Annotated in this window: 54 protein-coding genes, 1 tRNA gene and 1 riboswitch (2 of these 56 cut by a window edge); of the genes, 23 read left to right on the forward strand and 32 right to left on the reverse strand. The window is 67.4% G+C overall.

Annotation, left to right across the window (positions count from 1 at the left end; translation table 11 throughout):
• Positions 1-918: the 5' portion of a helix-turn-helix domain-containing protein gene (locus AC1RAD_RS12850; RefSeq protein ID WP_492735154.1), read on the reverse strand. It extends 60 nt beyond the left edge of the window; 918 of the gene's 978 nt are visible here — the first part of the coding sequence; its start codon is at positions 916-918; its stop codon lies off the left edge, out of view.
• Positions 919-1,040: 122 nt separating this feature from the next.
• Between AC1RAD_RS12850 and AC1RAD_RS12855 the strand changes: the two genes are divergently transcribed.
• From AC1RAD_RS12855 to AC1RAD_RS12875, 5 genes are all read left to right on the forward strand, one after another.
• Positions 1,041-1,772: a fumarylacetoacetate hydrolase family protein gene (locus AC1RAD_RS12855; RefSeq protein WP_492735155.1), complete on the forward strand. Its 732-nt coding sequence runs from the start codon at positions 1,041-1,043 to the stop codon at positions 1,770-1,772.
• A gap of 25 nt (positions 1,773-1,797) precedes the next feature.
• Positions 1,798-2,676 carry a polysaccharide deacetylase family protein gene (locus AC1RAD_RS12860; RefSeq protein ID WP_095946972.1) on the forward strand — a complete coding sequence of 293 codons (879 nt, stop codon included), beginning with the start codon at positions 1,798-1,800 and terminating at the stop codon, positions 2,674-2,676.
• Positions 2,677-2,759: 83 nt separating this feature from the next.
• Positions 2,760-4,013 (forward strand): MFS transporter, encoded by a 1,254-nt coding sequence (locus AC1RAD_RS12865; RefSeq protein WP_492735156.1) that lies wholly within the window; start codon positions 2,760-2,762, stop codon positions 4,011-4,013.
• Positions 4,014-4,015: 2 nt separating this feature from the next.
• On the forward strand, positions 4,016-4,777 hold the full coding sequence (locus AC1RAD_RS12870) for a sulfite exporter TauE/SafE family protein (protein WP_492735238.1): 762 nt from the start codon (positions 4,016-4,018) through the stop codon (positions 4,775-4,777).
• 59 nt (positions 4,778-4,836) lie between these two features.
• The gene (locus AC1RAD_RS12875) at positions 4,837-6,303 is read left to right on the forward strand and encodes an amidohydrolase family protein (RefSeq protein WP_492735158.1); all 1,467 of its coding nucleotides are present in this window, start codon (positions 4,837-4,839) and stop codon (positions 6,301-6,303) included.
• 128 nt (positions 6,304-6,431) lie between these two features.
• Here AC1RAD_RS12875 and AC1RAD_RS12880 read toward each other — a convergent pair whose 3' ends face one another.
• Genes AC1RAD_RS12880 through AC1RAD_RS12925 form a run of 10 tightly spaced genes read right to left on the reverse strand, consistent with a single transcriptional unit; the run spans position 6,432 to position 16,589 of the window.
• A complete protein-coding gene (locus AC1RAD_RS12880) occupies positions 6,432-7,661 on the reverse strand; it encodes an SDR family NAD(P)-dependent oxidoreductase (RefSeq protein WP_492735160.1) in 1,230 nt (409 codons plus the stop codon).
• Positions 7,661-8,206: a nuclear transport factor 2 family protein gene (locus AC1RAD_RS12885; RefSeq protein WP_492735162.1), complete on the reverse strand. Its 546-nt coding sequence runs from the start codon at positions 8,204-8,206 to the stop codon at positions 7,661-7,663. The genes AC1RAD_RS12880 and AC1RAD_RS12885 overlap by 1 nt, the downstream gene beginning before the upstream one ends.
• Positions 8,203-8,583, reverse strand: coding sequence for a VOC family protein (locus AC1RAD_RS12890; protein ID WP_492735164.1), 381 nt, complete (start codon positions 8,581-8,583; stop codon positions 8,203-8,205). The genes AC1RAD_RS12885 and AC1RAD_RS12890 overlap by 4 nt, the downstream gene beginning before the upstream one ends.
• Complete coding sequence (locus tag AC1RAD_RS12895; protein ID WP_492735166.1) at positions 8,580-9,338, reverse strand: SDR family NAD(P)-dependent oxidoreductase; 759 nt, start codon at positions 9,336-9,338, stop codon at positions 8,580-8,582. The genes AC1RAD_RS12890 and AC1RAD_RS12895 overlap by 4 nt, the downstream gene beginning before the upstream one ends.
• Positions 9,335-11,467: an acetate--CoA ligase family protein gene (locus AC1RAD_RS12900; RefSeq protein WP_492735168.1), complete on the reverse strand. Its 2,133-nt coding sequence runs from the start codon at positions 11,465-11,467 to the stop codon at positions 9,335-9,337. Before AC1RAD_RS12900 ends, AC1RAD_RS12895 begins: the two co-directional genes overlap by 4 nt.
• A gap of 1 nt (position 11,468) precedes the next feature.
• A complete protein-coding gene (locus AC1RAD_RS12905; protein ID WP_492735170.1) occupies positions 11,469-12,230 on the reverse strand; it encodes an enoyl-CoA hydratase/isomerase family protein in 762 nt (253 codons plus the stop codon).
• Positions 12,227-13,342, reverse strand: a complete 1,116-nt coding sequence (locus AC1RAD_RS12910; protein ID WP_492735172.1) for an acyl-CoA dehydrogenase family protein — start codon at positions 13,340-13,342, stop codon at positions 12,227-12,229. The genes AC1RAD_RS12905 and AC1RAD_RS12910 overlap by 4 nt, the downstream gene beginning before the upstream one ends.
• A gap of 3 nt (positions 13,343-13,345) precedes the next feature.
• Complete coding sequence (locus tag AC1RAD_RS12915) at positions 13,346-14,506, reverse strand: acyl-CoA dehydrogenase family protein (RefSeq protein ID WP_492735173.1); 1,161 nt, start codon at positions 14,504-14,506, stop codon at positions 13,346-13,348.
• Positions 14,507-14,534: 28 nt separating this feature from the next.
• The gene (locus AC1RAD_RS12920) at positions 14,535-15,476 is read right to left on the reverse strand and encodes a flavin reductase (protein ID WP_492735175.1); all 942 of its coding nucleotides are present in this window, start codon (positions 15,474-15,476) and stop codon (positions 14,535-14,537) included.
• A gap of 21 nt (positions 15,477-15,497) precedes the next feature.
• Entirely contained in the window at positions 15,498-16,589 is a 1,092-nt protein-coding gene (locus AC1RAD_RS12925) for an LLM class flavin-dependent oxidoreductase (RefSeq protein ID WP_492735177.1), read from the reverse strand.
• 102 nt (positions 16,590-16,691) lie between these two features.
• Here AC1RAD_RS12925 and AC1RAD_RS12930 point away from each other — a divergent pair, with 102 nt between their 5' ends.
• The gene (locus AC1RAD_RS12930; protein WP_487848452.1) at positions 16,692-17,600 is read left to right on the forward strand and encodes a LysR family transcriptional regulator; all 909 of its coding nucleotides are present in this window, start codon (positions 16,692-16,694) and stop codon (positions 17,598-17,600) included.
• Here the strand turns inward: AC1RAD_RS12930 and AC1RAD_RS12935 are convergent.
• Positions 17,597-18,478, reverse strand: a complete 882-nt coding sequence (locus AC1RAD_RS12935; RefSeq protein ID WP_492735180.1) for an SMP-30/gluconolactonase/LRE family protein — start codon at positions 18,476-18,478, stop codon at positions 17,597-17,599. The two genes, AC1RAD_RS12930 and AC1RAD_RS12935, sit on opposite strands and share 4 nt — an antisense overlap.
• Positions 18,479-18,615: 137 nt before the next feature.
• On the opposite strand from AC1RAD_RS12935, the gene AC1RAD_RS12940 reads away from it, so the two are divergent.
• Entirely contained in the window at positions 18,616-19,578 is a 963-nt protein-coding gene (locus AC1RAD_RS12940; RefSeq protein ID WP_095745994.1) for a Bug family tripartite tricarboxylate transporter substrate binding protein, read from the forward strand.
• Between the two features lie 105 nt (positions 19,579-19,683).
• On the opposite strand, the gene AC1RAD_RS12945 is transcribed toward AC1RAD_RS12940, so the two are convergent.
• The 4 genes from AC1RAD_RS12945 to AC1RAD_RS12960 all read right to left on the reverse strand — a co-directional run bounded on the left by AC1RAD_RS12945 (position 19,684) and on the right by AC1RAD_RS12960 (position 23,718).
• Positions 19,684-20,703 (reverse strand): Bug family tripartite tricarboxylate transporter substrate binding protein, encoded by a 1,020-nt coding sequence (locus AC1RAD_RS12945; RefSeq protein WP_492735183.1) that lies wholly within the window; start codon positions 20,701-20,703, stop codon positions 19,684-19,686.
• A complete protein-coding gene (locus AC1RAD_RS12950; RefSeq protein ID WP_492735185.1) occupies positions 20,700-21,893 on the reverse strand; it encodes a CaiB/BaiF CoA transferase family protein in 1,194 nt (397 codons plus the stop codon). Before AC1RAD_RS12950 ends, AC1RAD_RS12945 begins: the two co-directional genes overlap by 4 nt.
• A gap of 106 nt (positions 21,894-21,999) precedes the next feature.
• Positions 22,000-22,758, reverse strand: a complete 759-nt coding sequence (locus tag AC1RAD_RS12955) for an SDR family NAD(P)-dependent oxidoreductase (protein WP_492735187.1) — start codon at positions 22,756-22,758, stop codon at positions 22,000-22,002.
• Positions 22,759-23,718, reverse strand: a complete 960-nt coding sequence (locus tag AC1RAD_RS12960) for a Bug family tripartite tricarboxylate transporter substrate binding protein (protein ID WP_492735189.1) — start codon at positions 23,716-23,718, stop codon at positions 22,759-22,761.
• A 249-nt stretch (positions 23,719-23,967) separates the two neighbouring features.
• Between AC1RAD_RS12960 and AC1RAD_RS12965 the strand changes: the two genes are divergently transcribed.
• Positions 23,968-25,308 (forward strand): M20 metallopeptidase family protein, encoded by a 1,341-nt coding sequence (locus tag AC1RAD_RS12965; RefSeq protein ID WP_492735190.1) that lies wholly within the window; start codon positions 23,968-23,970, stop codon positions 25,306-25,308.
• Positions 25,309-25,673: 365 nt separating this feature from the next.
• On the opposite strand, the gene AC1RAD_RS12970 is transcribed toward AC1RAD_RS12965, so the two are convergent.
• From AC1RAD_RS12970 to AC1RAD_RS13020, 11 genes are all read right to left on the reverse strand, one after another.
• Positions 25,674-25,750 (reverse strand) — tRNA-Pro (locus tag AC1RAD_RS12970).
• A 26-nt stretch (positions 25,751-25,776) separates the two neighbouring features.
• The gene (locus AC1RAD_RS12975) at positions 25,777-26,235 is read right to left on the reverse strand and encodes a MerR family transcriptional regulator (protein WP_492684860.1); all 459 of its coding nucleotides are present in this window, start codon (positions 26,233-26,235) and stop codon (positions 25,777-25,779) included.
• Between the two features lie 64 nt (positions 26,236-26,299).
• The gene (locus tag AC1RAD_RS12980; RefSeq protein ID WP_095747662.1) at positions 26,300-26,674 is read right to left on the reverse strand and encodes an integration host factor subunit alpha; all 375 of its coding nucleotides are present in this window, start codon (positions 26,672-26,674) and stop codon (positions 26,300-26,302) included.
• 2 nt (positions 26,675-26,676) lie between these two features.
• Positions 26,677-29,118, reverse strand: coding sequence for a phenylalanine--tRNA ligase subunit beta (pheT, locus tag AC1RAD_RS12985; RefSeq protein ID WP_492735192.1), 2,442 nt, complete (start codon positions 29,116-29,118; stop codon positions 26,677-26,679).
• A gap of 45 nt (positions 29,119-29,163) precedes the next feature.
• Positions 29,164-30,240, reverse strand: coding sequence for a phenylalanine--tRNA ligase subunit alpha (gene pheS / locus AC1RAD_RS12990; RefSeq protein WP_492735194.1), 1,077 nt, complete (start codon positions 30,238-30,240; stop codon positions 29,164-29,166).
• Positions 30,241-30,352: 112 nt separating this feature from the next.
• The gene (gene rplT / locus AC1RAD_RS12995) at positions 30,353-30,712 is read right to left on the reverse strand and encodes a 50S ribosomal protein L20 (protein ID WP_007832499.1); all 360 of its coding nucleotides are present in this window, start codon (positions 30,710-30,712) and stop codon (positions 30,353-30,355) included.
• Positions 30,713-30,736: 24 nt separating this feature from the next.
• Complete coding sequence (gene rpmI, locus AC1RAD_RS13000) at positions 30,737-30,940, reverse strand: 50S ribosomal protein L35 (protein ID WP_007832497.1); 204 nt, start codon at positions 30,938-30,940, stop codon at positions 30,737-30,739.
• 153 nt (positions 30,941-31,093) lie between these two features.
• Positions 31,094-31,717 (reverse strand): translation initiation factor IF-3, encoded by a 624-nt coding sequence (gene infC, locus AC1RAD_RS13005; RefSeq protein ID WP_082818065.1) that lies wholly within the window; start codon positions 31,715-31,717, stop codon positions 31,094-31,096.
• 101 nt (positions 31,718-31,818) lie between these two features.
• A complete protein-coding gene (gene thrS / locus AC1RAD_RS13010) occupies positions 31,819-33,726 on the reverse strand; it encodes a threonine--tRNA ligase (protein ID WP_062473452.1) in 1,908 nt (635 codons plus the stop codon).
• A 216-nt stretch (positions 33,727-33,942) separates the two neighbouring features.
• On the reverse strand, positions 33,943-34,740 hold the full coding sequence (locus tag AC1RAD_RS13015; RefSeq protein ID WP_492735196.1) for a thioesterase family protein: 798 nt from the start codon (positions 34,738-34,740) through the stop codon (positions 33,943-33,945).
• Positions 34,741-34,757: 17 nt separating this feature from the next.
• On the reverse strand, positions 34,758-35,072 hold the full coding sequence (locus tag AC1RAD_RS13020; RefSeq protein WP_070061263.1) for a putative quinol monooxygenase: 315 nt from the start codon (positions 35,070-35,072) through the stop codon (positions 34,758-34,760).
• Between the two features lie 120 nt (positions 35,073-35,192).
• Between AC1RAD_RS13020 and AC1RAD_RS13025 the strand changes: the two genes are divergently transcribed.
• Positions 35,193-36,161, forward strand: coding sequence for a GlxA family transcriptional regulator (locus AC1RAD_RS13025; protein WP_492735198.1), 969 nt, complete (start codon positions 35,193-35,195; stop codon positions 36,159-36,161).
• 98 nt (positions 36,162-36,259) lie between these two features.
• Here AC1RAD_RS13025 and aceA read toward each other — a convergent pair whose 3' ends face one another.
• Both aceA and AC1RAD_RS13035 read right to left on the reverse strand, forming a co-directional pair.
• Positions 36,260-37,591 carry an isocitrate lyase gene (gene aceA, locus AC1RAD_RS13030; RefSeq protein ID WP_056579731.1) on the reverse strand — a complete coding sequence of 444 codons (1,332 nt, stop codon included), beginning with the start codon at positions 37,589-37,591 and terminating at the stop codon, positions 36,260-36,262.
• A 232-nt stretch (positions 37,592-37,823) separates the two neighbouring features.
• Positions 37,824-38,216: a gamma-glutamylcyclotransferase family protein gene (locus tag AC1RAD_RS13035; protein ID WP_492735200.1), complete on the reverse strand. Its 393-nt coding sequence runs from the start codon at positions 38,214-38,216 to the stop codon at positions 37,824-37,826.
• Between the two features lie 35 nt (positions 38,217-38,251).
• Here AC1RAD_RS13035 and AC1RAD_RS13040 point away from each other — a divergent pair, with 35 nt between their 5' ends.
• Both AC1RAD_RS13040 and AC1RAD_RS13045 read left to right on the forward strand, forming a co-directional pair.
• On the forward strand, positions 38,252-39,181 hold the full coding sequence (locus AC1RAD_RS13040; RefSeq protein ID WP_492735201.1) for a DMT family transporter: 930 nt from the start codon (positions 38,252-38,254) through the stop codon (positions 39,179-39,181).
• 155 nt (positions 39,182-39,336) lie between these two features.
• On the forward strand, positions 39,337-39,780 hold the full coding sequence (locus tag AC1RAD_RS13045; protein ID WP_062473465.1) for an SWIB/MDM2 domain-containing protein: 444 nt from the start codon (positions 39,337-39,339) through the stop codon (positions 39,778-39,780).
• A 40-nt stretch (positions 39,781-39,820) separates the two neighbouring features.
• Here AC1RAD_RS13045 and AC1RAD_RS13050 read toward each other — a convergent pair whose 3' ends face one another.
• A complete protein-coding gene (locus AC1RAD_RS13050; RefSeq protein WP_492735203.1) occupies positions 39,821-40,600 on the reverse strand; it encodes a helix-turn-helix domain-containing protein in 780 nt (259 codons plus the stop codon).
• A 94-nt stretch (positions 40,601-40,694) separates the two neighbouring features.
• Here AC1RAD_RS13050 and AC1RAD_RS13055 point away from each other — a divergent pair, with 94 nt between their 5' ends.
• Complete coding sequence (locus tag AC1RAD_RS13055) at positions 40,695-40,988, forward strand: hypothetical protein (RefSeq protein ID WP_492684252.1); 294 nt, start codon at positions 40,695-40,697, stop codon at positions 40,986-40,988.
• Here AC1RAD_RS13055 and AC1RAD_RS13060 read toward each other — a convergent pair.
• On the reverse strand, positions 40,954-42,678 hold the full coding sequence (locus AC1RAD_RS13060; RefSeq protein ID WP_095946947.1) for a thiamine pyrophosphate-binding protein: 1,725 nt from the start codon (positions 42,676-42,678) through the stop codon (positions 40,954-40,956). The genes AC1RAD_RS13055 and AC1RAD_RS13060 overlap by 35 nt on opposite strands.
• 95 nt (positions 42,679-42,773) lie before the next feature.
• Here AC1RAD_RS13060 and AC1RAD_RS13065 point away from each other — a divergent pair, with 95 nt between their 5' ends.
• The 10 genes from AC1RAD_RS13065 (at position 42,774) to arsC (ending at position 53,643) form a co-directional block, all read left to right on the forward strand.
• The gene (locus AC1RAD_RS13065) at positions 42,774-43,430 is read left to right on the forward strand and encodes a TetR/AcrR family transcriptional regulator (protein WP_070061270.1); all 657 of its coding nucleotides are present in this window, start codon (positions 42,774-42,776) and stop codon (positions 43,428-43,430) included.
• 155 nt (positions 43,431-43,585) lie between these two features.
• Positions 43,586-44,569, forward strand: a complete 984-nt coding sequence (locus tag AC1RAD_RS13070) for a tripartite tricarboxylate transporter substrate binding protein (protein ID WP_139706941.1) — start codon at positions 43,586-43,588, stop codon at positions 44,567-44,569.
• A 129-nt stretch (positions 44,570-44,698) separates the two neighbouring features.
• Complete coding sequence (locus AC1RAD_RS13075; protein ID WP_307589140.1) at positions 44,699-45,874, forward strand: Gfo/Idh/MocA family protein; 1,176 nt, start codon at positions 44,699-44,701, stop codon at positions 45,872-45,874.
• A gap of 19 nt (positions 45,875-45,893) precedes the next feature.
• Positions 45,894-47,081, forward strand: coding sequence for a dihydrodipicolinate synthase family protein (locus AC1RAD_RS13080; RefSeq protein ID WP_492735206.1), 1,188 nt, complete (start codon positions 45,894-45,896; stop codon positions 47,079-47,081).
• A gap of 8 nt (positions 47,082-47,089) precedes the next feature.
• Positions 47,090-47,968, forward strand: a complete 879-nt coding sequence (locus AC1RAD_RS13085) for a sugar phosphate isomerase/epimerase family protein (protein WP_492735208.1) — start codon at positions 47,090-47,092, stop codon at positions 47,966-47,968.
• A gap of 48 nt (positions 47,969-48,016) precedes the next feature.
• A complete protein-coding gene (locus AC1RAD_RS13090) occupies positions 48,017-49,111 on the forward strand; it encodes a DNA glycosylase AlkZ-like family protein (RefSeq protein WP_492735210.1) in 1,095 nt (364 codons plus the stop codon).
• A gap of 314 nt (positions 49,112-49,425) precedes the next feature.
• On the forward strand, positions 49,426-51,606 hold the full coding sequence (locus AC1RAD_RS13095; RefSeq protein ID WP_492735212.1) for a TonB-dependent siderophore receptor: 2,181 nt from the start codon (positions 49,426-49,428) through the stop codon (positions 51,604-51,606).
• Positions 51,607-51,703: 97 nt separating this feature from the next.
• Positions 51,704-51,862: riboswitch (FMN riboswitch) on the forward strand.
• Between the two features lie 113 nt (positions 51,863-51,975).
• Positions 51,976-52,488, forward strand: coding sequence for a 6,7-dimethyl-8-ribityllumazine synthase (locus tag AC1RAD_RS13100; protein WP_062473480.1), 513 nt, complete (start codon positions 51,976-51,978; stop codon positions 52,486-52,488).
• A 41-nt stretch (positions 52,489-52,529) separates the two neighbouring features.
• Positions 52,530-53,231 carry a glutathione S-transferase family protein gene (locus tag AC1RAD_RS13105; RefSeq protein WP_492735213.1) on the forward strand — a complete coding sequence of 234 codons (702 nt, stop codon included), beginning with the start codon at positions 52,530-52,532 and terminating at the stop codon, positions 53,229-53,231.
• A gap of 31 nt (positions 53,232-53,262) precedes the next feature.
• Entirely contained in the window at positions 53,263-53,643 is a 381-nt protein-coding gene (arsC, locus tag AC1RAD_RS13110) for an arsenate reductase (glutaredoxin) (protein WP_492735215.1), read from the forward strand.
• On the opposite strand, the gene queG is transcribed toward arsC, so the two are convergent.
• Positions 53,640-54,722, reverse strand: a complete 1,083-nt coding sequence (gene queG, locus AC1RAD_RS13115) for a tRNA epoxyqueuosine(34) reductase QueG (RefSeq protein ID WP_492735217.1) — start codon at positions 54,720-54,722, stop codon at positions 53,640-53,642. The two genes, arsC and queG, sit on opposite strands and share 4 nt — an antisense overlap.
• Here queG and tsaE point away from each other — a divergent pair.
• Positions 54,708-54,975: the 5' portion of a tRNA (adenosine(37)-N6)-threonylcarbamoyltransferase complex ATPase subunit type 1 TsaE gene (gene tsaE / locus AC1RAD_RS13120; RefSeq protein ID WP_056579690.1), read on the forward strand. Its footprint extends 227 nt past the window's final position; the window shows 268 of its 495 coding nt (coding positions 1-268); its start codon is at positions 54,708-54,710; the stop codon falls past the right edge of the window. The genes queG and tsaE overlap by 15 nt on opposite strands.

The raw sequence follows: 54,975 nt of genomic DNA on the forward strand, positions 1-54,975 counted from the left end.
CCCCACGATCTGTCCGAAACGGCGCGCGAACTGCGTCGGCTCTCCGAAACCGGTGCTTTCACCGATCTCCGCCGCAGAGGCGCCGGTAAAGACCAGCAGCGTCTTGGCGCGCTCGATCCGGCGTTCGGTCACCAGCTCCAGGAAGGTCTTGCCCGTTTCGCTCTTCAGCAGGTGGGCCAGATGCGTGGGCGACACATGGCTCGCATGCGCCGCATCGCCCAACGTCAGCTCCTGCGCGAGGTTGCGGCTGATGTAGCGGATGCAGCGCAGCACCGCCGGTCGGTACGACTGCAGGGCCATCCCCTGCGCCTCGCAGTTGCGAAACTCCTCGCCGTAGCGCCGCCACACCATGCCGATCAGGTGAAGCAGATGGCTGCGAATCAGCAGGTGGCTGGCGGTGTCTTCGCCCGGCGGCCGCTGCGCTTCCTGCGCCATGTGTTCGCACAGCGCTTGGAGCTGGTGGGTCTCGGTTTCGTCGAAGCGGAAATCCAGGCAATGCTGGAACCGGAAAGGCGCGAGCTCGGGCGCGCGTGACAACGGCACCTCCGACAACTCGAACACGTCGAGGTCCAGCGACGGCAGCAGGTACTCCTTGCTGATGTTGATCACATGAAACACGCCATCGGCCGCGTTCGGAATGTAATGAACCAGAAAGGGCAGCACGAAGCTCACCGTGCCGGCGCCGATGGCGCGCTGGTTGCCGCCGATGTAGTGCGTGGTATCGCCCCGCGTGTTGACGTAGATCTGGAAGTACTCATGCCGGTGAGGCACCGGGTTCGGCAGGCAGTTGCTCTGGTCGTGAATGCCGAAATAGGCGCGCTGTGCCCGCGCCGCCATCGTGTAGTTGCTGATGGCGGCACGCGCGGCACCGGCGCGGGGCGGCGGCACGAATTCGTCGGGGGAAGGCGTGGGTGGCATGAAGAGCTGATCTCAAGATCGCAAGGATTGCATATCTTTGCGCAAGCCTGCGCGTTGAGGTGAGGAGGCCTCGTTCCTAGACTCTAGCCACTCCTTTCCAAACCTTCCAGAGAGACAAACCCATGCCCCCCCAACCGACGGCCGAACTCGCGCAAGCGACCGATGTCCCCGCAAATACCGACGCCCTGCAAGTCCTGCCCGTTTCCATCGACATCGTGGACAGCGACCAACGCTTCCCGGTGCGACGCGTCTACTGCGTGGGCCGCAACTACCTGGCCCACATCCGGGAGATGAAGGAAGGCGACGAGCGCGATCCGCCGTTCTTCTTCCAGAAGCCGTCCGACTCGGTGGTGACCGACGGCCGCGTGCCCTACCCTACGCTGACGGACGACTTCCAGTTCGAGTTCGAACTCGTCGTGGCCATCGGCAGCCATGCGTCGAACGTGACGCCCGAGGACGCGCTGGATCACGTCTTTGGCTACGCTGCGGGCCTGGACATGACCCGGCGTGACCGCCAGCGCGAATGCAACAAGCGCGGCCTGCCGTGGGAACAGGGCAAGTCTTTCGATCACTCGGCGCCCTGCGGCCCGATCCATCCGGTGGCGAAGGTCGGGCACATCCGCTCGGGAACGCTCAACCTCTCGGTCAACGGCGCGGTGCGGCAAGACTCGGTGCTCGAAAAGATGATCTGGAACGTCCACGAGATCGTCAGCGAGCTGTCCAAGCAATACCGCCTGCTGCCCGGCGACCTGATCTTCACCGGGACGCCCGAAGGGGTCGGCCCGGTGCAGCGCGGCGACAAGCTCACCGGCCGCATCGACGGGCTCGCGCCCCTGCAGGTCGAGATCGTCTGAGCCCGCAACAGCACACGGAGACACCATGAAACCACTCGAACGCATCTCGTACTCGTCCATCGCGGACCGTCCCGCACTGAAGTTGCCCGGCGGCAAACGACTGGCCGTCTGGGTGATCGTCAACGTCGAGGAATGGAACATCGACGAGACCATGCCCCGCACCGTGCTGACACCACCGGCCGGCGGTTCGCCGATGCCCGACATCCCGAACTGGGCCTGGCACGAGTACGGCAACCGCGTCGGCTTCTGGCGCATGCTCGAAGTGATCGACGCACTCGGCATCAACGCCACGCTCGCCATCAACGGTTCGGCCATCGGCGCCTACGAGCCCATCGCCAAGGCGGCGAAGGAACGCCAGTGGGAGTTCATCGGCCACGGCTTCGGGCAGCGCAACATGCAGAAGGTCCCCGACGAGGTCGAGGACATCGCCAAGACCACCGAGGCCATTCGCGCCTACACCGGCAAGCGCCCGCGCGGCTGGCTCGGTCCGGGGCTCACCGAGACCTGGCACACGCCCGACATCCTGGCCGAGCAGGGCTACGAGTACGTGTGCGACTGGGTGCTCGACGATCAGCCGGTGCGGCTGAAGACGCGCGACGGCGGCACGATCGTGAACGTGCCCTACACGCAGGAATGCAACGACGTGGCAATGATGCTGATCCAGCACCACAAGGCCAGCGAGTACCGCGACCGCGCCATCGACCAGTTCGAACAGCTCTACGCCGACGCGAAAGACTCGGCCCGCGTCATGGCGCTGGTGGTGCACCCCTACATCATGGGCGCGCCGCACCGCCTGCGCTACTTCCGAGAAGCGCTGGCGCACATCCAGCAACATGAGGACGTGGCCTTCCTGACCGGCGAGCAGATCCTCGACTGGTACGGCGCGGCAAGCCCCGCTGCGTGAACCCTCGCCGGCACAGCGCCGGCGATCCCGTGCAACGAACGAACAACAAACAGATTTCTCGCTCGGCGAGAAGGAGACAACACGTGCATTCCTCAACCTCCGTCATTTCACCGGCGGTCGGTGGCGCGCGCCGCGAGGCGCCCATCACCGCACTGGAGATCGGCATGTTCCTGGTGCTGCTCGCCTCGTACGCGCTCAACGCGATGGACCGGCAGATCTTTCCACTCATCGCCGCGGACGTGCGCAAGGAGTTCGGCTTCAGTCTGGCAGACACCGGTTTGCTGTCCACCATCTTCACGCTGGGCATGGCCGTGGCCGGCGTCCCGACGGGCTACCTGCTGGCGCGGCTGTCGCGCAAGACGGTGCTGCAGATCGGCATTGCGATCTTCTCGCTGGGCACGCTGCTGGCGGCCTACTCGTACGGCTTCGCCGACATGATCGTCTACCGGGCCGTTACCGGCATCGGCGAAGCGATGCAACTGACGGTGGTGATCGCCATTGCCGCGAGCTACTTCGCGCGCTACCGGGCCACCGCCGTGGGCGCCATCAACTTCTCTTTCGGCATCGGCGCGATCCTGGGGCCGCTGCTCGGCGGCCACCTGATCGGCGTCGAGCGCGATTGGCGCCTGCCGCTCATCGTGTTCGGCGTCGCGGGCTTCGCGGCCATGGTGGTGATCGCGCTCACCGTGAGCAAGCGCATGACCGAGAACGTGGCGGCCACCGGCGGGCGCACCGACCAGCGCGGCGCCACAACCCTGTGGAACCGCAACACGGCCCTGCTGACTGGCATGAGCGTCATCGGTGGGCTCTGCATCTACGGCTACCTGGGCATGTACCCGACCTTCCTGCGCGAGCACCTGCACTACACGCCATCGGACACGGGCCGCGTGATGAGCATCTTCGGTTTCGGCGTGTTCGCGTCGATCTTCGGCGGCTGGCTCGGCGACCGCTTCCATCCCAAGCTCGTGCTCTCGGCGAGCTTCGTGGGCACCGGCCTGCTGGGCTTCCTGATGTTCTCGGGCCCCACCGACATGGTGGTGCAGTCGGCGCTGTCCTTCGCGTGGGGCTTCGTGGTGAGCGGCGTGTTGTACGTGAACCTGGCGGGGTATCACATCAAGGCGGTGCATGCCTCGCTCACGAGCCGCGCCACGGGCGTGTTCGTCACCACGCTGTACGGCGCGGGTGCAGTCGCGGGCTTCGTCATCGGCGGCATCGCCTCGCGCTTCGGTTGGAGCACGGCCGGGCTGGTGCAGATCACGCTGCTGGCGGTGGTCGGTGTGGGGCTCACGCTGCTGCTGCACACCGACCGCATGTCACTGCCGGCACGCAAGCCGTGATGCTGCTCGACTGGGCGCTGCTCGGCGCAGCCGCGGCCCTGGCCGGCGCACTCAATGCCGTGGCGGGCGGCGGCAGCTTCCTGACGCTGCCGGCACTGGCGATGGTCGGCGTGCCGCTGGTGTCGGCCAACGCCACCGGGACCGCTGCGTTGCTGCCGGGCTACCTGGCCGGCGCCTGGGCATTGCGCAAGGAACTGTCGGGCCCGATGTCGCCTTCGCTCCTGCGGCTGGGCGTGCTGTCGGTGCTCGGCGGTGCGGGCGGTGCGGCGCTGCTGCTGTCGACGTCGAACCATGCCTTTGCCCGCATCGTGCCGTGGCTGCTGCTGGCCGCGACGCTGCTCTTCGCGATCGGGCCCGGCCTGGTGCGCCGAAGGCTCGCCGCCGCCGACAACAACCACAAGCCACGAGGCCGGTGGCTCGCCGACCTGGGCATCGCCGCGGTCGCGGTCTATGGCGGCTACTTCAACGGCGGCCTCGGCATCCTGCTGCTCGCCGTGCTCGGCGCGCTGGGGCACACGGACATGGGCCGCATGAACGGCATCAAGAACTTCGTCTCCGCGATCCTGACGCTGATCGCCGTGGCGATCTACGCGGCCAGTGGCGCGATCGTCTGGACCTACGCGCTGTGGATGGCCCTCGGTGCCACGGTCGGTGGCTATGCCGGCGGCATGGCGGCACGGCGGCTGAAGCCCGAGGTGGTGCGCGGCTTCGTCGTGCTGACGGGGCTGGCGATGACGGCGGCCTTTCTTCTCAAGGCGTATTGAGCGGGGCTTTCGTTTCCTCTTTCCATCACTTCAATCACTGGCAACTACTGGGTCTGGACATGCAAACAACCAAAAGAGACTTCACCCGTTTTGCAGGCGCCCTGATGGTCGCCGCCACAGGTGCGCCGGCGCTCGTCGGCTCGGCATCGGTGTCGGCCCGCACAGCGCGTGCGTCCACATCGCCCGGCCTTCGACGCGGCAACTACCTGATCCGCAACGGCGCGGTCATCACGGTCGACCGCGCCAAAGGCGTGCTGCCGCGCGCCGACGTATGGGTCCGCAACGGGGTGATCGAGAAGATCGGGCGCGGCCTGAGCGCACCGGCTGGCACGGAGATCATCGATGCGACCGACATGATCGTCATGCCGGGCTTCGTCAACTCGCACTATCACATGTGGAGCGCCATCGGCCGCAGCTTCACCGCGCGCGACGGCGGCTTCTCGTACTACCCCGCCAAGAACGCGACCTCGACCCTGTACACGCCCGACGACTTCTACAACAGCGTGATGCTGGGCTGCGCCGAGCTGGCGAACGGCGGCACGACGACCGTGCACAACTGGTCGCACAACACGCGCTCGCCGGCCCATGCCGATGCCGAGCTGCGCGCGCACCACCACGCGCTGCTGCGCGCCCGCTACGCCTACGGCCACGTCGACAAGATGCCCGCCGACGAAATCAACCGCTATGACGATCTGGCACGCGTGCGGCGCGAGTGGTTCGGCGAGCGCTCGCCATTCGACGGGCTGGTGCACCTGGGGCTGAACCTGCGCGGCCCGCAGCAGAGCACCGACGCCGTGTTCCACGAAGAGATGAAGGCCGCCAAGGCCAGCGGATTGCCCATTGCGATCCACGCACCGCAGGAGGCCCCCAACAACGTCGATGCCGTCGACTACGAACGGCGCGGCTACCTGGGCCCGGATTTCATGCTCGCGCACTACGTGCCCGCCAGCACGGCCGACCTGGCGGCCATGGCACGCACGAAAACGCCGCTGTCCTTTGCCACGCACTCCGAGCTGCGGCTCAGCAGTACCGGCGATGCGCGCGCCGCGCTCTTCGCGATGCGCAACGCGGGCTTGACCATTTCGTTGTCGAGCGATGCGACCTCCATCGCGCCGCCCGACATGTTCGAGGCGATGCGCTTCACCTGGAACCTGGGCGTGCCGTGGGCCGGCACGCCCAGCGCGCAGTCGAAGGCGATCGGCGTGCCCGAGGCGATCGAGATGGCGACCCTCAACGGCGCCATCGCGATGGGGCTGGGCGACGTCACCGGCTCGATCACCGAAGGCAAGCGCGCCGACCTCATCCTGGTGCGCACGCAAGACCTGAACATGGGCCCGGTCGGCAATGTCGAGACCGCCATCGTGCAAAGCGGCAGTGCTGCCAACGTCGACACCGTGATGGTCGACGGGCGGATCGTGAAGCGCAACGGCAGGTTGCTGGCCTACGACACACGCAGCATCATGCGGCGCGCGCGGCAATCGGCGGACCGGATTCGCGCTGCGGCGAGCGAAGCCCTGAAGGCCTGAAGCTCTTGCGGCTATTCGCACGCGGCGTACACGCCGGCGGTCGAGCGGTTGGCGCGCCGACACCGGGAAAACCGAGTCACCGAGTCACGAACGGCTGCAGCAGACGGCGACGCGCCCGCCGCAGGAACTCAATGCCCGGCGCCGAGCCTCAGCACCTGCCCGGTCAGAAACTGCGCGCGCGGGCCGGCCACGTAGTCGAGCAGCGGCAGGCAGGCCTGTGGCACCAGGCCGTGCGTCAGCTCCAGCGCGTTGATGCGCAACCCGTGCGCGCCCCATTCGGCGGCCAGCGTGGCCACCAGCATCCGGGCCGCATCGGCGTCGCCGGCCAGTGGCCAATCGAGCCCCGGTTCGGGCACCGGCAGCAGCAGCGTGAGGCTGGCCAACGCGGCGTGGCCCGACCGAAAGCAGCGGGCCGCATCGAGCACGGCATCGAGCCGCGTGCCGGGCTGTGCCTCCAGCGCGCGCGCGTCGATGACCGCCGGACAGCCCGCGCGCTCGAGGTGGCCTGCATGCGCGCGCACCCACACGCCCAGTGCCGCATGCCAGGCCGGCTCGCGCAAGGACTCGAGATGCGGGCGCAAGGGCGCATCGAACGGAAGCGGCAGATGCGCGCCGGCCGGCAGCGGCTGGCTGCCTCCGCACACGGACGAGCCGCCGTCGAGCACCAGCAGTTGTCCGGTGAGCACGCGCGCGCCGGGACTGGCCAGGAAGCACAACGCGTGCGCCATGTCCTCGGGCTCGGCCATCCGGCCCATGGGAATCTTCGACACCGCCTGCGCCGGATTCAGCCGGCCGCCCTCGACCAGGCGCTGCACGAGTTCGGTGCGCACGAAGCCCGGTGCCAGCGTGGTCACCGTCCAGTCGGGCCGGGCTTGCGCCAACGCGCGGCTCTGCGCGATCAGTCCAGCCTTGCTGGGGCTGTAGAGACCGCGCCACGGAATGGCGCGCAGACCTGCGCCGGACGCCACGTTGACGATGCGCGCCCCGGGCCGCAGGTGCGGCGCACAGGCCTGCACCATGCGCGCCGGCGCGGCCAGGTTGAGCGCAAGAAGGCGAGCCGCCGAGCCGTCGTCATGGCCCGACGTGGCCTCTGCGCCACCGGCCGACAGGCCCGCGTTGTTGATCAATGCATCGAGCGGCGGAATCTCGTGCCCCAGGCGCTCGATCCGCGCCGCATCCGTCAGGTCGGCCACGAGGCTCATCGGTGGCGCGGCGTCGGCCGGCCAGGCGGCTTCGAGGCGCTGCAGCGCCTGCGCATCGGCGTCGACCAGAACGCAGCGCCATCCTGCGCGCGCCAGGGCCAACGCCGTGGCGCGGCCGATGCCTGCAGCGGCGCCGGTGAGCAGAACGGTGGGCATCAGGTGCCGCGCACGTCGCGCAACAGCGCGTACACGGCGTCGAGCGGCGCGGCCCTGCCGACCGGCTGGCGCACGCCGAACAGGGCGGCGTCGTCCTGCGTCAGCTCGGGCCGTGTGCGCTCCTCGATCCAGTCGTAGACCACGGTCCGCGCGGCCACGCGCCACTCGCCGCCACGACGTTCGAAACGGTCCACGTAACGCCCGCAAAGGAAAGTCTCGAGGTCCGGGCGTGTGGCCGTGGCCTGCAGCGCGAAGAAGCTGCTTTCCACCGCAGCCACCTCGCCATGCAGTTCGATCAGCACGTTGGTGATCTGGTGGACGCGGCGTCCGCCTTGCCGCAACCTGGGCAGCGCCTGCGCGATGAAGCCGGCGGCGCTGCCGTTCCACGCGCCGTGACAGTCCGTGGCGTCCTCCCAGTAGGCCGAACGCAAGGCGGCCTCGTCGCAGCGGTCGATGCCGCGGCAATAGCGCAGCAGACAATCGCGAATCGCCTCGCGGTCCAGCAGCGACTGCAAGGCCACCGGCATCGGCTTGGGTGTACTCATGCAGCAGTGGGCGCGGCGCGCCGAAACAGCTGCACCAGGTTGCCCTCGGGATCGCGCAGCGACAGCACGGCCCCGTGGTCGCCCATGTCGCGCAGGCCCAGGACCTGCCCGCCGGCGGCCACGATGCGTTCCTGCGCGCCCTCGAAGTCGTCCACCTCCAGCACCATCACCAGCCCGCCGGTCGCGGGTGCGGCCTCTTCAAGACAGGCCAGGGCCACGTTGGTGTTGCCCAGGCCGTATTGGATCCAGCGGTCGCCATCGCGGAACTTCATCGGCAGGCCGAGCGCGCCTTCGTAGAAGGCATTCAGGCTGGCGGGCTCCTTCGCCACGACGAACACGTTCTGCACGCGCTTGGGCGATGCGACGGCGCCGCTCACAGCGAGGTCTCCGAAGCGCCGCCGTCCAGGCGCAGCACATCCGCGTTGAAGAAGCGCGAGCCGTCACCAGCCAGGAAGCAGATCGCATCGGCGATGTCCTCCACCGTGCCCAGGCGGCCCAGCGGTGTGCGTGCGATCCGCCTGGCATCGAGCTCTGCGTTGCGATGCTTGGCCGTGCCCTCGGTGGGCACGGCACCGGGCGCGACCGCGTTCACGCGGATGTTGCGTGCGCCCAGGTCGGCCGCCGATGCGCGGGTGATGCCCAGCACGCCGGCCTTGATGCCGCTGTAGACCACCGAGCGCATGGGTGACTTGAAGGCCGCGATGGACGCCACGTTGATGATCGAGCCGCCACGCTGCGGGTCCATGACCTCCGCGGCGGCCTGGATGCCCCAGATCACCGACTTGAAGCCGATCTCCACCATGCGGTCCATGACCTCGGGCGTGATCTCGGCGAGCGGCTGGTAGCGCACCCAGGCGGCGTTGTTGACCATGATGTCCAGCCGCCCTGCATCGCGCGTGAACTGCGCGACGGCCTCGCGCATGCCTTCGCGCGTCGACACATCGCAGGGCAGCCCAATGGCCTGGCCGCCCAGCGCGCGGATCTCGGCCACGGCCTCTTCCACGAACTCGGGCTTCAGGTCGTTGATGCCGACCGTGGCGCCCAGGCGGGCCATGGCGCGTGCGGTGGCGCGACCGATGCCGTGGCCGGCGCCGCTGATGAAGGCCGCTCGGCCCGAAAGAGACATCGTCATGGGTGGGCTTTCGTGAGGGGTGGCTCGGGCACCAGCAGGGCGTCCAGCGCATGCGCGCCGCGCCCCTGGTCCAGCACCACCAAGGGGTTGATATCGATCTCGGACACGCTGTCGACATGGCGCACGGCGAATCGCGACAGCGCCGCGATGGCCTTCGCCGCCGCCGGCACATCGGCCTTGGGCCGGCCGCGCGCGCCGTCGAGCAGCGGAAAGGCCTTGAGCGACTGCAGCATGGCGGTGGCCTGCGCCTCGTCGACAGGCGCTGGCTGCAGTGCCACGTCTTTGAATATCTCGGCAAAGATGCCGCCCAGGCCGACCATCACCATCGGACCGAACATCGGGTCCTTCTTGGTGCCCAGAATCAGCTCGACGCCGCCCTGCACCATCTGCGCGACGAGCACGCCGGCGATGCGGGCCTCGGGCACCTTCTGCGCCACGCGCGCAAGCAGCTGGTCGTACTCCTCGAGCAGTTGCGCTTCGGACCGCACGCCGACGAACACGCCGCCGACCTCGGTCTTGTGCGCGATGTCGGGCGAGACGATCTTGAGCACCAGCGGAAAGCCCATCGCGCGCGCCGCGGCGAGCGCCTCGTCGCGGTTGGCGGCAATCGCCTCACGCGGCACGGGCAGGCCGGCTTCGGCCAGCACGACCTTGGCGCTCGCTTCGGTGGCGAAGGCCTGTGCGGCCAACGGCGCGCGCTCGATGGCCGGCACCGCCACCCGTGCAGCGTCGCGCGCTCCGAAGCGCAGCAGGGCCGCCAGGGTCGCGCAGGCCGCATCGATGCCTTCGACCACGGGGAAACCCATGGCATTGAGCGTGGCCCGCACCTCCTGCGGCGCGCGGGCGCACAGGAGGATCAGGCGCGAAGGATGGTCCTTGCGCACCTGTTCCAGCGCGGCAAGGAACACATCGCGCAGCCGGGGCACATGGAAGGCATTGGCCGACTGCAGGATCAGCGCATCGCAGCTGGCATCGCGCGCCACGGCATCGAGCATCTGGGCCAGAACCTCGGGCCGGCTCGACACCTGTGCGGTCATGTCCACCGGATTGGAGGGCGCGGCGAAGGGCACGACCGACAGGATGCGTTCCTGCGTCTGCGCGGCGAGCTTGGGCAGCGCCAGGCCTTGCGCGCTGGCCGCATCGGCCAGCAGCACGCCAAAGCCTCCGGAGGCCGTGAGCACGGCCACGCGGTGGCCGCCGGGCACATGCGCAGGACCGACGACTGACAGCGCATGGCCGACCTCGAGCAACTGCTCGATGCTGGGCACACGGATCGCGCCGCCGTTGCGCAGCACGGCATCGAACACGGCGTCGGAACACGCCAGCGCGCCGGTGTGCGAGGCCGCAGCCTCGCTGCCGGCCTCCGAGACGCCGACCTTCAACACCACCAGCGGCTTGCCCGCCTCGCGGGCCATGGCCATGGCCTGCGTCAGCTTGGCGCCGTCGCGGCAGGTTTCCATGCAGCAAAGGATCACGCGCGTGCCGGGGTCGGCCGCCAGCGAGGCGATGGCATCGGCGATGTCCACGTCGCATTCGTTGCCCGTGGTCAGCATGCGGCTGACGCCCAGGCCGCGCTCGCCAGCCAGGCGCAGGGTGAAGCTGCCCAGGTTGCCGCTCTGCGAGACGATGCCCACCGAACCGGCCACGGGAAAGGACGACTCCAGCGCCACCGAGAAGGTGGCGATGCTCTTGTCGGGCACGCCGATCGCGCCCAGGCAGTTGGGGCCGACCACGCGCAGGCCGGTGGCACGGGCGACGTCGCCGATCTGCGCCTGCAGGCGGCTTCCCTCCTCGCCCATCTCGGAAAATCCGGCCGACAGGATGACCACGGCTTTCACGCCGCGCCGGGCGCAGTCCTTCACCGCGTCGAGCACGCCCGCGGGCGGCACGGCGACCACGGCCAGCTCGGGCACTGCGGGAACGTCGTCCAGACTGGCATAGGCCGGCAGCGACTGCACGAGGCCCGCCTTGCGGTTGATTGGATAGATGCCGCCCGCGTAGCCGTACTTCTGCAGGAACTGCAAGGGCCGGCCGCCGATCTTGGTGACGTCGTCCGACGCCCCGAAGATGGCGATCGAGCGCGGATTGAACAGCGCGTCCATGCCGCGCCCCACTTCCACGACCGGCATCTCAGCGCCCCTTGTAGACGGGTTTGCGCTTCTCGAGGAAGGCCTTGCGGGCTTCCTGCGCGTCTTCCGTGCGGGCCAGCGCCATGGTGAAGTTCTGCTCGAAGCGGTAGCCGTCGCGCTGCGGCATCAGGTCCATCATGTTGGCGGCCTGCTTGGCATAGGCGATGGCCAGCGGCGCCTTGGAGGCGATCTCCTGCGCGATCTCCAGCGCCAGCGGCATCAGCTGTTCGGCGGGCACCACCTCGTCGATCACGCCGCGGCGGTACAGCTCGGCGGCAGGCACCTTCATGCCGGTGAAGAACATGCGGCGCGTGAACGACCGCCCGACCATGGTGCGCAGCATCGAGACACCGCCTGCGAGCCCGACGTTGATCTCGGGCATCGCGAAGGTGGCGTCCTCGCTCGCCAGGAAGATGTCGCACGCGGCCATGAGGCCGAAGCCCGCGCCCAGCGCGGGGCCGTTGATGGCCGCGATCACGGGCTTGGCGCATTCGCGGATGGCATTGCCCGTTTCGCGCGTCCAGCGGTTGTGGTCGAGAAAGTCGCCGGCCTTGTCGGCATTGGGGCGGTCCTTCAGGTCGGCGCCGGAGCAGAAGAACTTGCCGGTGCCCGTGAGAATCGCCACGCGCACGTCGGAGCGCTCGGAGACTTCATCAAAGATCTCGATCAGGCGGCGGCGCGTGGCGCGGTCCAGCGCGTTGACCGGCGGTTTATCGAGCCGGACGACGGCGATGTAGTCGGAAACTTCCAGATTGATGCTCATCGCACACTCCCGGTTTGGTTGGAAAAAGAAACGTGTGGTGCGCTCGCCTGCGGCGCCAGCGCCAACAGGTGGGCGACATGCAAGAGGCGGTCGCCATAGCGGAACTCGGAGGCGATGAGGCGCTGCGCCGTGCGCGTGGCCAGCACCTCCTCGCTCACGCCCATGCCCCCGTGCATCTGGATCGCCGCTTCCGCGCAGGCGCGCGCCGACTCGGCCAGCGACACCTTGGTCAGGCGCAGGGTGCGGCGCAGGTCGGGTGCGTTCTGTTCATGGGCGTGGAAGCAATGGATCACCAAGCCCTTGGCGCCCAGGTACTTCACGTACATGTCGGCCACGCGATGGCGCAGCACCTGGAAGCTCGACAACGCCACGCCGAACTGGCGCCGCTCCTTCAGGTGGGTGACCGTCTGGCGGATGAGGGTGGCCAGCGCGGCCACCGTGTCGGCGGCCGTGAGCAGCAAGGCGGCATCGGTCGCCTTGGCGCGCGCATCGCGTGCAGCGACACCGCGCGCGATGCACGCGCTCTCGGGCACGGCCAGTTGCGCCAGCGTGAAGTCCGCGCCCGCGCGGCCCTCCATCGTCCGGTAGCGGGCCTTCGGTGCGCCGATGCGTTCGGCATCGACCAGGAAGATGGCGTCCTCGCCATCGACTTGCGCAGGCACGAGGTAATGCGTGGCAGGCAGCGTCGCATCGACGCCCTGCACGGCGCCGCTCAGCTCATAGCCGATGTCGAGGTGCCTCGCCTTTACCGCATGGACGTCGGGCGTGGAAGACAAGGCGGTCAGGGGCGCCATCTGCACGCTGCCCTCGGCCACGGCCTCCAGCCAGCGATGGGCCGTTTCGGCGCCCGCGGCCTGCAGCAGCAGCGGCACCACGGCGCAGGTCTCGACCACCGGCAGTTGCAGGCCGTGTGTGGCGAGCCCCTCCACGATGGACGCGAGATCGCTCAGTCTGCCGCCGACACCGCCGGTCTCCTCGGGCACGAGGGTGGCCGTCCAGCCCAGTTCGCGCACGGGGTCACCGTCGATCGCGACGGCGATGTGGTCTTCGGCATAGCGGCTCGCCGCGTCCAGCAGCATGCCGGGAAAGAGCGACGGGAAAGAGGTGGACATGGCTCAGGCTCCCAGGAGTTCGTTGGCGACCACGTTGCGCTGCACCTCGGAGGTGCCGCCGGCGATGGTGCGGGCGCGCGTGAACATGTAGTTCTGGATCCAGGTGGCGTCGGGCACGTCGTCCCCCACCTCGGCGAGAAAGCGATGCGCGGCATCGGGACCGACCGCATCGAGGGCGATGGTCGTCAGGCGCTGCGCGACGTCGGCGCAGGTCATCTTGATGACCGAGGGCTGCACGCCCAGCGGGCGCTGGTGGATCAGGTCGTCGGTGGCCTGCGCCATCATCACGCGCGCGCCCTTCACGTCGGCCTCGCACAGGAGCAACTTGTGGTGCAAGCCGCTGAAGTCGCGCAGCCCCGCGGTGGCGCGGCTCGCCTCCTCGACCAATTGCGTGACCTGGCGGCGCATGAGTTCCAGCCGCGCCACGTTGGCCGGCGGAAGGCGTTCGCGTTCGAGCAGGAACTTGGCGCAGGTCCAGCCCTTGCCGACTTCGCCGACGAGGTTGTCGGCGCGCACGCGCACCTCGTCGAAGAACACCTCGTTCAGGTGATGCCAGCCGTCGATGGTCTGGATCGGGCGCACGGTGATGCCCGGGGTGTCCATGGGCACCAGCAGCAGCGAGATGCCTTCCTGCTTCTTCGCCTCCTTCGACGTGCGCACCAGCATGTAGATCATGCTGGCCTCGTGGGCATGCGAGGTCCAGATCTTCTGGCCGTTGACGACCCACTCGTCGCCGTCTCGCCGTGCGCTGGTGGACAGCGAGGCCAGGTCGGAGCCCGAGCCGGGCTCCGAGTAGCCCTGGCACCACCAGTCCGAGCCGTCGAGGATGCGCGGCAGGAACCGCGCCTTCTGCTCGGGCGTGCCGAAGTGGATGATCACCGGCCCGATGTGGCCCAGCCCGTGGTGGTACAGGGGCGGACAGTCGTTCTCGGCCATCACCTCCTCGAAGATGAGGCGCTGGCGGATGTCCCAGCCCGTGCCGCCGGCTTCGCGCGGCCAGCTCGGCGCACCCCAGCCCTGGGCGTTGAGGATCTTCTGCCAGGCCTGGTATTCGCGCTTCGTGATCTTCTGGCCGGCCGCGACGACGGCGCGGATCTCTGGCGGGCAGGCGCTGCGCACGAACGATTCGAGTTCGCGCCGGAAGCCGGCGTAGTCGATGGACATCTTGTCTCCTGTGGAATTTCGGAAAGGCTCAACCCTTGCGCAGCTGCGTGATCAGCTCGTCCAGGGCGGCGGTGGCGCCGGCGGCGTCGCGCCGGCGCAGGTTGTGCGCCACCTTGCGACGCAGCGGAAAAAGGTCGGGACGCGGGCGCACCGAGAGCACGTGCGTCATGCGCTCGCGCAGCACGCTGGTCATGGTCTGCGCCATCAGCGTGAGCGCTTCGTTGTGGCCGGCCGCGGCAATCGACGAGAAGAACGCGCTGGCGGAGGCAATGCGCTCTTTGAGCGGTGCGTCGTCGGGGTGCGCCTCGATGGCACCGGCGGCTTCATGCACGGCGTCCAGCTCGGCCTCGGTGGCGCGTTCGCTGGCCAGGCGCAGCAACGTGCCATAGAGCGTGCGATAGGCCTCGTCGATGTCGGCGTCTCCCAGCCGCCCTTCCACGACCAGCTTGCGCAGCGACTCGGCCAGCTTCATGTAGGCGCCCTTGTAGAACACCAGCGCCTGGTCGGTTGCCCCGGCGCTCAGGTGCCGGACCTCGCCGATGAAGATGGTGTGGTCGCCAGCTTCGTGGGCCGCATGCACGCGGCATTCGAAGCTCGCCAGGCAATCGTCGATCAGTGGCATGCCCAGCGCGCCGGCGCGCCACGGCACGCCCTCGAACTTGTCTTCGATCTTGCTCGATGCAAACCGGCCCGACAGCGCATCCTGCTGCTCGGAGAGGATGTTGATGACAAAGCCGTCCGCCGCCTGGAACGTGCCCAGCAATCGGCTCGCATTGCGCAGGCTGAACAGCACCAGCGGCGGGTCCAGCGAGACCGAACTGAAGGAGTTGCAGGTCAGGCCGGCCGGCTGGCCGTCCGGCGTGCAGGTGGTGATGACCGCCACGCCGGTCGGAAAGCACCCGAGCAGCTGACGGAACTGGGCAGGCTCGATGGCGCCGCGGGTGCTTTCTTCTTCAGCGACTTCGGACATGGCGTCTCCTGGCGCTCGGCCTCAAGCCGCAGCAAGTTCGCTCTGGGCCACGGGCCGGTGCGGCGGATCGTTGGCGATCTCCTGCTGCACCGTCGGAATGATGACCTTGCCCCAGACCTCGAGCTGGCGCAGCATCGTGGCGTGGTCGAAATCGCCCATCTGCGTCTGGAAGCAGTAGTGCACCGGCTTGAGCGTGCGGATCTCGTTGACCACGCGCTCGATCACCGTGTCGATGTCGCCCACGGGCAGCAGCGCGCGCATCTCGTCCAGCGTGGGCTCGCCCTCGACGATGCCTTCCTCGACCTGGTAGTCGTCGGCGATCTGCGCGGTGCGCCGCTTCAGGCTCACGGCGATGCGGCGCTGGTAGCGGGCGCATTCGAGGTAGCTCTCGACCTCGTCCTTGTTGTTGCTCGCATAGGCCGCGCGCAGCAGGCCGACCTGCACGCCGGCCGGGTCCTTGCCCTCCGCCACAGCCACTTTGTCGATGAGGGCCCGAGTGCTGGCCAGCTTCTCCAGGCCGCCATCGCCGCCAGAGACGAACACATGGTGATCGGACTTCACGGCGCGCGACAGGAAGGCCGGGTCGACGCTGGTGATCCACATCGGCGGCATGGGTCGCTGCACCGCGCGCTGGCTGATGGCGCTCATCGGCTGCTGGTAGTACGCGCCGTCGTAGCTGAACTTCGGCTCCTTCAGGCCCGCCTCGAGCATGTCGAGCATCTCGAAGGTGCGGCCCTTGGCGGATTCGAGCGACACGCCGAAGCGCTCGAACTCGAACTGCTGGTAGCCCGAGCCGATGCCCAGGTTCAGGCGGCCGTTCGACAACTGGTCGACCATCGCCACATCGGCGATCAGGCGGGCCGGCGTGTACAGCGGAGCGACGACAATGCCGGTTCCCAGCCGGATGTTGCGGGTGACCGCAGCGCAGTGCGCGATCATGGTCAACGGCGACGAGCACATGCCGTAGTTGCTGAAGTGGTGCTCGGCGTACCACGCGGCCCCGAAACCCAGTTCGTCCGCCAGACGCGTCTGCTCGATGGCGTCGCGCAGGATCTGGTGGGAGGTCTTATGCTTGTTCCGCTGCTGCATCAAAATGAAGATTCCGAAATCCATCGCTGTTGCTCCTGGTTGGCTGGTGTTGATCGAAGTCCATCGTAGGAACTCAATGCCTGCGTGGATCACCAGCGAACGCACAGCTTCTTTGCGTCTTTCGAAATGAAGGCCCTCGACTCGCTGCGCATCTTTGTGGCCACCCAGCGCAAAGGCAGCCTCTCGGCCGCGGCCCGCAGCCTCAGCCTCTCGCCCGCGACCATCTCTAGGCGCATCAGCGCACTGGAAGAAGAACTGGGCGTGCAACTGGTGGATCGCACCAGCCGCAACCTCAAGGTGACGGAAGCAGGCCAGGCCTTCCTGGAGCGGGCCGAGGCGATGCTGGAACTCATGAGCGAGGCCGAGCAGGCCGTGCACAACGCGCGCCAGCGGCCGGAGGGCCGCCTGCGTGTGCATTCGCGCACGCACATCGGCCTGCGGGTGCTCGCGCCGCTGCTGCCGCGCTTCGCGGAGCTCTATCCGGACATCCGTGTCGAGCTCGAACTCTCCGAGCATCCGATCAACCTGGTGGAACACGACTTCGACGTCGACATCCGCACCGGAGAGTCCAACGATTCGGGCTTCGTCATCAAGCGGCTGCAGTCCAGCGACGAGGTGCTGGTGGCCAGCCCTGCCTTCGTGAAGACCTACTCGCGCATCCGGCATCCCAGCGACCTGCCGCAGGTGCGCTGCCTCACCTACCGGCGCGAGCGCGAGGTCATCACCTGGAAGTACATCGACCCGGCAGGTGAACAGCAGGAACTGGCCATCCAGGGCGTGCTCAGCGCCAACAACGGCGAGCTGCTGCGGCTGGCCGCCATCGGCGGCATGGGCGTGGCGCTGCTCTCGGAGGCCACCGTGCGCGACGACCTGCGCGACGGCACGCTGGTGCGGCTGCTGCCCGAATACCGCTTTGCCGTGCGGGCGTTCTCCAACGGCGTCTTCGCCGTCTTCCGGCAAAGCCGCGTGCTGCCGCTGAAGGTGCGGGCCTTCGTGGACTACGTGGCGGATGCGCTCAGAAGCGAGCCCCGCTAGACGTCAGCGAAATGATGGGGCAGACGCCCCGTGGCCGGCAGCCCCTCGATCCGGAACAGCCCGCCATCCTGTGCCTTGTCGCCCTCCAGCCGTGCGCTGCGTGAAATGGTGGTCAGGTACATGTGCTCCAGGCGGGGCCCGCCGAAGCAGATGCTCGTGGGGTAGCTCGCCGGTAACTCGACAAGGCGCTCCAGCGTGCCGTCCGGGGCATAGCGCGCCAGCTTGGCGGCGCGGGTCAGCACTGTCCAGAGGAACCCTTGTGCATCGACCGTCGCCCCGTCGGGCCCGGAGTCGAAGGCGTGCGTCTTTGCAAACAGGCGCTTGTTGCGCAAGGGGCCATCCGGGTCGTAGTCATAAACCCAAATGGTTCGCTCCAGGCTGTCGGCCAGGTACAGCACGCGGCCGTCGGGGCTGAAGCAAGGCCCGTTGGCAAAACCGATGTCGTCGGCCAGGTGCTCCACGCCAAGGTCGGGGCGCAGCCGGTAGAGCCCGCCCTTCACCGCCTCGCCGGCCTGGCGATCGACGTGCATGGTGCCCGCCAGGAAGTTGCCCGCCGGATCGCACTTGCCATCGTTGAAGCGGACGTTCGGATGGTCCACGGGAATGCGGGCCAGGTGCTCCAGTGTCCGCGTGGCGAAGTCATAGCGCGCAAAGGTGTGGCGCAGCGCCACCACGACAGCCTGACTGCAGCATGGCGCGATCGAACCCACGGGCGCGGGCAACGGGTGCGGCTCGGGCAGCCCGGCCTCGGGGTTCAACCGCCACAGCGTGCCGGCCAGCGCGTCGATCCAGTTCAGCGCCTGTGCATCGGCATCCCAGCAGGGGCTCTCGCCCAGTTGATCTTTGGTCGTCCCGACCCGGGTGATCTTCACGGTCATCGGGCAAGTGTGCGGGCGCGCTGGCGCCCCTGTCGGCGCATCCCGCAAAGCTGCTTTTCATTCCTTGCAGATCACCGCTGGGAGCTGCGCCCTAGACTGAATCCAGCGTTCGATTCGAACCAGAACAGGAGACAAGAATGAGCTATCGAAAACTCGTCATGGGGTTGGCGCTGGGTGCCTGCGCGCTCGCCCCGGCCCTCGCCCTTGCCCAACAGGTGACCCGCCTCGTCGTGCCCTTTGCGGCCGGCGGTGGCACCGACCAGTACTGCCGCATCCTGGCCCAGGAACTCGGCAAGCAGGGGCTGAACGTCATCATCGAGAACAAGCCCGGCGCCAGCGGCATCCTTGCCGCCGACTACGTGGCCCGTGCCAAACCGGATGGGCAGACCGTGCTCGTGTCGTCGCTGGGCACGCTCGCGAACAACAGCGTGCTCTACGAGAAGCTGCCCTACGACCCCGTGAAGGACTTCGCACCGGTCACGCAGATCGCCTACCAGCCCGCCATCGTCGTGGGTCGCACCGACCTGCCCTACAAGAACATCAAGGAAATGGTGGCCTACGCCAAGCAGAACCCCGGCAAGATCAACCGCGGTTCGCCCGGCGCGGCCATCCTGACCAACCTGGCACCCATCGCTTTCGAAAAGGAACAAGGCATCAGCACCTTGCACATTCCCTTCAACGGCGACGCCCCCGCGCTGCAGGCCCTGCTGGGCAACCAGATCGACATCCACGGCACGTCCATCACGGGATCGCTGCCCTATGTGAAGTCGGGCAAGTTGCGCGTGCTCGGCGTGATGGATTCGCGGCGCCTGCCGCAGGTGCCCGACGCCCCCACGTTCAAGGAACAGGGCTTCGACATGGAAGCCACGCTGTGGTACTCGCTCTCGGTTCCCACCGGCACGCCCAAGCCGGCGATCGACCGGTTGAACAAGGCCGTGAACCAGGTGATCGCCGACCCCGACTTCGTGGCCCGCGCCCGCGCCATCGGCATGGAGCCCCGCGGCGGCACGCCCGAAGAGCTGGCCAGGTTCATCAAGGTCGAGGCGGACCGCTGGCTTCCGATCCTGCGCAGTTTGAATCTGCCGAAGCAATCGCACTGATCCTCAGAGCCCCATGCACAACGCCCCGGAACTCAAGCCTTAAAGGGCTTCGGGTTCCGGGGCGTTGCTGCGATGGCGTCGGCACCCGAGGGCGCCAACCCAAAATCAGATCGAGATGTCCTTCTCCGACGCCACCTTGTTCCAGCGCTCGAACTCGCTGGCCATTCGCCGCTTCATGACTTCCGGCGGCTGGTAGGCGCTGAGCGCGCCGATGTTCTCGAGCCCGCGCTTCGTGTCCGCTTCGGCCAGGATGCGGCGCAGTTCCGAGTCGAGCCGGGTCACCACGCCGGCCGGCGTGCCGTTCGGCACGATCAGGCCGCTCCAGCTGCTCACGTTGAAGCCTGCGAAACCCTGCTGCGCGATGGACGGCACCTCGGGCAGGAAGGCCCGGGCATCGGCGGAGCCGAGCGCCAGCGCCTTGAGCCGCCCGCTGCGGATGTGCGGCATGGCCGCGACCAGGTCGACGAACATGGCGCCGATCTGCCCACCCAGCAGATCGGTGATGGCCGGCGCACTGCCCTTGTAGCCCACGTGCTGCATCGGAAAGCCGCCCATGTCCTTGAGCTGCTCCATCGCCAGGTGGCCGATGCTGCCCGACCCCGCGGTGGAGTAGTTGACCGGCTGCGCCTTGGCGGCCGCGATGAAGCCCTTGAGATCGTTCACGCCCGGCAGCACCAGCGGGTTGATCATCAAGACCAGCGGCAAGTCGTAGACCGACGCCACGCAGGTGAAATCCTTGCGCACGTCGTACTGGTTGTTCCTGTAGACGATCGGTGCCACCAGCGCGGGCATGCCGAACATCGACACCGTGTAGCCGTCGGGCACCGACTTGATCAGCGACGTGGTGCCGATGGACCCCGAGGCGCCGGGACGGTTGTCCACGATGACGGGCTGGCCGAGCGCGCCGGCCAGCTTCTGCGCGACCAGGCGCGCGGTCGCATCGGTCGGGCCGCCGGCCGGAAAGGCCACGACCATGCGAACGGTTTTTTCGGGCCAGCGACTCGCCGCGTTGGCGCCGCCGGAGAGCGACGCCAGCCAGGGCGCTGCGCCGGCCGCGAGGCACGACTTCAGCAGGAGCCGGCGCGGGGCGGCGGGTTCGGTTTCGCGCATGCGGTTTTCGTTCATTTGATGACGCTTCTTTGGCTCAGGGATTCAAGTTGGCCGTCGCCCATGTCGAGCAGCTCACGCAGCACTTCGGCCGTGTGCTCCCCCAGGTGCGGCGGGTGGTGGCGCACGCCCGCGCGTGCGCCGTCGATGATGTAGGGCGGCGCGTGCACGGCCTGCGGCCCTGCCTGCGTGTCTTCGAAGCGATGCCAGACCTGCGTCTGCGCCGTGCGGTCGGACTGCAGCGCGTCGTAGAGACCGAGCACCTCCCCGCAGGGAATGCCCGCCGTGTTCATGCGTGCGATGAGATCGGCGCGCGAGAACTGCCCGATCTTCGCGAGCAGCAGCGGCAGCAACTCGTGCCGGTGCTTCGAGCGTTCGGTGTTGGTGGCGAACTTCGGATCGACCGGCAGCTCGGGGCAAAAAATCACTTCGTCGCAGAACTTCCTGAACTGGCCGTTGTTGCCGACGGCGATCACCACCGGACCGTCCGCTGCCTCGAACACGCCGTAGGGCACGATCGACGGGTGCGAGTTGCCGAACTTGGCGGGGTCGCCCTTGTTGAGCCAGGCGGTGAGCCCGTAGTACGAGGTGATCATCATCCCGCTGTCGTACAGCGACATCTGGATGTGGCGGCCCTCGCCGGTGCGCGTGCGTTCGTAGAGCACGGCTAGGATGGCCTGTGCCGAGTACATGCCGGTGAACATGTCGACCGCGGCAATGCCGAACTTCAGCGGGCCCTGGCCTTCTTCGCCGTTCATGGCCATCAAGCCCGTCTCGCCCTGGATCACGAGGTCGTAGCCCGGTCGCGCCTTTTCCTCGCTGAGCACCGAGTAGCCCGAGATCGAGCAGTAGATGAGCTTCGGGTTGACCCTGCGCAGGTCGTCGTAGCCCAGGCCCATCTTCTGCGCGCCGCCGTACTTGAAGTTCTGGATGACCACGTCGCACTGCGCGGCGAGCTGGCGCACGATGTCCTGGCCCTCCTTGTCCTGCAGGTCCACGCAGATGGAGCGTTTGTTGCGGTTGCAGCTGTTGAAGTAGGACGTGTTGTGGCTGCCGATGCGCACGCCCCAGTCGCGCGTGTCGTCGCCGCGCTCGGGATGTTCGACCTTGATCACGTCGGCGCCCAGGTCGGCCAGCGCCATGCCGCACAGGGGGCCGGCCATGACGCGGGACAGGTCCAGCACGCGCACGCCGGCAAGGGGTTGCATGAAAGTTGGGTTCATTCGATGGTTCTCGGGTCTTGTCTTCGATGCGGCCGGCGCGGGCGATCGCCGTCGGCCGCCTGCCCCGCGCGGCGCAGGCACGCGGCATCCGTCAGTTGGCGGTGTAACCACCGTCGACCGGCAGGATGGTTCCGGTGACGTAGCGCGCCTGCTCCGACGCCAGGAACACCACGGGCCCCGCGATGTCCTGCGGATCGCCCACGCGGCGCAGGAACGTGCGGCGCACCATCCGCTCGTGACGCTCGGCGTCGTCCGCGATGTGGGCGGTCATCGGCGTCATGACCAGGCCCGGCGCGACGGCATTCACGCGCACGCCATACGGTCCGAAGTCGCGCGCCAGGAATTTCGTGAGCTGACCGACCGCCCCTTTCGATGCGCCATAGGCCATGTGGGCCGAGGTCGCCACGAGCGAGGTGATGGACGCCACATTGACGACGGCACCCCGCGTCTTGCGCAGGCCGTCGGTGCATGCCACGGTGAGGTTGAGCACGCCCTTGACGTTCACCGCCATCACGTGGTCGATGTCATCCGAGAGCGACTGCGCCTCGAACGCCGCGCTGCGGCCGCCGACGCCCGCGTTGTTCACGAGCACGCCCACGGGGCCCCAGGCTTGCTGCAGGTCGGCGACCACGGCCTCGCATTGCGCGGCGTCGCGCACGTCCAGCGCGTACGGGCGCACGCGGTCCGCCGCAAGGCCCGTGCGCGCGGCGGCCTCGCGCGTTTTCTCGGCGTCGATGTCGGTCAACGCGACGCGACAGCCGGCCTCCAGCAGGCGGGTCGCAATGGCGAAGCCGATGCCTTGGCTCGCCCCGCTGACCAGGGCCACCGTGTCATCGAACAACGGACGCATTCAATGCCCCTGCTTGGGCAGATCCAGGCGCTGGAGCAATGGAACCCAGCGCTCGGTCTCGGCCTTCACATAGGCGGCCAGCGCCTGCGGCGTTCCGCCGCGCGGCTCCATGCCGATCGCCTGGGAACGCGCGATGAAGTCCGGATCGAGCAGCACCTGGTTGACGGCGCGATTGAGCTTGTCGATGGTGTCCGTGGGCGTGGCGGCTGGCGCGGACAGCGCGTACCACAGCAGTGCCTCGATGTCGTAGCCCTGCTCCTTGAACGTGGGCGCATCGGGCACCTGAGGCAGGCGCTTGGCGTCCATGACGCCCAGCACGCGCATCTTGCCCGCCTTGACGTGCTGCAGCGGGCCGGTGATGGAGGTCCCCTGGATGTCGATCTGGCTGCCCAGCAGCGCCTGCAAGCCGGGCGAATCGCCATTGAACGGAATGTGCGTCGTGCGAATGCCGGCCATGCCCTCGAAGGCCAGCGGCGCCAGGTTGGTCAGGATGGAGGCGCCCGGCGAACCGCGGTTGATCTTGTCCGGATGGGCCTTGGCATAGGCCACCATTTCCTTGATGTTCTTGTAAGGCAGGTCCGAACGCCCCACGATGATGGTCGGCTGGTAGGCGATCTGCGTGACGGGCGCGAAGCTCTTCACCGGGTCGTAAGGCAGCTTGTCGTACATCACCGTGTTGCTGGCCAGGATGCTCAGCGAGCTCATGAGCACCGTGGTGCCATCCGGCTTGGAACGCGCGACGTTGTCGGCGGCCACGATGCCGCTGGCGCCTGGCTTGTTGTCGACGATGGTCTGGGTGCCGCGCCTGGTGAGTTCAGCGGCCAGCAGCCGCGCGTACTGGTCGGTGCCGCCGCCGGCCGCAAAGGGCACGACGATGCGAAGGGGTTGCTGGGCCTGCGCCGTGCCGACGGCGAGGACGAGGCCGAGCAGAAAGCCGCCGAGGCGCTTCCGGGATTGCATGGCGATGTCTCCTGAATGGGGTGCCGAGATGGCTTTCCTCAGTTTAGGAGCGCGGGCTCGGCGGCATGCATCAAGGGATGAAAAGGTGCTTTGTAGTTTCGGGAGGAACGTCCGAGAGGTGTCCACCTACAGTGAACCGCCCTCGGAAGCTGGATGTCAGCTGGCCACCGGCGCTGCACGGGGACGAAACGCAGCTTCATCTTCGCAAGATTTCACAACCTCACATCCATCAGAAGGAAAAGCGACATCGTGAACGTCCTGAAACCACTCCTGTGTGCAGCGGCAATCGCCATTCAAATGGCCATCGCTTCCGCGGCGACACCGCAGCCCTTGCTTGAACGCGCGCTCGCCTTGTCCGATGCAGCCGAGCCCGACGTCATCGCATGGCGTCGTCATCTCCATCAGCATCCAGAACTTGCGTACGCAGAAGTCGAGACGGCCAAGTACATTGCTGCCGCATTGGGCAAGATCCCAGGTGTCGAAGTCCAGACCGGCATTGCCAGGACTGGCATCAAGGCCGTATTGCGTGGCGGCAAGCCCGGCCCGGTGGTTGCGTTGCGCGCCGACATGGACGCCCTGCCTGTCGAGGAGCGCAACGACCTGCCGTTCCGTTCAACGGCCAAGGCTCTGTGGCGTGGCCAGGAAGTTTCGGTGTCGCATGTCTGCGGCCACGACACACACGTAGCCATGTTGCTGGGCGCGGCTCAAGCCCTTTCGGCCATGCGAGAGGATCTGCCCGGCACGGTGGTCTTCCTGTTCCAACCGGCCGAAGAGATCGGCCCCGGCGCCGAAAACCCCAGCGGCGCGCTGGCAATGGTCAAGGCCGGCGCTCTGGACAATCCCAAGGTCGATGTCGTGTTGGGCCAGCACATCGGCGCACAAGCGCCCAAGGGCTCCATCTCCTATCGACCTGGTGCCATGCTGGCCAGCATCGACGTGTTCAACATCAAGCTCAACGGCGCTGGTGGGCACGGTGCCGCGCCATGGGCGGCCAACTCTCCCATGTTGGCGGCGGCGGAAATTGCCCTGGGCTTGCAGAACATCGTCAGCCACCGCACCAACCCGACGATCGATGGAGGCGCCACCGTGGTGACGGTGGGCATGCTGCAAAGTGGCAACCGCTTCAACATCCTGCCCGAGACCGCAGAACTCTCGGGCACGGTACGCGCGCTGTCGGCGCAGAACCAGAAGGTCGCCCACGAGCAGATTCGCATGAAAGCCGAGCACATCGCGGCCAGCTACGGCGTCAAGGCCAATGTGCGCATCGATACCGGTGGGGGCTACGGCGTGCTTGTCAACGATGCGCCGACCACGATGACGCTCGTCGATGCATTGAAGGCTGCAGCAGGAAAAGACAAGGTCGCGGAGATCTTGCCGTCAATGGGATCGGAAGACTTTGGCGCCTTCGGCGGCACGGGCGTTCCGGTGGTGTTCTGGATTTTGAACGCCTCGCCGTACCCCGATCGCGCTGGCCCGACAAATCATTCGCCGCTGTTCACCGTCGATGAGTCCGCGATGCGCATCGGGGTGAGAGCCTTGACCAGTGCGACCCTGGCGCAAATGACACGTGCAAGGACAGGCACGCCCTGATGAATCGGATGGTGCAAGCCGCGCGGCACATGCCCTTGGAACTTCGCCCACAACTCGCGGAAGGATTTGCGCATCCGGAAACGCGCCTCCACTGGACGCATAAAGAAAAAGCCGCCGCTCAAGTGAGCAGCGGCTTGATGTGTGCTTCTGTTGGCGCCACTCCGATCGCCGAGCGAGCGCCGCTCGGCTCTTAGCCTGGCCCCAGTAGTTGGTCCATTTCCTTGGGGGAAATGTCTTCGCGGTCTGGCGGCCGTGCCGACATCTCGGCCAGATCGAAGCGTCGAAATTGAGGGCACCTCTGGGATACGAACACCCAAAATGACGAAGGGGTTAGCAACTACTACGCTGCTAACCCCTGTCAATTTTGGTCGGTGTGAAAGGATTCGAACCTTCGACCCCTTGCACCCCATGCAAGTGCGCTACCAGGCTGCGCCACACACCGAAGCTCTCGATTATAGCGGGCTAAATTCAGTGTCCGACAGTCAGAAGCTCACGAATTTCAAAGAGTTCGCGGCGAAGGTGCAACAACTGCGACAGATCGACGCTCTGCGCGGCCGCCGTGGGCCCCGGTTCCTCGTGCACGGCGGCGTCGAATTCCTCTTGGCCGATCTCGATGGCCTCCAGGCCTTCGAGTGGCACTTCACCCGCCTTGCGACGGTCGCGCTCGCCCTGTGTGAGTTCCTGCAGCTTGTTGCGCGCACCGCTGATGGTGAAACCCTGGTCGTAGAGCAGGTCGCGGATGCGGCGGATCATCAGCACTTCGTGGTGCTGGTAGTAGCGGCGGTTACCGCGCCGCTTCATCGGGCGCAGCTGGGTGAACTCCTGCTCCCAATAGCGCAGCACGTGCGGCTTCACGCCGCAGAGCTCGCCGACCTCACCGATGGTGAAGTAGCGTTTGACGGGAATCGGCGGGAGCGTTTTCTCCATTGAAATCAAGACTGTGCGCGGGAAACCTCATAGATTACTCTACGCGGCCGCACAGCACCAAGCACTATTCCGCGCCCAGGCTCCACTCGACTTCGGAAGTGCCGCCCTGCGGCTCGACGCTGCCCTGGATCTGCTCCTTGAGCTTGGCGCTCGCATGGAAGGTGGCCACGCGGCGCTCGCCGATCGGAATGGCTTCGCCGGTGCGCGGGTTGCGCCCGGGACGCGGCGCCTTCACACGGATCTGGAAGTTGCCGAAGCCCGAGATCTTCACGTCCGTGCCTTCGATCAGGCTGCTGGCGACGAGCTCGAAGAACGCCTCCACCATGTCCTTCGACTCACGCTTGTTCAGGCCGATCTGCTCGAACAGCAGGTCGGCCAGGTGCGCCTTCGTGAGCGCCGGCGTTTCGAGGGCTTCGAGCGTGAATTCGGCGGCGTTCATCTTCATCCTCTCAAGCGGCCGCCCAGGGTGGCGCCCAGTTGTTCGACGATTGCACGGACAGCGGGTTCGACCTGCTCGTCCGTCAGCGTGGCGGCATCGCTCTGGAAGGTCAGGCGCACGGCCATGCTCTTCTCGCCCGATGCCAGCGCACCCGGCGCCGCCACGGCGCCTTCGCGCAACGGCTGCGGACGGTAGATGTCGAACAGCGTCGCATCGCGCAGCAGGCCCGAGGCGGACGCGCCCGCGCGGATGGCCTGCATCAGCGCGTCGTGCGACACCGCTTCGGCCACGACCACCGCGATGTCGCGTTCGACGGCCTGGTGCTTGGGCACCGGCTGCGCCACGGGCACGGGCCGCGCCGTGACGGCGTCGAGGTCGAGTTCGAACAGCACGGGCGCCTGGGTGAAGTCCCACTTCTGGCGCCAGCGCGGATGCAGCTCGCCAATGAAGCCGATGGCCTGGCCGTCCAGCAGCACGCGGGCCGAACGGCCGGGGTGCAGCGCGGGGTGCTCGGCCGCTTCGAAGGTCGGCACGCGCGGTGCGAGCAGTGCTTCGACGTCGCCCTTGACGTCGTAGAAGTCGACACGCTGCGGCTTGCCGTCCCAGCGCGACGCCTCGGCATCGCCCCAGGCCAGGCCCGCCACGCGCATGGGCTGGTTCACGCCGCGCACGGTGCTGTCGGTGGTGACGACGCTGTCGTCGCGCAGGAACACGCGGCCCAGCTCGAACACGCGCACGCGCGGTGCCTTGCGGTCGAGGTTGAACTTGAGCACCTGCAGCAGCGAGCCGAGCAGCGACGAGCGCATCACGCTCATCTGGCTGGCGATGGGGTTCAGCAGCTTGACCGGGTTGGCGTTGCCCGCCAGGTCCTGCTCCCAGTGCGCTTCGACAAAACTGAAGTTGATGGTTTCTTGGTAACCCAGCGCTGCAACGCTGCGACGCACCGCGAAGCGGCTGCGCTGCGCCTCGGGCCGCACGCGGGCCGTGATGGGCGCGAGCGGCGCGGTGGTCGGCAGGTTGTTGAAGCCGATCAGGCGCGCCACTTCTTCGATGAGGTCTTCCTCGATCAGCAGGTCGAAGCGGTGCGGCGGCGGCGTGACGGTCAGCGTGCCTTCGCCTTCGCTGATTGCGAAACCGAGGCGGTGGAGCGCGTCGGCGCATTGCGCCTGCGTCAGCGGCATGCCGATGACGCGCGCGGCGCGGGCCACGCGCAGCGTGACGGGCGCGGCTTCGGGCAGGCGCAGCGTCTGGTCGTCCATCTTGCCGGCTTCGCCGCCGCAGATCTCGACGACCAGTTGCGTGATGCGTTCGATGATCTGCACGGTGCGGCTCGGGTCGACGCCGCGCTCGTAGCGGTGGCCGGCGTCGGTCGAGAAGTTGAAGCGACGCGAACGGCCCTGCACGGCCTCGGGCCACCAGAACGCGGCCTCGACGTAGATGTTGCGCGTGTCGTCGGTCACCGAGGTGGCGTCGCCGCCCATGATGCCGGCGAGCGATTCGACTTCGCGGTCGTCGGCGATCACGCCGACCTTCTCGTCGACGGTGATCGTCGTGCCGTTGAGCAGCTTGAGCTGTTCGCCCGCCTTGCCCCAGCGCACTGTGAGGCCGCCGTGGATCTTGTCGAGGTCGAAAATGTGGCTGGGCTGGCCATACTCGAACATCACGTAGTTCGAGATGTCGACCAGCGGCGTCACGCTGCGCTGGCCGCAACGCGCGAGGCGCTCGACCATCCACGCGGGCGTGGTGACCTTGGTGTTCACGCCGCGCACGATGCGGCCCGAGAAGCGGCCGCACAGGTCGGGCGCCTCGACCTTGACGGGCAGCACATCGGAGAACGACGTGGCCACGGGCGCAATGGCCGGCGTCTTCAGCGGTGCGCCGGTGAGTGCGGCGAGTTCGCGCGCCACGCCGTACACGCTCAGGCCGTGCGCCAGGTTCGGCGTGAGCTTGAGCGTGAGCAGCGCGTCGTCGAGCTTGAGCACGTCGCGCACGTCGGCGCCGAGAGGCGCGTCGGCGTCGAGTTCGAGCAGGCCACCGTGGTCTTCGCTCAGCTTCAGTTCGCGCGCCGAGCACAGCATGCCCTGGCTCTCGACGCCGCGCAGCTTGCCCAGCTTGATGAGGAAGGGCTTGCCGTCTTCACCCGGCGGCAGTTCGGCGCCGACGAGGGCGCACGGCACCTTGATGCCGACGCGCGCATTGGGCGCGCCGCACACGATGTTCAGCAAGGCGCCCTGCCCCACGTCGACCTGACACACGCGCAGGCGATCGGCATTCGGGTGCTGCTCCGCTTCCTTGATTTCGCCGACCACGATGCGCGTGAAAGGCGGCGCCACCGGACGGCGCTCTTCGACCTCGAAGCCGCCCATGGTGAGCGTTTCGGCCAGTGCGGCGCTGTCGAGGGGCGGGTTGCAGAACTCGCGCAGCCAGGATTCCGGGAATTGCATCTCTTCGATCTCGATCTGGTTTTTCTATCTGTGGAGGGGGCGTGCTTACTGGAACTGCGAGAGAAAACGCAGGTCGCCGTCGAAGAAGAGGCGCAGGTCGTTCACGCCGTAGCGCAGCATGGTGAGCCGGTCGGGGCCCATGCCGAAAGCGAAGCCGATGTAGCGCTCGGGGTCCAGGCCCATGTTGCGCACGACGTTCGGGTGCACCTGGCCCGAGCCGGCGACTTCGAGCCAGCGGCCGGCCAGCGGGCCGCTTGCGAACTGGATGTCGATCTCGGCGCTCGGTTCCGTGAACGGGAAGAAGCTGGGGCGGAAGCGCAGCACGAGGTCGTCGCGCTCGAAGAAGGTGCGGCAGAAGTCGGTGAAGACGACCTTCAGGTCCTTGAAGCTCACGTTCTCGCCGAGCCACAGGCCTTCGCACTGGTGGAACATGGGCGAGTGGGTGGCGTCGCTGTCGACGCGGTAGGTGCGGCCCGGCGCGATCACGCGGATCTCGGGCGCCTTCACGGTGCCGGTGGTGTCGGCGGCAGCGGCGGCGAATTCGGCCGCGTACTTCTTGGTGTGCTGGTGGGCGTAGCGCACCTGCATCGGGCTGGTGTGCGGGCGCAGGTTGTAGGGAATGCCATCGTCGCCCTTGAGGTCGACGTAGAAGGTGTCCTGCATCGAACGCGCCGGGTGGTTCGGCGGGTTGTTGAGCGAGGTGAAGCTGTGCCAGTCGCTCTCGATCTCGGGGCCGTCGGCCACGTCGAAGCCCATGCTCGAGAAGATCTCCTCGATGCGCTCCAGGGTGCGGCTCACGGGGTGCAGTCCGCCGCCGGCGCGGTGGCGGCCGGGCAGGCTCACGTCGAGCGCTTCGGCGCGCAATTGCAGCGAGAGTTCTTCGTCGGCGAGTTGCTGGCGGCGATCGGTCAGTGCGGCCTCGATGGCCTGCTTGCCGACGTTGATCGCGGCGCCGCGGGACTTCTTCTCTTCGACACTCAGCGCGGCCATGCCCTTCATCAGCTCGGTGACGCGGCCCGACTTGCCAAGGAACTGGGCCTTGGCGTTTTCGAGCTCTGCGGGCGTTTTCGCTTCGGCGAAGGCGGCGCGTGCGGTGTCGACCAGGGAGTCCAACTCGTTCATAGCAACAAAAATCTTCGAGGGGAAATAAAAAAGAGCTGGAGCCTTTTCAAGCGCCAGCCCTTGAGCCGTGGGCGCAAGAAGCCGTCCGGAGACGGCAACCTGCTGTGCAAAATCAAGCAGCCAGCTTGGCCTTGACCTGCTCCACGATGCCGGCAAAAGCGGCCTTGTCGTGCACGGCGATGTCCGCAAGCATCTTGCGGTCGATCTCGATACCGGCCTTGCGGATGCCGTTGGCGAACTGGCTGTAGGTCAGGCCCAGTTCACGCGAGGCGGCGTTGATACGCGCGATCCACAGCTGACGGAACACGCGCTTCTTGGTACGGCGGTCACGGTAGGCATATTGCCCAGCCTTCATCACCGCCTGTTTGGCGACGCGGAAGACATTACCGCGGCGACCGCGAAAACCCTTGGCGAGTGCGAGAACTTTTTTGTGGCGGGCGCGAGCCGTTACACCACGTTTGACGCGAGGCATGTGTGTACTCCTTGTTCGTCTGAGTTAAATGCCACGACCGGGCAGCATGGCGGCGACAGAAACCATGTTGGTTTCATGCACTGCGACTGCACCACGCAGGTGACGCTTGTTCTTGGTGGTCTTCTTCGTCAAGATGTGACGCTTGAAGGCTTGACCGCGCTTGACGGTGCCACCGGGACGAACGCGGAAACGTTTTTTCGCGCTGCTCTTGGTCTTCATTTTGGGCATGTAAATGCTCCTTTAGTTTGTGCTCGTGAGGCGCCGCGGATACTCCACGGACTTGTTGGCCCCGAGACACTTCTTTATCTCGCCCCCGCCTGCACTTCTTTCGAAATGCGGGCCAGGGCGAAATCCCTTCAAAACCCGTCTACTGCAAATGCCTCAGGCGGTTGCCGTGGGCGCTGCTGCCGGCGCAGCATCTGCTGCCGGCTTCGGCGCCGCGCCGCCAACCTTCTTGCGGCCCGGAGCGATCATCATGATCATCTGACGGCCTTCCAGCTTCGGGAACTGCTCGACCATGATCGTGTCGCCCAGCTCGTCGCGAATGCGCTGCAAGAGTGCCAGACCGAGCTCCTGGTGCGTGATCTCGCGGCCGCGAAAGCGCAGCGTGATCTTGCATTTGTCGCCCTCTTCAAGAAAGCGCCTGATGTTGCGCATCTTGATGTTGTAGTCGCCATCGTCGGTACCGGGCCGGAACTTGATTTCCTTGACCTCGATGACCTTCTGCTTCGACTTCGCCTCGGCTGCCTTCTTCTGCTCGTGGTACTTGAACTTTCCGTACTCGATCAGGCGGCACACGGGCGGATTGGCCGCAGCAACGACCTCCACCAGATCCACGTCGGCCTCGCCCGCAAGGCGCAAGGCTTCGGAAAGGCTCATGACACCCAATGGCTCGTTTTCCGGGCCGACCAGGCGGACTTCCGGGGCCATGATTTCCCGGTTCAGGCGGTGTTGGCGTTCCTCGCGGTGGCGGCGGTCGCGAAATGCAGTAGCGATGGTCAGAATCCTTCAAAGTTTGCTACAAAATCTGTAGCGATCGCCGCTCAGTCTTCGCGGACAGGCGGCACGAGATGGCAGAGAAACATATGGGGTGTTTCAGAGACAAATCAACGCTTGTCAGCAACGTCCTGGACGAGCCGTTGCGTGAACGATTCGAGGGACATTGCACCGAGGTCTTGATTGCCCCGGGCGCGCACTGCGACGGCACCTGCTTCCTTTTCCTTGTCACCCACGACGAGGATGTAAGGGAGCTTTTGCAACGAATGCTTCCGTATTTTATACGTAATCTTTTCGTTGTGCAGATCCAGCTGAACTCTAAGCCCTTGATTTTGCAGCGTTTTCGCAACTTGCGCAGCGTAGTCGGCCTGTCCTTCGCTGATATTGAGCACTGCCACCTGCACCGGAGCGAGCCATGCGGGCATGGCGCCAGAGTGGTGTTCGATGAGCATGCCGATGAAGCGCTCGAGGCTGCCGACAATGGCGCGGTGCAGCATCACCGGGTGGGCCCGACCGCTCGATTCCGTGACGTACTCGCCGCCCAGGCGCTCGGCCGTGTTGAAGTCGACCTGCATCGTGCCGCACTGCCAGTGACGGCCGATGGCGTCGCGCAGCGTGTACTCGATCTTCGGGCCGTAGAAGGCGCCGTCGCCGGGCGAAATGACGAAGTCCACGCCCGAGCGGCGCAGCGATTCCATCACCGCGTGCTCGGCCTTGTCCCACAGCTCGTCGGAGCCGACGCGGTTTTCGGGCCGCGTCGCGACCTTGTAGAGAATGTCCGTGAAGCCGAAGTCGGCATAGACCTTCTGCAGCTGCGCCGTGTAGGCGATGCATTCGTCGAGGATCTGGTCTTCCGTGCAGAAGATGTGGCCGTCGTCCTGCGTGAAGCCGCGCACGCGCATGATGCCGTGCAGCGCGCCGCTGGGTTCGTTGCGGTGGCACTGGCCGAACTCGCCGTAGCGCAGCGGCAGGTCGCGGTAGCTGCGCAGGTCGCTCTTGAAGATCAGCACGTGGCCCGGGCAGTTCATCGGCTTGAGCGCGTACTCGCGCTTCTCCGACTCCGTCGTGAACATGTTGTCGCGGTAGTTTTGCCAGTGGCCCGTCTTCTCCCACAGGCTCTTGTCCAGGATCTGCGGGCCCTTCACTTCCCAGTAGCCCGTGTCGCGGTAGATGCCGCGCATGTACTGCTCGACCTGCTGCCAGACCGCCCAGCCCTTGGGGTGCCAGAACACCACGCCCGGCGCCACTTCGTCGATGTGGAACAGGTCGAGTTCCTTGCCCAGCTTGCGGTGATCGCGCTTCTCGGCTTCCTCGATGCGCTGGATGTACTGGTCGAGCTGCTTCTTGTCGGCCCAGGCCGTGCCGTAGATGCGCTGCAGCTGCTCGTTCTTGGCGTCGCCGCGCCAGTAGGCGCCGGCCAGCTTCGTGAGCTTGAAGACCTTCAGGAAACGCGTGTTCGGCACGTGCGGGCCGCGGCACATGTCGACGTATTCCTGGTGGTAGTACAGGCCCATGGCCTGCTCGTCGGGCATGTCTTCGACCAGGCGCAGCTTGTAGTCCTCGCCGCGCGACTTGAAGACCTCGATGACTTCCGCGCGCGGCGTCATCTTCTTGATCACGTCGTAGTCCTGCGCGATCAGCTCGCGCATGCGCGCCTCGATGGCGGCCATGTCTTCGGGCGTGAACGGGCGCTCGAACGAGATGTCGTAGTAGAAGCCTTCGTCGATCACAGGCCCGATCACCATCTTGGCCGTCGGGTACAGCTGCTTCACCGCATGGCCGACCAGGTGGGCCGTCGAGTGGCGGATGATCTCCAGGCCCTCGTCGTCCTTGGGCGTGATGATCTGCAGCCTGGCGTCGCGGTCGATGACGTCGCTGGCATCGACGAGCTTGCCGTCGATCTTGCCGGCCACCGTCATCTTGGCGAGGCCGGGACCGATGGACTGGGCCACTTCGGCCACCGAAACCGGGCCGGGGAACTCGCGGCGCGAGTTGTCGGGGAGCGTGATCTGGATCATGTGAAAACCTCGGGGAGAAAAACAAAAAAGCGCGGTGGATGCCGCGCTTTGCTTGGTTGGTGCGCTGGAAAAACCAGCGAGCGCGGGGCTACCGGCCCTTTCCTTCGAAGAAGAAAAAGCCGCTGAATCCTTGCGGGGTAGTTCGCGGTGTCATAACCAAGGTGCCTTTCTCGCTCTTGTTGAGTGCAGAGTGGGCGATTCTAGCCGCTGCCCGCTTCAGCCGCGCGCCTCGAACAGGAGGCTGGAAACGCACTGCCCGACCGGCCCGTCGCGGTCGTGCAGCTGCCCGACGGCATAGCCCGTGCCCATCGGGCCCGCAAGCGTGAGGGCGTCGACCAGCACCCAGTCGCCGCGCGGCGCCCTCCGCAGGTTGATCGTCAGGTCGGCATTGACGAAACCCAGCCGCGCCGGATGCGCCCACTGCGAGATGCCTGCCACGAGATCGGCCGCCGAGGCCACCTGGGCCAGAGGCGATGCGGCCTCGGCGTCGACCAGCGGCCGGCCCAGGCGCAACCATGCCGCAGCCGGGCCGGGCTCGAGGATCTGCCCGCGTGCCATGCGCACGTCCACGCCGGCAAAGAACGGGCTCATGCGGGACGCCGCCGCGGGAATGGGCGCGCCCTCTTCCGGCGGTGCGAATGTCGCGGCGGCGAAGGCGTCGGCGGCCGGCAGTGCGGGCGTCTGCCCGCTGCGCAGCAGCAAGGCGGTGCAACGCAGCACGGACTTGCCATCCTGGACCATGTCGAACGCCACCGTGCGCGCCTTGGCGCCGTCTCGCAGCAGGGTGAATTCGAGCGTGATCGGCGCCCGGCTCGCCGGGCGCCAGAAATCGAAGCTCAACCGCGCCACCTCGCGGCCGCGGCTTGCCTCGTGCGCCTGGAGCGCGCGCACGAGCAGCGCGGCGGTCGCGCTGCCCTGCAGGGCATCGGCGGACCACGGGCCGATGGCCGCCTCGGTGGGCACGAAGCGTTCGCCGTCGCTGACGAACACCGGGTCGCCGACGAGTGTCGTCATGGGCTGCGCCTGCACGCTCACGACGCCGCGGCCGCCACGTTCTTGAGGCCGAGCACTTCGATCGGCTCGATCGAGGGCGGTCCGGCGAACAGCTCGGGCGCCTGTGCCATCAGGGCCTGGGCGATCGGGCCGGTCAGGTGCGCCTGGCGGCCGGCCTCGTCCTCGAACGCATCGAACACGCCGAAGGTGCTGGGCGACAGCCGCAGCGCAAACCAGATCGGCGTGGTCTTTTCCTCGCGCGCCATGGCCAGGCCGGCCTCGAGGAATTGCTGGACGGCGGCTTCCTTGCCGGGCTTGGCTTCGAGGCGGGCGAACAGTGCGAACTTGATCATGGGACATCTCCTGGGTGGACAACAACGGCGCACGGGATTGCGCGGCGCTGGCATGGACTCTAGGCAAGCCCCGCCCTCTGGACCATTGGCTTTTTTGACATCTTTGGTATCGTTATTGCCATGAAACTCGATGTCCTCGCCCTCGACGGCGTGTTCGACTCCGGCCTGGCCACGGTGCTCGACGTCTTCACCACCGCGAACGAACTCGCCGCCATGTTGCAGCTCGACGTGGCACCTTTCGACGTCACCATCGTGGGCACCCGCAAGCGCGTGCGCACCGCCCAGGGTTTCACCGTGCCGGTGACGCACACGCTGGCCGACACCGGCGCCGCCACCGACTGGCTGGTCGTTCCGGCGCTGGGCTGCAAGATGCCCGAGACGCTGGAGCCCGCCCTGCAACGCGCCGACGTCCGCGATGCCTGCGCGGCACTGCGCGCGCGTGCCGAAGACGGCGGCTGCATCGCCGCCGCGTGCATCGGCACCTTCGTGCTGGCGGAAGCCGGCGTGCTCGCGGGCCACAAGGCGACCACCACCTGGTGGCTGGCCACCCTCTTCCGGCAGCGCTACCCGGCGGTGCTGCTCGACGATTCGCGCATGCTGGTCAGCTCGGGGCCGCTCGTCACGGCGGGCGCGGCGCTGAGCCACGTCGACATGGCGCTGTGGCTGGTGCGCCAGGCCAGCCCCGAACTCGCGGCGCTGGTCGCGCGCTACCTCATCGTGGACTCGCGCCCGTCGCAGTCGGCCTACGTGATCTCCGACCACCTCTCGCATGCCGACCCGCTGGTGGAGCGCTTCGAGCGCTGGGCGCGCGGGCGGCTGGCCGAGGGTTTCTCGCTCGACGAAGCGGCGCGGGCCGCGGGCACCAGCAAGCGCACGCTGGCGCGGCGCATGCAGCAGGTGCTGGGCAAGAGCCCGTTGTCGTACGTGCAGGACCTGCGCGTCGAACGCGCCGTGCACCTGCTCAAGACCAGCAACAAGAGCCTCGAGCAGATCGCGGGCATGGTCGGCTACGCGGACGGCGTCACCTTGCGCACGCTGCTGCGCCAGCGGCTGGGGCGCGGCGTGCGCGAGGTGCGGCTCGAAGCCTGAGCCCCGCCCGTCGAGCGCCCACGAAAAAGCCCGGCACGAGGCCGGGCTTGGGGGGCGACAGCGCAACGCGCCGTCACTCAGCGATCAATGAAGGCAGCTCAGTGGAACTGTTCTTCTTCGGTCGAACCGGTCAGCGCCTTCACGCTGGACGAGCCGCCCTGGATCACGGTGGTCACGTCGTCGAAGTAGCCGGCGCCGACTTCCTGCTGGTGCGACACGAAGGTGTAGCCCTTGTCGCGTGCGGCGAACTCGGGTTCCTGCACCATGTTGACGTAGTGCTTCATGCCTTCGCCGTTGGCATACGCGTGGGCGAACTGGAAGGTGTTGAACCAGTTGATGTGGATGCCGGCCAGCGTGATGAACTGGTACTTGTAGCCCAGCGCCGAGAGGTCTTCCTGGAACGAGGCGATCTGCTTGTCGTCCAGGTTCTTCTTCCAGTTGAACGACGGCGAGCAGTTGTACGACAGCAGCTTGCCGGGGCAGGCGGCGTGCACGGCTTGCGCGAACTCACGGGCGAAGCCGATGTCCGGCACGCCGGTTTCGCACCACACCAGGTCGGCGTACGGTGCGTAGGCGACACCGCGGCTGATGGCTTGCTCCAGGCCGTTCTTGACGCGGTAGAAGCCTTCTTGCGTGCGCTCGCCGGTCAGGAAAGGCTTGTCGTTGGCGTCGTGGTCGGACGTGATCAGGTTCGCGGCTTCCGCATCGGTGCGGGCCAGGACGATGGTCGACACGCCCATGACGTCGGCGGCGAAACGCGCCGAGATCAGCTTCTCGCAGGCTTCCTGCGTCGGCACGAGCACCTTGCCGCCCATGTGACCGCACTTCTTGACGGCCGCCAGCTGGTCTTCGAAGTGCACGCCGGCGGCGCCCGACGCGATCATGTTCTTCATCAGTTCGAAGGCGTTCAGCACGCCGCCGAAGCCGGCTTCAGCGTCCGCGACGATCGGCAGGAAGTAGTCGATGAATTCCTTGTCGCCCGGGTTGATGCCACGGCCCCACTGGATTTCGTCGGCGCGCTTGAAGGTGTTGTTGATGCGACGGACCATCGTCGGCACCGAGTCGTAGGCGTACAGCGACTGGTCGGGGTACATCGTTTCGGACGTGTTGCCGTCGGCGGCGACTTGCCAGCCCGACAGGTACACGGCTTCGAGGCCAGCCTTGGCTTGCTGCATGGCTTGGCCAGCGGAGATCGCGCCGAAGGCGTTCACGTAGCCCTTCTTGGCACCGCCGTTGATCTTGGCCCAGAGCTTCTCGGCGCCGCGCTTGGCCAGCGTGTGCTCGATGGGGAGCGAACCGCGCAGGCGAACCACGTCGGCCGCGCTGTAGCCGCGCTTCACGCCCTTCCAGCGCGGATTGGTGGCCCAGTCCTTTTCGAGGGCGGCAATTTGCTGTTCGCGGCTCAGTTGTTCGTTCAGGGTCTGGGGCATGGTCACTCCGTGAGGTTGATTGAAGGTTGGCGTTGCGGCCGTGGGGTTACTGTAATCCGATCGCGGACTCTTATGTCTTATAGAAGACATATTTTTGAACCAACAAAATCAACAACTTACGGAGATATTTCTCAATGAGAAATTATTTTTCTCATATCGAGAAAAAATATTGCGGCGCAGCAGTTTGAATTTTCGCGATACGGAATCGCTCTTTCGGTTGTGAAAACGGCGCCTATCCCGCGGCGCCCGCCGCATGCGCGATCCAGTCGCCGCTGTCGATCACATGGCGGCCCGCGATGCGCGTCGGATGGATCTCGTAGACCAGGCAGTCGATCGATTGCGTTCCCACCGCCACGCGCAGGCGGCGCCGGATGTACTCGCCCGAATCGTCGTCGGCCACTTCCTCGAGCCGGTCGAGTTCGCGCTCGACCTGCGGCGCGATGCGATAGACCTCGCCCCTCACACGCCCCGCGCCGCCGAGCGCCACGCCCGGGTACGCGCCCAGGTCGTACAGCGTGCCCGCGATGACGGCCTCGCCGACGAACACCGGCGCCGGCCGGTAGCGCGCGATGTCGTTGCGCCCGCCGCGCCGCAGCGTGCCGTAGACAAGAACGTGGGGCATCATCGAATCCATCCGATCAACAACCAGCACCCAGTCTATTGAACCCCGCCGCTCCCACCTCCGGCCGCCTCGTGGCCTACGGTTGCCTGGCCTTGAGCATGTCGCTCGTCGGCAGCTACGTCGCCCTCTCCAAGCCGCTGGTGGCAGCCTTCCCGGTGCTGCTGCTGGCGTGGCTGCGCTTCGGCATCGCGGCCCTCGCGATGCCGCACTGGCTCCAGCGCACGCCCGACGAACCGCCCATGAGCGCACGCACGCGCGGGCTCGTGTTCCTCGAGTCCTTCCTCGGCAACTTCCTGTTCTCGATCTGCATGCTGTTCGGCGTGAGCCTCACCAGCGCGGTGTCGGCGGGCGTGATCATGGCGTCGATCCCCGCCGTGGTCGCTGTGGCCAGCTGGCTCTTCCTGCGCGAGCGCATCACGGTGCGCATCGGCCTGGCCATTGCCTGCGCGGCACTGGGCATCGGCCTACTCGCTTTCACGCCGACCCACGCACCGGCCACCACCGGCAGTGGGGTCGGCGCGCCGTCGATGCCCTGGCTCGGCAACCTGCTCGTGTTCTGCGCGGTGCTCTGCGAGGCCGCCTATGCGGTGATCGGCAAGTCGCTCACCGGCAAGCTGGGACCCAAGCGCATCGCGTCGCTCATCAACCTGTGGGGCTTCGTGCTGTCGATGCCCTTCGGCATCTGGTTCGCGCTGCAGTTCGACTTCACCGCCGTGCGCTTCGGCACCTGGGCACTGCTGGTGGTCTACGCACTGGCCGCCAGCATCTGGACCGTGTGGCTGTGGATGACCGGACTTCGTCACGTACCAGCGGCACAAGCGGGTGTCTTCACTGTCTTGCTGCCCGTCAGCGCGGCGCTCGTGGGCGTGCTCGTGCTCGGGGAAAACCTCACTTCACCGCAGCTGCTTGCGTTCGCGATCGCCCTCGTGGGCGTGGTGCTGGCGACGTGGCCGGGGCGACGAACGTGAACAACGTCCCTTCTCCCCTCTGAAAAAACAACAGCTCCCAATGAAAAAAGCGCTTTTTCCCTTGGAAACGCGTTTTTTCTCATTTAGCATCCGCATTGCCACTGGAGACGCAAGTTTTTCATTGGTGAACGTTCAACCAAAAAAGGAAATCAACCATGGCAACTGCAAAGAAGGCTCCGGCCAAGAAAGCTCCGGCAAAGAAGGCCGCTCCCGCAAAGAAGGCTGCGGCTCCTGCAAAGAAGGCCGCACCGGCCAAGAAGGCAGCGGCGCCCGCCAAGAAGGCTGCTCCTGCAAAGAAGGCTGCACCGGCGAAGAAGGCTCCTGCAAAGAAGGCCGCTCCCGCCAAGAAGCGCACCCCCAACGCTGCGTTCATGAAGGCCCTGACCCCCAGCCCGGCCCTGGCCGCTGTGGTCGGTTCGACGCCTCTGCCGCGCACCGCTGTGGTGAGCAAGCTGTGGGACTACATCAAGAAGAACAACCTGCAAGACAAGGCCAACAAGCGCAACATCAACGCCGACGCCAAGCTGAAGGAAATCTTCGGCAAGGCCCAGGTTTCGATGTTCGAACTGGCTGCGCTGATTGGCAAGCACGTCAAGTAAGCGTTCGGGGGCCTCGTGCTCCTGAGTCAAAAAGCCCGCGTCATGCGGGCTTTTTTTTCACCTGCAGCAAGCCCTCGCCCGCCTCGAAGAAGCGCGCGGGCGTGCAGCCGAAGTGCTTGCGGAAGGCCTCGATGAAGGCACTCACCGAGCTGTAGCCCACCGTCAGCGCCACCGCCGTCACCGGCTCGCGCAGGCTCAGCATTTTGATGGCCTTGAGCAGGCGCGCCTGCTGGCGCCATTGCGTGAAGCTCAGCCCGGTCTCGGCAGCGAAGCGGCGCGTGAGCGTGCGACGGGCCATGCCGATGCGATCGGCCCAGTCGTCGATGCCATCGGCCAATGCCGGATCGTTCGCCAGTGCGCTCGCCATCGCCACCAGCCGCGGGTCCTGCGGCATCGGCAGATGCAGCGACTCGCGCCCGCCGGCCGCCAGTTCGTCGACCAGCACGCCCACCAATCGCGCGCGGCGGGGCTCCAGCAGTGCGTCGGAGGGCGCCAGCGACATCAGCCGCGCCACCAGCTCCTGCACCAGCGGCGTGGCGGCAAAGACATGCGGCCCGTCCGGCAGCGCCGCCGCAGCCGACGCATCGATGTGCAGATGCCATCCCGCCGTGGCCCCGAAGCTTTGCGCGGCATGGGCGCAGCGCGGCGCGATCCAGCCGATCCATCCCGGCGGCTGCACCCAGCGCCCTGCGGGCGTCTCGATGACCTGCAGGCCTTCGCGCAGCGCGAACAGCTGGCCGGTCGCGTGCGCGTGGCAGCCCGTGACGCGCGGCGCCTCGTGCGCGTAGCGCCAGAGCGTGGCGGGCGATTCAGCCGCCATGGCTGGCCCGCAGGCGGTATCGATTGGCCCCGCGCCGCAAGCCGGGGACCGCCCCGCTGCCTAGCATCGAAGGCATCTCCACCAAGGAATCCCCATGAAAGCGCAAGACATCATTCCCGACGGACAGGACTTCACCGTCATCGACGGCCACACCGTGCGCAAGGGCTCGGTCGGCGCCTTCCTTGCCAATGCGCGCGTGCTCGAAGACCCGACCGCCACGGCCGACGAACGCCGCGTCGCCCGCGACGACCTCGCGGCGCTGATCCCCACGCTCGATGCGCTCGGCCTGTTCGACGTCTTCGAACTGCGCTCGCCCGCGCTGCGCGACGAGGTGGCCCGCCATCGCGTGACGCTCAGCCCTGCGCCTGCTGCTTCGCCGCGCGCGTGATCGACGCCAGCGTGCCGCGCGTGGTGATCACCTCGGGGTCGAGCGGGATCTCGATCAGCGTGCCGGTGTCGGCCGCCAGCGCACGCAGCAGCGCAGCCTCGAACTGCGCCGTCTCGGTGACGCGCTCGGCCGCGTAGCCGTACGCGCGCGCCAGGCCGCAGAAGTCGGGGTTGCGCAGCGCGGTGCCGCTGGTGCGCTCGGGGTACTCGCGCTCCTGGTGCATGCGGATCGTGCCGAACATGCCGTTGTTGAGCAGCACGACGATGCTCTTGCCGCCGTGCTGCGAGGCCGTTGCCAGCTCCTGCCCGTTCATCAGGAAGTCGCCGTCGCCCGCGATGGTGAAGGCCACGCGCCCGGTGGCGATGCTCGCGGCAATGCCCGCCGGCACGCCATAGCCCATCGCCCCGCTGGTGGGTGCCAGCTGTGTCTTGGCGCCCTTGGCGAGCCCGTGGTAGCGGAAGTAGCGGTGCACCCAGCTCGCGAAGTTGCCAGCGCCGTTGGTGATGGCCGCATCCGCCGGCAGGTGCTTTTGCAGCAGCGCCACCACAGCCGCCATGTCGACCGCACCGCGCGGCGTCTCGGCCGGCATGCCGGCGAGCGCCTGCGGCTGCAGCCAGGCTTCGTAGTCGGCGTGCAGCTGCTGCGTCCAGGCTTCCCATGGCAGCGAGGGCGGCGCGCTCAGCACCTCGAGGCTGCGCGCCGCGGCGCTCATGCCGGCGTTGATCGCCAGGTCGGCCTGGTAGACGCGGTTCAGTTCTTCGGCGCTCGCGTGGATGTGCACCAGCGTCTGCTTGGCCTTCGGCGCTTCGAGCAGCGTGTAGCCGCCGGTCGTCATCTCGCCCAGGCGCGGGCCGATGGCCAGGACCAGGTCGGCGTCCTTCACGTGCTGCGCGAGCTTCGGGTTGATCGCAATGCCCACATCGCCCGCGTACTGCGGGTGGTGGTTGTCGAAGGTGTCCTGGAAGCGGAAGGCGTTCGCCACCGGCAGGCGCCAGTTCTCGGCGAAGCGCTGCAGCGCCTGCGCGGCCTGCGGCGTCCAGCCACCGCCGCCGGCGATCAGCAGCGGGCGCTGCGCCTTCAGCAGCAGCTCGCGCAGCGTGCGCAGCGCGCCCGGGTCGCTCCACGGCTGGACCGCCTCCACGCGCGCCAGCGGCCGTGCCGCCGTTTCGGTGCGCAGCATGTCCTCGGGCAGCACCAGCACGACCGGGCCCGGCCGGCCGTTCATCGCGGTGGCGAAGGCGCGCGCGATGTACTCGGGAATGCGGTCGGCGTCGTCGATGCGCTCCACGCGCTTGGCGAAACCCTTGGTGCTCGGCCCGAAGAAGCTGGCGTAGTCCACTTCCTGGAAGGCCTCGCGGTCGCGGAAGTCGCTGCCGACGTCGCCCACGAACAGCACCATCGGCGTCGAATCCTGGAAGGCGTTGTGCACGCCGATCGAGGCATTGGTCGCGCCCGGCCCGCGCGTCACGAAGCACACGCCCGGGCGCCCCGTGAGCTTGCCGTGCGCCTCGGCCATGAAGGCCGCGCCGCCCTCCTGCCGGTTCACCACGAAGCGTGCGCGATCGCGGTACGCATGGAAGCCGTCGAGCACCGCCAGGAAGCTCTCGCCCGGTACGCCGAAGGCGAGTTGCATGCCCTGTTCGACCAGGCACTCGACGATCAGGTGGCCCGCGGGTTGTGATGTACTCATGGAAAGTTCGAACCTCAGTTGCAAATGTCTCCGGCGATTATGTGTGCCTGCCTTCCACGCCTTGTCTTAATTCCCCAATTGGTTAAATTCGCGTCATGAAGGCCCCCAAGGACTCTTTGCCCGAAACGCTCGAGCCGCGCTCGCGCGACGCCGACCGCTCGCAACTGGCCATCCTCGCGTCGGCGCGCGACGAGTTCGCCGCACGCGGCCTGGCCGGTGCGCGCATGGACAGCATCGCCGAGCGCGCGGGCCTGAACAAGCGCCTCATCTACTACTACTTCGGCAGCAAGGACGACCTGTTCCTGGCCGTGCTGGAGCGCGTGTACGCCGACATCCGCGCCGCCGAGCAGCGCCTGCACCTGGACGAGATCGAGCCCGTCGAGGCGATCCGCCAGCTGGTGTCGTTCACCTGGCACTACTACCTGGAGCACCCCGAGTTCATCACGCTGCTCAACAGCGAGAACCTGCACGGCGCGGCGCACCTGAAGCGCTCCGAGCGCATCCAGGAGATGAACTCGCCGCTGGTGCAGCTGCTCGACACCGTGCTGGAGCGCGGCAAGAAGGACAACCTCTTTCGCGCCGGCGTCGACCCGGTGCAGCTGTACATCTCGATCGCCTCGCTGTGCTACTTCTACCTCTCGAACAACCACACGCTGTCGGCCATCTTCGGGCGTGACCTGCGTGCCCCCAAGGCGATGGCGCAACGCCTGTCGCACATGACCGACCTCGTGCTGGGCTACGTCCTGCACTGAGCCTTCGGGCGCTGCAGGCGCCCTTTTCCACGCCCCCGGGTTTTCACCAAGCAGCGTCGGTTGACGCTGCGGCGCAGCCGTTCCTACAATTCACTAATTCACTCAATGGTGAATTGATGACTCAAGAACTGCGGCCCGACCGCGCGGAGACAACCTTGAAGCAACTTGCACGCACCACCCTCCTGGCCTCGCTGACCTGCCTGGCCGCCCTGCTGCCGGGTCTGGCGGCCGCGCAGAACGGCTACCCCACCAAGCCGATCCGCGTGATCGTTCCGTTCGCCGCCGGCAGCACGACGGACATCATTGCCCGCGCCATCGCCGACAAGATGGGCACCAGCATGGGCCAGGCGCTGATCATCGAGAACCGCGGTGGCGCCAGCGGCACCATCGGCCAGCAGGCGGTGGCCACGGCCGCGCCCGACGGCTACACGGTGATGATCCATTCGTCGTCGCACACGGTGAGCCCGTCGACCTTCGCCAAGTTGCCCTTCGACACGGTGCACGACTTCGCGGGCGTCACGCCGATCTCGTCGCTGCCCAACGCGCTGGTCATCTCGCCCAGCAAGAACATCAAGACCCTGCCGCAGCTGCTGGCCGCCGCGCGCGCCAAGCCCGGCAGCATGAACTTCGCCTCGGCCGGCCAGGGCAGCGCCACGCACCTGAACGCCGAAAAATTCAAGATGGCCGCGAAGATCGATGCGACCAACATCCCATTCAAGGGATCGGGCGAGGCCGTCACCGAAGTGCTCTCGGGCCGCGTCGACTACTACTTCTCGCCCATCGCACCCGTCATCGGCCAGATCAAGGAAGGCCAGCTGCTCGCACTGGCCGTGGGCTCGCCCAAGCGCGCCGCCGCCCTGCCCGACGTGCCCACCACCACCGAAGCAGGCGTCCCCGGCTCCGAGTTCAACTTCTGGATCGGCATGATGGCGCCCGCCAAGACGCCGCGCGACGTCGTCAACCGCCTGCACGACGAAGTGGTCAAGGCCCTGGCCACGCCCGAGGTGAAGGAGCGCTTCCTCAAGCTGGGCGCCGACGCCTGGACGCTCAAGCCCGAGCAGTTCGACGCCTACATCAAGGACGAGATCACCAGCAACGCGCAGCTCGTGAAGGCCGCCGGCCTCGCGGTCCAGCAGTAACAGCAGACACGCCGAGGTCCCGCGCCGCGTCGTGCACGCGGGGCAGCCCGGCCTGCCCCGGCGTTGCCACGCGCCACGCCGATCGAAGCCCCTTTCTCTTTTCCCCTGCATCTCCCCAAGGAACCCACGATGGCCATCCAACGTCTCGGAATCATCATGCACGGCGTCACCGGACGCATGGGCATGAACCAGCACCTGATCCGCTCCATCTGCGCCATCCGCGCCCAGGGCGGCGTGACGCTGTCCAACGGCGACAAGGTCATGCCCGACCCGATCCTCATCGGCCGCAACGCCGAGAAGATGGAAGCGCTCGCCAAGGCCCACAACATCCCGCGCTGGGGCACCGACCTCGACCAGGCGCTCGCGAACAAGGACGACACCGTCTTCTTCGACGCCGGCACCACGCAGATGCGCCCCACGCTGCTGGCCAAGGCCATCCGCGCCGGCAAGCACGTGTACTGCGAGAAGCCGATCGCCACCAACCTCAACGAGGCCGTCGAGATCGCCCGCCTGGCCGACGAAGCCGGCAAGGCCACGGGCCTGAAGCACGGCGCGGTGCAGGACAAGCTCTTCCTGCCCGGCCTGCGCAAGCTCGACATGCTGCGCCGTGCGGGCTTCTTCGGCCGCATGCTCAGCGTGCGCCTGGAGTTCGGCTACTGGGTGTTCGAGGGCGACCTGCAGCCCATCCAGCGCCCGAGCTGGAACTACCGCAAGGAAGACGGCGGCGGCATGATCCTGGACATGATGTGCCACTGGCGCTACGTGCTGGACAACCTGTTCGGCGAGGTGAAGTCGGTGTCGTGCATCGGCGCCACGCACATCCCCACGCGCTGGGACGAAGCCGGCAAGCCCTACGAGGCCACCGCCGACGACGCGGCCTACGCCACCTGCGAACTCACGGGCCACAACGGCGAGCCGGTGATCGCGCAGCTCAACATGAGCTGGGCCACGCGCGTGCGCCGCGACGACCTCGTGACCTTCCACGTCGACGGCACCGACGGCTCGGCTGTGGCGGGCCTGTCGAGCTGCCGCGCCCAGTCGCGCGTGGCCACGCCGCGCCCGGTGTGGAACCCCGACGAGAAGCAGACGATGAACTTCTTCGACCAGTGGCAGGAGATTCCGGACTCGCAGGTCTACGACAACGGCTTCAAGATCCAGTGGGAACACTTCATCCGCCACGTGGTGGAAGACGCGCCCTACAAGTGGACGCTGCCCGAAGGCGCCAAGGGCGTGCAGCTGGTCGAGGCCGCGCTCGCCTCGTGGCAGGAGCGCCGCTGGATCGACGTGCCCACGCTGAAGGTCTGAGGAAGAAGAAGACAAAGCCATGGCACTGTCGCTGACCCTTCCCACTGCGAGCGGCGCGCTCGCGCCCTACGCCCTGCGCGGCACCGCGCCGGTGAAGCCCGAAGCGGGCGTCAAGTTCAACCGCATCGCCTACTCGGCCGCGCACGTCGTGGCCGACCCGCTCGCCGCCGTCGACCCGTGGCTGCAATGCGCGGTCGACTGGGACACCACCATCGCCTACCGCCGCCACCTGTTCTCGCTGGGCCTGGGCGTGGCCGAGGCGATGGACACCGCGCAGCGGGGCATGGGCCTCGACTGGCCCACGTCGCTCGAACTGATCCGCCGCTCGCTCGACGCCGCGAAGGACATGCCCGGCGCGCTCGTCGCCTCGGGCTGCGGCACCGACCACCTGAACATCGACGACGTGAAGAGCGTCGACGACGTGATCCGTGGCTACGAAGAACAGATGGCCGCCATCGAGGCGCTCGGCGGCAAGCTGATCGTGATGGCCAGCCGCGCACTGGCCCGCGTGGCCAAGAGCCCCGCCGACTACGAGCGCGTGTACGACCGCATCCTGAGCCAGGCGAAGCAGCCCGTGGTGCTGCATTGGCTGGGCGACATGTTCGACCCGGCGCTTGCGGGCTACTGGGGCACGAAGGATGTCGATGCGGCGATGGGCACCGCCGTGGGCATCATCGCGGCGCATCCAGAGAAGGTTGATGGCATCAAGATTTCGCTGCTCGACAAGGACAAGGAAATCGCGATGCGCCGCCGCCTGCCCAAGGGCGTTCGCATGTACACGGGCGACGATTTCAACTATGCCGAACTGATCGCTGGCGACGGCTTCGGCAGCGAGCCGACGCACGGCAAGAGCGATGCGCTGCTGGGCATCTTCGACGCCATCGCGCCCGCCGCGAGTGCCGCGCTGGGCGCACTGGCGCAAGGCAACAGCGAGAAGTTCCACGCGATCCTCGGCCCCACGGTGCCGCTGTCGCGCCACATCTTCGCGGCGCCCACGCGCTTCTACAAGACGGGCGTGGTGTTCATGGCCTGGCTCAACGGCCACCAGAAGCACTTCACGATGGTGGGCGGGCAGCAGAGCACGCGCTCGCTGCAGCACTTCGCCGAGCTCTTCCGTCTCGCGGATGCAGCCAACCTGCTGGAGCAGCCCGAGCTCGCGGTGCGGCGCATGAAGACGCTGCTGGCACTGCACGGCGTGGAAGGCTGATGGCGACCATGCGCGACTTTTCGCAAAACCACGACTGGCTGTCGATCAACACGGCGACCATCCGCAAGCAGTCGGGCGCCGAGGTGCCGCTGGACCGCCTCATCGACCAGTGCGCCGAACGCGGCATCCGCGCCATCAGCCCATGGCGCGACCAGGTTGCGGCCGTCGGGCTCGACAAGGTGGCCAAGCAGTTGAAGGCGCACGGCATCGGCCTCTCGGGCTACTGCCGGGGCGGCTTCTTCCCGGCGCCCGATGCGGCCGGCCTGAAGGCCGCGCTCGACGACAACCGCCGCGCCATCGACGAGGCAAAGACGCTCGACGCACCCTGCCTCGTGCTGGTCGTCGGCGCCCTGCCCGGCGCGCTCGACGGCAAGGTGGCGTACAAGGACATCGGCCGCGCGCGCAGCGAGGTGCGCGACGGCATCGCCGCCTCACTCGAATACGCCCGGGAGGTCGGCATGCCGCTGGCCATCGAACCCCTGCACCCGATGCAGGCGGCCGACCGCGCGTGCATCAACACGCTCGAGCACGCGCTCGACCTGTGCGACGAACTCGATGCGGGCAAGACCGGCCTGCTCGGCGTGGCGCTCGACATCTACCACGTGTGGTGGGACCCGAAGCTGCAGCAGCAGATCGCCCGCGCCGGCCGCGAACGGCTGCTGGCGTACCACGTCTGCGACTGGCTCACGCCGACGCGCGACCTGCTCTCCGATCGCGGGATGATGGGCGATGGCGTGGTCGAGCTGAAGAAAATCCGCGGCTGGGTCGAGGATGCAGGCTTCGCGGGTTTCAGCGAGGTCGAGATCTTTTCGAACCTGGACTGGTGGCAACGGCCTAGGGCGGAGACGCTCGACGTCTGCATCGAACGACACCGCAGCGCGGTCTGATCGATCCGGCCGAAGCGAAAGACAGCCGCTTGTGCTGCAATTCGCCCCATGGCTGACCCCACCCTCGACGACCTGCGCCGCTACGCCGTCGCGCGCACCCTCTTCACGCCGACGACGCTCCCCGCCGCCATCCGCAAGCTCGGCTTCGTCCAGGCCGACCCGATCCGTGCGCCGGCGCGTGCGCAAGACCTCACGCTGCGCCACCGCGTGAAGGACTACCGCGCGGGCGATCTCGAAAGCCGCTACGCGCGGCTTGCGATCGAGGAGGACTGCCTCGTCAACTACGGCTTCCTGCCGCGCGAACACCTGGCGCTGATGCATCCGCGCGAGGCCAAGAAAGCCTGGGACGCCGACACGCGCCGCAAGGCCGCCGACGTGCTGGCCTATGTGCGCGACCACGGCCCGGTGCATCCGCGCCAGGTCGAACAGCACTTCGCGCACGGCCGCATTCAGAACTACTGGGGCGGCTCCAGCAATGCGACCACGCACCTGCTAGACGGCATGCACTATCGCGGCCTGCTGCGCGTGGTGCGGCGCGACAGCGGCACGCGGGTGTACGAGGCCGTGAGCCATCCGCCCGCCGACGACAGCCCCGCCGGGCGCGCGCAGCGTGCGGCGGCGCTCATCGAACTGGTGGTGCGCAAGTACGCGCCGCTGCCGGCCACGAGCCTGACCTACCTCGTTCGCCTGCTCGGCTATGGCGCGCCGCACCTGGCTGCGCAGACGCAGGCGGCGCTGCGGCTGGCGCGCGAGGAGCTGGCCAGTTGCCGCATCGATGGCACCACCTGGTACTGGCCCGCCGACGAGAACCCCGCCTCGCGCCGCCATGCGCCCGACGAGGCGGTGCGCCTGCTCGCGCCCTTCGACCCGGTGGTGTGGGACCGCCGCCGCTTCGAGCTACTGTGGAGCTGGACGTACAAGTTCGAGGCCTACACGCCCGCGCCGAAACGGCAGTTCGGCTACTACGCGCTGCCGATGCTGTGGCACGACCGCGTGATCGGGTGGGCCAATGTGAGCGCGCCTGAAGGTCGGTTGCAGCCGGCCTTCGGTTATGCCGATGTGAAGAAGCCGCACGGCGCGGCCTTCCGCGCGGGCCTCGACGAAGAACTGCACCGCATGACGCAGTTCCTCGCGGGCCGCTGACGCGGCCTTTTATAATCGCGCGCCTCAGCCAGCTGCCCGCGCCCGCCGCGAGCCCGCCAGCCGTCTTCGAAGGAACGAAGACGCAGCAGCCCGAGCGACGACACCCCACGTCGTCGCCCCCGGCCACTGCCCCCACGACGCCGTAGACACACAACACCAGCCGGATGCGCTTTCCTTTCGGAATGCGCCACGGCACGCGCTCGTTCGTTTCCGTTTTTTTCGATCGCACCCGAGAAGCCATGGCGCGCCTGACCGCGCCGCAGCCACTCCCCCGCCCTAGACACACCTGACGCAGGACACAGGAGAAGCTGCACATGACATCCAAGAATCGTCGCCCCGGAACGCCGCGCACGCGGCGGGGCTATGCCACGCTCGCGGTCACCGCCGTGGCGCTCGCCGCCAGCGCACACGCCCACGCGCAAGAAGCCGCTGCTGCCGAAACGCGGCAGGCGCTGCCCACCGTCACCGTCTCGGGCGATGCGGGCGAGACCGCCACCGGTCCCGTGACGGGCTTCGTCGCCAGGCGCGGCAGCACGGCCACCAAGACCGACACGCCGCTGATCGAGACGCCGCAGGCCATCTCGGTCGTCACGCGTGACCAGATCGAAGCCCAGGGCGCGCTCACCCTGCGCGAGACCACCAACTACACGGCCGGCGTGGTGTCGAGCTACTTCGACAGCCGCGTGGATTCGTTCAAGGCCCGCGGCGGCGACGCCGTGCAGTACCTCGACGGCCTGCAACGCACCTACGGCACCTACAACGCCAGCCGACCCGACCCGTACATGCTCGAACGCGTCGAGCTGCTGCGCGGTCCCTCGTCGGTGCTGTACGGCCAGGGCGGCATCGGCGGCGTGCTCAACCTCGTGTCGAAGCGTCCGCAGGCCGAGACGCAGCGCGAGGTGCAGCTGCAGCTGGGCAACAACGCGCGCAAGCAGATCGCCGCCGACTTCACCGGCTCGCTCGACCCCGAGAGCAAGTGGATGTACCGCCTCGTGGCCGTGAACCGCGACAGCGGCACGCAGGTCGACCACGTGTCGGACGACCGCATCGCGATCGCGCCCTCGCTCACCTGGCGCCCGAGCGCCGACACCTCGCTCACGCTGCAGGCGTCCTACCAGAAGGACAAGAGCGGCTCGCTGATCGGCTTCTTCCCGTGGCAGGGCACGCTGCTGCCCTCGCTGTACGGCCGCATCCCGACCTCGACCTTCACCGGCGAGCCGGGCTTCGACCGCTTCGACACGCGCAGCACCTCGCTGGGCTACCTGTTCAGCCACCGCCTCAACGACACCTGGACGGTGCGCCAGAACCTGCGCTCGACCGAGAGCAAGGTCTGGTACAACACCTCGTACACCAGCTTCACGGCCAACCGCCTCACGGGCCGTCCGGCGCGTCCGGTGTTCAACGCCGACCAACGCACCATCGAGCGCGACCTGAGCAGCGACATCAACGGCGGCAAGATGCTGCTGCTCGACAACCAGGCCGAGGCGCACTTCAGGACCGGCGAGGTCGAGCACACGCTGCTGCTGGGCGCCGACTTCCAGCGCAACACCACCTCCAAGCTCTCGGGCCGTGGCCGCGCGGGCGCGCTCGACGTGTACGCGCCGGTGTACGGCAACTACACGGCCCCCACCAGCTTCACGCGCGCACCCGAGGTGGTGCAGAAGCAGGCGGGCCTGTACGTGCAGGACCAGGTCAAGTACGGCCGCTGGATCGGCCTGCTGGGCCTGCGCCACGACAAGGCCACCACCGACACCGAAGGCCGCCCCGCCGCGGCGGCCGACGACAAGGCCACCACCAAGCGCGCCGGCCTGGTCTACCTGGCCGACGGCGGCTGGGCGCCGTACCTGAGCTACGCCGAATCGTTCCTGCCGCTGGGCGGCGTCGACACGTCGAACAACCCCTTCAAGCCGCAGCGCGGCAAGCAGTGGGAAGCCGGCGTGAAGTGGGAGCCCGCGGGCCAGCGCACCTCGTTCATGGCGGCCGTGTACGACCTGCGCGACACCAACCGCAAGACCCCCGACCCGACCAACCCGCTCAACAGCGTGCAGCTCGGCGAAGTGCACGTGAAGGGCCTGGAGCTCGAGTACAAGGGCAGCATCGCGCGCGACTGGGACTGGATCGCCTCGTACGCCTACACCGACGCGCGCGTGTCGAAGAGCAACGGCTCCGACCTGGGCAAGCGCATCTCGGGCGTGCCCAAGCACACGGCCTCGGCCTGGGTGACCAAGCGCTTCTCGATCGGCGGCCTGCACGGCTTCTCGGCCGGCGGCGGCGTGCGCTACCTGGGCAAGTCGTACGACGGCATGGACAGCAACCCCGCGCCCGCGGTCACGCTGTTCGACGCGATGTTCGCGTGGGACAACGGCCCGCTGCGCCTGGCGCTCAACGTGGCCAACCTGACCGACAAGGTGCAGATCACCACCTGCCTGGCGCGCGGCGACTGCTTCTACGGCCAGCGCCGTACCCTGACCGCGAGCGCGACGTACCGCTTCTGAAGCAAATCCCCGCGCGCTCGAAGGTCTGGCGCGCGGGCGACAACCGGCCCGGCGGCGTGCTTCTAGAATCGCGCCGTCGTCCGGTTCGCCGGACGGCAAGCGTTCTCAGGGCGGGGTGCAATTCCCCACCGGCGGTGATGGCAACGAAAGTTGCACAAGCCCGCGAGCGCCTCGGACCTGCCACAGGTTCGAGGGTCAGCAGATTTCGGTGCGATTCCGAAGCCGACGGTCACAGTCCGGATGAAAGAGAGCGCGAAATGCGGGCATGCCCGCGCGCCTTGCTTTGCTCTTTTTGGGCAAACCGGCGCGCGAGCGGGCCTGTGGTTTCGTGCGCCCTGATTCAGGAAACCTGCTTTCAAGAGGCACACCATGAGTCAGATCAACGACCTTCCCCTTTCTGCCGTCACCGCGTCGGGTTCGCCGCGCGGCCAGCGCATCGCATTCGTCGAGGCGCAATGGCATTCCGACATCGTCCACCAGGCACGCGACGCCTTTCTCGAAGAGATGGCGCGGCTCGGCGTGGCGCGCGAACTCATCGACATCTTCGATGTGCCCGGCGCCTTCGAGATTCCGCTGCACGCCAAGCGCCTGGCCAACTCGGGCAAGTACGCGGCCATCATCGGCTGCGCGCTGGTGGTGGACGGCGGCATCTACCGCCACGAGTTCGTCGCCAACACCGTCGTCAGCACGCTGATGTCGCTGCAGCTGGAGACCGACGTGCCGATCTTCTCGGCCGTGCTCACGCCGCACCACTTCCACGAGCACGTGGAGCACCGCAAGTACTTCCATCGCCACTTCGCGGTCAAGGGCACGGAAGTGGCCGAGGCCTGCTTCAAGACGCTCGAGGCGCTGGACAAGGTCGACGCGCTGCTGGCCGCCTGAGCGGGTTGGCAAGAGGCGCACGCCTGCAGTAACCTGCGCGGATGGCCTCTCCATCCGCCCCGGCGGTCGCAGCAGCAACCGCCGACCGCTACACCCTCTATGGGGCGCCCGGCTCGGGCGCCACGCCCATCCACGCCGCGCTGACGCTGATCGGCGCGCAGGTCGACACGGTCGACATCGCCCCCTGGGAGGGCGAGTCCGAGCGCGAGCGGCTGACCGGCGTCAACCCGATGCAGCAGGTGCCCGCGCTCGTGCTGCCTTCGGGCGAAGTCTTGACCGAGAGTGCGGCCATCCTCATCTGGCTGGGCGACCGCTACCCCGAGGCCGGGCTCTGCCCCGCGCCCGGCGACCCGCGCCGCGCGCAATACCTGCGCTGGATGGTCTACCTGCCGGCCTCGATCTATTCGATGTTCTGGGTGCGCGACGAGCCGTCGCGTCTCGCGGCCGATGCCGCCGCGCAGGCCGTGGTGCTCGAACGCACGGCCGCGCGCATCGCGCACTGCTGGCACCTCATGGACACGCAGATCGACGAACCTTCGCCCTACCTGCTCGGCGACAAGCTCAGCATGCTCGACCTGTACGTGACCGTGGTGTCGCGCTGGACGCCGACCCGCCGGCGCTTCTACCGCGTGGCGCCGCGCATGGCGCGCGTGGTGCGGCGCGTGGACGCCGACCCGCGGCTGGCGGCGTTCTGGGCGGCGCGCTTTCCGTTCTCGATGGATGCGGACGAAGAGACAAGCTGAGGCCCGTTCTTCTCTTCTCATAATCGACGCCATGACCGCACGCACACCGACCACTGCCTACCCGATGACGATCTACCACAAGCCCAACTGCAGCACGTCGCGCAACGTGCTGGGCTTGATCCGCGAAAGCGGCGTGGAGCCCGAGATCGTCCTGTACCTGGAAACGCCGCCCTCGAAGAAGAAGCTGCGCGAGCTGGCGAAGGCCATGGGCCTGACGGCGCGCGACCTGCTGCGCACGAAGGAAGCGCCCTACGAAGAACTGAAGCTGGGGGACGAGAAACTGACGGACGACCAGCTGTTCGACGCGATCGTGGCGAACCCGATCCTGTTGCAGCGGCCCATCGTCGTGTCGCCGCGCGGCACGCTCATGTGCCGGCCGTGGGAGCGCGTGCGCGAGATTCTTCCCGCTTAAATCGGTTGATCTTCGGGCTGCTGCGCCAGCCCCCAAGCGACATGCTCGCGCACCAGTTCACTCGGATGTTCGGCGCGCGTGGCCAGCGCTTCCTTCGCGCCGACCTCGCCTGATCTCACCGCATTGCCCAGCGCCACCGCGATGTTGCGCAGCCAGCGCTCGTGGCCGATGCGGCGGATCGGGCTGCCTTCGGTGCGGCGCAAAAAATCTTCTTCGCTCCACGCGAACAGCTCCGCCAGCGTGCGGCCCGTGAGCCCCTCGCGCGCATCGAAGTCGGGCAGCGTGCTCTTCTTCGCGAACTTGTTCCAGGGGCAGATCAGCTGGCAGTCGTCGCAGCCGTAGATGCGGTTGGCCATCAGCGGGCGCAGCTCCACCGGAATGGCGCCGGCGTGCTCGATCGTCAGGTACGAGATGCAGCGGCGCGCATCGAGCCGCTGCGGCGCGACGATGGCGCGCGTCGGGCACACGTCGATGCAGGCGCTGCAGCTGCCGCAGTGCGCGCTGACGGGCTCGCTCGGCGGCAGCGCCATGTCGACGTAGATTTCGCCCAGGAAGAACATCGAGCCCGCGTCGCGGTTGAGCACCAGCGTGTGCTTGCCGCGCCAGCCCTGGCCGCTGCGCGAGGCGAGCTCGGCCTCGAGCACCGGCGCCGAATCGGTGAAGGCGCGGTGGCCGAAGGGGCCGACCTCCTCGGCGATCTTCTCGGCCAGTTTGGCCAGGCGGTTGCGCAGCACCTTGTGATAGTCGCGGCCCCGCGCGTACAGCGACACGATGGCCTCGCCGGGCCGGCGCAGCCGGTCGAACTCGATGGCCTGCCACTCGGCGTCGGTGTCGCGCGGCAGGTAGTCCATGCGCGCGGTGATCACGCTCACCGTGCCCGGCACCAGCTCCGCGGGCCGCGCGCGGCGCGTGCCGTGCGTTGCCATGTATTGCATTTCTCCATGGAACCCATGGGCCAGCCATTGCATCAGACCGTCTTCGGCGCTCGACAGATCGACGCCCGCGATTCCGATTTGGGAGAATCCGAGTTCCCGGGCCAAGGCCTGAATACGAGCAACGAGTGGATGGCTGACGATCACTTGCCGATTGTAGAAACGCGCACCCTGCGCTGGCAGGGCGAAGACGACACCGACGCGCTGGCGCGCGCGCTCGCCGCATCGCCCGCGTTGCGCGACGCTTTCATCGCGCTGCAGGGCGACCTGGGCGCCGGCAAGACCACCTTCGTGCGTCACCTGCTGCGCGCGCTCGGTATCACCGGACGCATCAAGAGCCCCACCTACGCGGTGGTCGAGCCGCACGAGGCGCCCGACGGGCTGGCCATCTACCACTTCG

The sequence above is a fragment of the Variovorax sp. GW823-FHT04B03 genome (genome assembly GCF_058796495.1).

What these genes read in the sequence shown, in the direction of transcription:
- AC1RAD_RS12855 (WP_492735155.1), top strand. Translation starts at nt 1,041, where the DNA reads ATGCCCCCCCAACCGACGGCCGAACTCGCGCAAGCGACCGATGTCCCC.
- AC1RAD_RS12860 (WP_095946972.1), top strand. Translation starts at nt 1,798, where the DNA reads ATGAAACCACTCGAACGCATCTCGTACTCGTCCATCGCGGACCGTCCC.
- AC1RAD_RS12875 (WP_492735158.1), top strand. Translation starts at nt 4,837, where the DNA reads ATGCAAACAACCAAAAGAGACTTCACCCGTTTTGCAGGCGCCCTGATG.
- AC1RAD_RS12880 (WP_492735160.1), bottom strand. Translation starts at nt 7,661, where the DNA reads ATGCCCACCGTTCTGCTCACCGGCGCCGCTGCAGGCATCGGCCGCGCC.
- AC1RAD_RS12885 (WP_492735162.1), bottom strand. Translation starts at nt 8,206, where the DNA reads ATGAGTACACCCAAGCCGATGCCGGTGGCCTTGCAGTCGCTGCTGGAC.
- AC1RAD_RS12895 (WP_492735166.1), bottom strand. Translation starts at nt 9,338, where the DNA reads ATGACGATGTCTCTTTCGGGCCGAGCGGCCTTCATCAGCGGCGCCGGC.
- AC1RAD_RS12900 (WP_492735168.1), bottom strand. Translation starts at nt 11,467, where the DNA reads ATGCCGGTCGTGGAAGTGGGGCGCGGCATGGACGCGCTGTTCAATCCG.
- AC1RAD_RS12905 (WP_492735170.1), bottom strand. Translation starts at nt 12,230, where the DNA reads ATGAGCATCAATCTGGAAGTTTCCGACTACATCGCCGTCGTCCGGCTC.
- AC1RAD_RS12910 (WP_492735172.1), bottom strand. Translation starts at nt 13,342, where the DNA reads ATGTCCACCTCTTTCCCGTCGCTCTTTCCCGGCATGCTGCTGGACGCG.
- AC1RAD_RS12915 (WP_492735173.1), bottom strand. Translation starts at nt 14,506, where the DNA reads ATGTCCATCGACTACGCCGGCTTCCGGCGCGAACTCGAATCGTTCGTG.
- AC1RAD_RS12920 (WP_492735175.1), bottom strand. Translation starts at nt 15,476, where the DNA reads ATGTCCGAAGTCGCTGAAGAAGAAAGCACCCGCGGCGCCATCGAGCCT.
- AC1RAD_RS12925 (WP_492735177.1), bottom strand. Translation starts at nt 16,589, where the DNA reads ATGGATTTCGGAATCTTCATTTTGATGCAGCAGCGGAACAAGCATAAG.
- AC1RAD_RS12930 (WP_487848452.1), top strand. Translation starts at nt 16,692, where the DNA reads ATGAAGGCCCTCGACTCGCTGCGCATCTTTGTGGCCACCCAGCGCAAA.
- AC1RAD_RS12935 (WP_492735180.1), bottom strand. Translation starts at nt 18,478, where the DNA reads ATGACCGTGAAGATCACCCGGGTCGGGACGACCAAAGATCAACTGGGC.
- AC1RAD_RS12940 (WP_095745994.1), top strand. Translation starts at nt 18,616, where the DNA reads ATGAGCTATCGAAAACTCGTCATGGGGTTGGCGCTGGGTGCCTGCGCG.
- AC1RAD_RS12945 (WP_492735183.1), bottom strand. Translation starts at nt 20,703, where the DNA reads ATGAACGAAAACCGCATGCGCGAAACCGAACCCGCCGCCCCGCGCCGG.
- AC1RAD_RS12950 (WP_492735185.1), bottom strand. Translation starts at nt 21,893, where the DNA reads ATGCAACCCCTTGCCGGCGTGCGCGTGCTGGACCTGTCCCGCGTCATG.
- AC1RAD_RS12955 (WP_492735187.1), bottom strand. Translation starts at nt 22,758, where the DNA reads ATGCGTCCGTTGTTCGATGACACGGTGGCCCTGGTCAGCGGGGCGAGC.
- AC1RAD_RS12960 (WP_492735189.1), bottom strand. Translation starts at nt 23,718, where the DNA reads ATGCAATCCCGGAAGCGCCTCGGCGGCTTTCTGCTCGGCCTCGTCCTC.
- AC1RAD_RS12975 (WP_492684860.1), bottom strand. Translation starts at nt 26,235, where the DNA reads ATGGAGAAAACGCTCCCGCCGATTCCCGTCAAACGCTACTTCACCATC.
- AC1RAD_RS12980 (WP_095747662.1), bottom strand. Translation starts at nt 26,674, where the DNA reads ATGAACGCCGCCGAATTCACGCTCGAAGCCCTCGAAACGCCGGCGCTC.
- pheT (WP_492735192.1), bottom strand. Translation starts at nt 29,118, where the DNA reads ATGCAATTCCCGGAATCCTGGCTGCGCGAGTTCTGCAACCCGCCCCTC.
- pheS (WP_492735194.1), bottom strand. Translation starts at nt 30,240, where the DNA reads ATGAACGAGTTGGACTCCCTGGTCGACACCGCACGCGCCGCCTTCGCC.
- rplT (WP_007832499.1), bottom strand. Translation starts at nt 30,712, where the DNA reads ATGCCTCGCGTCAAACGTGGTGTAACGGCTCGCGCCCGCCACAAAAAA.
- rpmI (WP_007832497.1), bottom strand. Translation starts at nt 30,940, where the DNA reads ATGCCCAAAATGAAGACCAAGAGCAGCGCGAAAAAACGTTTCCGCGTT.
- thrS (WP_062473452.1), bottom strand. Translation starts at nt 33,726, where the DNA reads ATGATCCAGATCACGCTCCCCGACAACTCGCGCCGCGAGTTCCCCGGC.
- AC1RAD_RS13015 (WP_492735196.1), bottom strand. Translation starts at nt 34,740, where the DNA reads ATGACGACACTCGTCGGCGACCCGGTGTTCGTCAGCGACGGCGAACGC.
- AC1RAD_RS13020 (WP_070061263.1), bottom strand. Translation starts at nt 35,072, where the DNA reads ATGATCAAGTTCGCACTGTTCGCCCGCCTCGAAGCCAAGCCCGGCAAG.
- AC1RAD_RS13025 (WP_492735198.1), top strand. Translation starts at nt 35,193, where the DNA reads ATGAAACTCGATGTCCTCGCCCTCGACGGCGTGTTCGACTCCGGCCTG.
- aceA (WP_056579731.1), bottom strand. Translation starts at nt 37,591, where the DNA reads ATGCCCCAGACCCTGAACGAACAACTGAGCCGCGAACAGCAAATTGCC.
- AC1RAD_RS13035 (WP_492735200.1), bottom strand. Translation starts at nt 38,216, where the DNA reads ATGATGCCCCACGTTCTTGTCTACGGCACGCTGCGGCGCGGCGGGCGC.
- AC1RAD_RS13045 (WP_062473465.1), top strand. Translation starts at nt 39,337, where the DNA reads ATGGCAACTGCAAAGAAGGCTCCGGCCAAGAAAGCTCCGGCAAAGAAG.
- AC1RAD_RS13050 (WP_492735203.1), bottom strand. Translation starts at nt 40,600, where the DNA reads ATGGCGGCTGAATCGCCCGCCACGCTCTGGCGCTACGCGCACGAGGCG.
- AC1RAD_RS13055 (WP_492684252.1), top strand. Translation starts at nt 40,695, where the DNA reads ATGAAAGCGCAAGACATCATTCCCGACGGACAGGACTTCACCGTCATC.
- AC1RAD_RS13060 (WP_095946947.1), bottom strand. Translation starts at nt 42,678, where the DNA reads ATGAGTACATCACAACCCGCGGGCCACCTGATCGTCGAGTGCCTGGTC.
- AC1RAD_RS13065 (WP_070061270.1), top strand. Translation starts at nt 42,774, where the DNA reads ATGAAGGCCCCCAAGGACTCTTTGCCCGAAACGCTCGAGCCGCGCTCG.
- AC1RAD_RS13075 (WP_307589140.1), top strand. Translation starts at nt 44,699, where the DNA reads ATGGCCATCCAACGTCTCGGAATCATCATGCACGGCGTCACCGGACGC.
- AC1RAD_RS13080 (WP_492735206.1), top strand. Translation starts at nt 45,894, where the DNA reads ATGGCACTGTCGCTGACCCTTCCCACTGCGAGCGGCGCGCTCGCGCCC.
- AC1RAD_RS13085 (WP_492735208.1), top strand. Translation starts at nt 47,090, where the DNA reads ATGCGCGACTTTTCGCAAAACCACGACTGGCTGTCGATCAACACGGCG.
- AC1RAD_RS13090 (WP_492735210.1), top strand. Translation starts at nt 48,017, where the DNA reads ATGGCTGACCCCACCCTCGACGACCTGCGCCGCTACGCCGTCGCGCGC.
- AC1RAD_RS13095 (WP_492735212.1), top strand. Translation starts at nt 49,426, where the DNA reads ATGACATCCAAGAATCGTCGCCCCGGAACGCCGCGCACGCGGCGGGGC.
- AC1RAD_RS13100 (WP_062473480.1), top strand. Translation starts at nt 51,976, where the DNA reads ATGAGTCAGATCAACGACCTTCCCCTTTCTGCCGTCACCGCGTCGGGT.
- AC1RAD_RS13105 (WP_492735213.1), top strand. Translation starts at nt 52,530, where the DNA reads ATGGCCTCTCCATCCGCCCCGGCGGTCGCAGCAGCAACCGCCGACCGC.
- arsC (WP_492735215.1), top strand. Translation starts at nt 53,263, where the DNA reads ATGACCGCACGCACACCGACCACTGCCTACCCGATGACGATCTACCAC.